Here is a 54,620-nt window from a genome sequence, read left to right as displayed (position 1 = left end):
GCGCGGCCGACTGGTCCTGGTGCTGCCGCTCCTCGTCGACGATCTGCGCGATGGCCGCCACCGCCGCCTCGTCCCGGCCCGCCAGCTCGCGCAGCTGGGCCTCGAGATGGCGCAGCACCACGCGCTCCACCGCCACGGTGGTGGCCGCGATCGCGTGGCGGCCGAGCAGCCCGGTGACCAGGCCCAGCATCCAGCCGCCGATGCCGCACAGCCAGTAGCTGCGGCAGCGGCGCACGCCGCGCCGTTGCAACTCGGTGGCGAACACGGCGCGGTGCCGTTCCTCGTGCGACTTGAATTCGCGCAGCTGCGGCACCAGCGCCGGCGCGGTGAAGCGCGCGGCCAGGATCTGCGCGCGGTAGATGTTCACCGCGCCCTGCTCGCCCGCATGGTCGACCTTGAGGATGCGGCCGCCGAGCGCGGTGTCGCGCGAGCTCAAGGGGCGATCTCCTTCAGGGCTTCGTCCACCGGCACCGTCAGCCCCACCTTCACCCGGCTCATGGCCACCAGCGTCTTGAAGCGCTTCACGTTGTTGTTCTCGAAGAACAGTTCGCGCGTGAGCCGCGTGTAGTCGGCCATGCTGCGCACCGCGAAGATCAGCACGAAGTCGCACTCGCCCGCCACGTAGTAGCACTGCTGCACCTGCGGGCAGGCCTGGAAGCTGCGCTTCATCGCATCGAGCAGGTCGACGCGCTCGCTCTCCACCTCGACCTCGACGATCACCGTGAGCTCGCAGCCCACCGCATCGGGGTTGACGATCGCCGCATGGCGCTCGATCACGCCCTCATCGGCCATGCGCTTCAGGCGCCGGTTGACCGCCGCGGCCGACAGGTGCACCTGCTGGCCCAGCTCGCCCTGCGGCAGGCGCGCGTCCTGCTGCACCAGCGCCAGCAGCTTGAGGTCGTAGGCATCGAGGGGCGTGGGCATGGGCGGGACCGGCAGGCGTGGCGGGTGGAATGAAATTGCGCCGAAGGCCCCTTCAATGCGCGCAAATTCAGGGGTCGGCGAAATAGCATTGTTGCCCATGACCACCGCCACCCTCGCCTCCGACGCGCCGCTCGATGCCGAACTCTCGGGCTGGCGCCGCTACCTGCACACCATTCCCGAGACCGGCTTCGCCGAGCACCGCACCTCGGCCTTCGTCGCGCGCACGCTGCGCGCGCTGGGCCTCGAGGTGCACGAGGGCATCGGCGGCACCGGGCTGGTGGCGAACCTGCGCGTGGGCGAAGGCCGCGGCACGATCGGCATCCGCGCCGAGATGGATGCGCTCGACATCGCCGAATCGGCGCCGGGCCGCGCCCATGCCTCGGCCACGCCCGGCAAGATGCACGCCTGCGGCCACGACGGCCACATGTCGATCGTGCTCGGCGCGGCGCGGCTGCTGCGCGAGCGCCAGGACTTCGACGGCACCGTGCGCTTCATCTTCCAGCCCGCCGAGGAGCACGGCCGCGGCGCCAAGGCGATGATGGCCGACGGCCTGTTCGAGCGCTTCCCCGTCGACGAGATCTACGGCCTGCACAACATGCCCGGCATCGCGGCCGGCACCATCGCCACCTGCGCGGGCGGCATCATGGCCAGCGAAGACAACTTCACCATTCACGTGCGCGGCCGCGGCACCCATGCGGCACGGCCTCACATGGGCATCGACCCGATCGTGATCGGCGCCGAGATCGTGCTCGCGCTGCAGACCATCGTCTCGCGCAGCCTCGATCCGGGCGCGCAGGCCGTGGTCTCGTGCACCGAGTTCATCACCGACGGCATCCGCAACGCGATCCCCTCGAACGTCGTCATCAAGGGCGACACCCGCAGCTACGACCCCGCCGTGCAGGCCACGCTGGAGCGGCGCATGCGCGAGATCAGCGAGGGCATCTGCCGGCTGCACGGCGCCGAATGCGCGTTCTCGTACACGCACGAGTTCGAGCCCACGGTGAACTGGCCCGAATGCGTGCCGCATGCCGTGGCGGCCGCGACCGCGGTGCTCGACGCCGCTCGCGTGGACGCGAACACCGTGCCGATGATGGCCTCGGAGGACTTCGGCGCCTTTCTGCGCGTGGTGCCCGGCGCCTTCGTGTTCCTCGGCAACGGTGCCGACGGCCAGCCCGGCGGCACGCCGCTGCACAACGCTGGCTACGACTTCAACGACGACGTGCTCGAGATCGGCGCGCGCTACTTCGCGGAACTGGTGCGGCTGCGGCTGCCGCGCTGAATCCCTTCTCTTCTTCCGAAAGACACCAGACATGCTGGTCCGCAATGCCCGCGCCGTGCGCGCGCCCTACCCCGAGGCGCTGCGCCGCATCCTCAGCATCGACGAGGCACGCGCCACGCGCTCGTGGCTCTCGCGCTGGTCGCTGCTCGCGCCCGAGCCCACGCCGCTGCGCCGCCTGAGCGACCTGGCGCAGGCCTGCGGCATCGCCGAAGTGTTCCTCAAGGACGAGTCGCTGCGCTCGCCGCTCGGCAGCTTCAAGGCACTCGGCGCGCCGGCCGCGCTGGTGCGGCTGGTGCTGCGGCGCCATCCGGACTGGAACGCCGACGCGGTGCTGAGCGGCGAACACGCGAATGCCTTGAAGGACCTCGTCGTCATCAGCGCCACCGACGGCAACCACGGCCGCGCACTCGCCGCCGCGGCGCGCAGCGTGGGCATGCGTTGCGTGATCGTGCTGCACCGGCACGTGAGCGCCGAGCGCGAACGCGCCATTGCCGACTTCGGCGCCGAGATCGTGCGCATCGAGGGCAACTACGACGCCTCGGTCGCGCATGCCGCGCAACTCGCCGAACGGCATGGCTGGCAGGTCGTGTCCGATACCGCGTACCCCGGCTACGAGGACGTGCCGCGCGACGTGATGCAGGGCTACGGCACGATGGTCGACGAGGCGCTCGAACAGCGTCCCGCCGCGCCCGACGGCGCCTGCCCCTTCAGCCACGTCATCCTGCAGGGCGGCGTCGGCGGCCTCGCGGCCGGCGTGGCGAGCTACCTCTGGGAACGCTTCGGCGAACGCCGTCCCGTGCTCGTCGTCGCCGAACCGCGCCAGGCCGACTGCCTCACGCGCAGCGCCATCGAAGGCCGGCCGGCCGTGGCCACCGGCAGCGTCGACTCGGTGATGGCCGGCCTGGCCTGCGGCGAGACCTCGACCCTGGCCTGGCGCTTTCTCGAGCCCTCGGTCGATGTCTTCCTCACGCTGGAGGATGAAGAGGCAGTGGCTGCGATGCGGCGGCTGGCCGAGGGGTCGGCGCGCGACGTGCCGGTGGTGAGCGGGGAATCGGGCGCCGCGGGCGCGGCCGCGTTGCGGCAGCTCGCGCGGTCCGCGACGGCGAAGGCGCAGGCCGGGCTCGATGCTTCGTCGAAGGTGCTCTTGATCAGCACCGAGGGGGCGACGGCGCCTTCGGTCTATGCGGAACTGATGGGCCGTACGGCGGATGAAGTGCTGGCGGCGCAACGCGAATGGCTGAGCCAGGGGACTCGGCGGTAGCATCGACCGCCCTTCCTCCAGGAGATCGTCGATGCGCCAGCTTGCGGGACTTTGGATCGCGGCCCTGTGGATCGCGTGCTTCTCACCTGTGCAGGCCCAGGTCACGCAGCAGGTGGTGGACATCCCCACCCGCCCCGGCGTGATGCAGCGCATGCTCGTGCTGACGCCGCCCAGCCCGAAGGCAGCCGTGATCCTGATCGCGGGCGGCCATGGCGGGCTTCGGATCTTTGCCAACGGATCGCTCCAATGGGGTGCCGGCAACTTCCTCGTCCGCACACGGCAGCTGTTCGCCGACCAGGGGCTGCTGGTGGCCGTGATCGATGCACCGTCCGACCGGCAGAGCCCGCCCTACCTCGCCGGCTTTCGCCAGAAGCCCGAGCATGCGGCCGATCTCCAGGCCGTGATCGCCTGGATGCGCGCGCAGTCGAAGGTGCCGGTATGGCTCGTGGGCACCAGCCGTGGCACGCAATCGGCGGCCTATGTAGCGACCGAACTCTCGGGCACCGACGGCCCGGACGGCGTGGTGCTGAGCTCCACCATCCTCACTGACGACGGCGGCCGCCCCGTTCCCGCCATGCCGCTCGCGAAGATCCGCGTGCCCGTGCTCGTGGTGCATCACGAACAGGACGGCTGCAGGCACTGTGCCTTCGCCGGCGTACCCGCGCTGATGGCGAAGCTCGAGAACGCGCCGCGCAAGGAAGTGCTGAGCTTCCAGGGCGGCGAGAACCGGGGCGATCCCTGCGAGGCGATGGCCTACCACGGGTTCAACGGACTCGACTCCGAGGTCGTGCCACGGATCGCGGGCTGGATACTGGCGCGATAGCGCCTATTGCGGCACCAGTTCCACGCGCCGGTTCTTCGCGCGGCCGTCCTCGGCCGCGTTGCTGGCGACCGGCGCCAGATCCGCCACGCCATACGCGGCGAGCCGGTTGGCCGCGATCGCGTACTGGCTGGCCAGGGCCGCATTGACCGCTTCCGCGCGTCGCTTCGACAGCGCGATGTTGCTGTCCAGCGTGCCCTGGTTGTCCGTGTGGCCGACCACGCGCAGCTTGAGCGCCGGCTCGGCCTTGAGCAGCTTCGCGATCTCGTCCAGCGCGGGCTTGGAATCGGGCTTGATGTCGGCCTTGGCGGTGTCGAACAGGATGCCGTAGAGCGCCACGCGCCCGGTGGCGGCGATGGCCTTCGACATGTCGCCCGCGCTCACCGTCACCATGTTCTGCTTCATCGCCCCGACCTCGATGATGTCGACCGCCGCGTACGCGCCCTTGACCGCCTTGTAGTCCTTGCTGTCCTTGGCCCATTGCACGGCCTCGACGACCACGTAGAGATCGCCTTGCGGCCGTGAAATCTTGAAGCTCGCCAGGCGCGCCGTCGCGACCTCGGCGGCCGAGAAGGTGTAGGTGCTGCGGCTCGTCTTGATCTCGTTCCAGCTGTAGGGGCAGAGGAAGCAGGAGCGGCTCTTGAAATTCTCGTCGCGCCCCGAGTCATAGAGCGTGACGCCACCGGCCGCCTGCACCTCGTTCTGATAGTTGCGGATCAGCTCCGCCGTGGACGTGTCGCCCGCCGATTCGTACCAGAGGCGGGTCAACGCGCCTTCGACCGGCACGGAGCTGGCCCAGCTGCGCTTCCTCGACGTCGTGTCGTAGCCCTTGTAGGTCCCCGTCGGCACCAGGTATTCATCGAAGCGCTTGAAGTCGTAGCCGACGATGGTCGAGCCCGCGAAGCGCTTGAGCAGCGGGTTGTCCTTGGCGCCGGGCAGGTCCTGCGCCGACGCGAGCGTCGAGAGGAACAACAGCCCGGCGAATGCCGGCGCGGCCAGCAGCCGAAGGAAGGCAAGGACGGAACGCGGACGCATCGATGACTCCGGAAATGGACGGCGCCATTGTCAGGAATTCCGATGATTTGGCTGCACGGCCGTTTGGCCTATGAAGAAGGTCTGTGGTGGTGGTGGGCGAATGGGCGTATCGACTCGAAGGACCTGCACGAGCCGCGAACCCGGCTCGAACGGCACGGCCCGCTACAGTCGGCCGGTCGCGAGCATCGACAGAAAGGCGCTCATGAACAATCGCTCCGAGAGAAAGGATCGCCGTGCACGAGCGACATATCAACCCCGACCACTATCTGCAAACGAGCACCGGTCGGGTCTTCACGAAAGAGCGCCAACTGGCGGCATGGGACCGCGTCTACGAGGACCTGGAAGCCGCTCTGCGGCGACGCTCTTCCACCCCGATGCAGCTGTACCTCGTGATGGGTGTTCAGGGCTCGGGCAAGACGACCTGGATCCGCAGGAACATCGCCGCTCTGCCCGGCGCGGTTTTCCTCGACGCCGCACTGCCCGCCGCACGACACCGGGCGCGGGCACTGGACATTGCGCGACGTTGCGGTGTCGAGGCCACCACAGTCTGGATCAATACGCCGCTGGAGATCGCGCTGGCGCGCAATGCCTCACGTCCCGCCGATGAACGTGTTCCCGAAGAAGCGATGCGCAGCGTCTTCTCGTTGCTCGAAGCGCCCACCGTGAGCGAAGGCTTCGTGCGCGTGGTCGAGATCCTGGACAACGGTGTGTCGAAGGGGCTCTGATGCCTCGGACGAAACTGGCGAAGTAGCGTCGCACGAGCCTACAGAGTATCCAGACCTGCTACCTGCCTGAAATCTCGCGATCGAGCGGCGGAGGGTCCCTAGTCTTCGTGCATGAATCATTTTCAACCGCGGCCACGCCTCACAGGCGCACTCAAGGTCTTGGTCATCTCGACAACCCTGTTCGCCAGCATCGCAGCCAGCGCTCAATTCGCCGTGGCGGGCTTTGCCATCGGTCAGGAGATGAAGTCTTGCCCGGATTCTTCTGTGCCCATGCGCAAGGATGCCCGGAACAGCGGCATTGCCTGCAGGTTTCCGGAAAAATCCAGATCGGTCTTCGGTACGTCAGCAGACCGACTCTCGCTGGCCACCGATCAGCGGGGCGAGGTGGAAAGCGTCCTGGTCGTCGGGATCGATGCCGTGCACGCCGCTGCGAAAGCAGCCGAGGAGTACGGTCCTCCGGATGCGTCGGAGGTGCACGAAAAGCTCTCCTTCCGGGCGTGGATACGAGGGGATGTCCGGCTGGTCATCTTTCATCATCACGACGCCCCGGCCACGTCCAACATCATCCTCGACCGATATCCTCGATAGTCCGTCGTTTTCGATCGGGAGCGACCGCCTCGCTCAGGTTCAGGCTCCACTTGTCGCGCTGAACCAACCCCACCGTTTCAAACTCAGCGGCGATCACAAGATGAAGTTTCGAATCCAGGAAGTCGAACTCCAAGAGGCCGATGCCCGACAACCGACAGCGCACATTCGCCACCACCTCTTGATCTGCTTTTTTTGGGGAGATGTATCCGATGCCGATCCAGCGATTCAATTTGTTCATTTGCCTGCTGGTCATGTCGGGCTTTGCAAATGCACAGATCGAGTGGCCATTGCTCCACGCGACGAGATCGGTGAAATTTACCGAGGCCATCGTTCTTCAGTGCAATGCATCCGCCCCTGCAGAAGCAGGCAGACGCCTGAAGGCGTTCCAGTCCTGGAAGGCACGCAACGAGCGTCAAGCCACCGCCTTGCAGGAGTTCAACATGAAGCGAATTCGCGAGGAAGCTCCCGAGCAGAGCGCCGCAGAGATAGAAATTGAACTCGACAAGGAACTCCAGAGGACGATCTTGTTCATGGTTTCAGACGACGCAGCCATGTGCGCCGATCTGGCGCGCTGGCTCGACAGTGCGGAAAGCGAGCCGCGTCGCCAGGTCATCGACTTGATGCTGCCGCCGGACCTTCCCGCAGCGCCACAGGCCGGCCCATCCGAACAAGCACACAACCGATGAACCTCGAAGACCCGTTTCGCGCCGTAGAGGAATGGAGCGGATGCGCCATCTCGCAGCCCCTGCGAGCATTGCTCTCCAGCCTAGGCGACACCACCGTCGGCGACCTCGCCCACTTCTACGCCCCCGTCGACCTGCTCGAACGCAACGAGACCTACGAGACCAGGACGTACTGCCCCGGCTGGCTGACGATCGGCGATGACGGTGGAGGCAGCGCCATTGTCGTGGCGCCGGACCGGTGGCCGACCGCGGTGTACCTGGTGGGTCACGGCAGCATGTCGCGCGCCGACTTCGTCGAGGTGGCCGAGGACCTTCGCGAGTGGATAAGCTCGGACTGCAGCTGTAGATTCCCACGATGAAGCTTACCTTCTCATGGAACTGCCTCCCGGGTAGCAGGCACTATCCGTCTTGCGTTACAGATCGAGAGAATTCAGAGGGAGATGTGATCGCCCGAGTTCTCGACGACGATGGCGGCCTCGGGGTCGAGATGGCAATCCGCTGGATCGAAGAAGGCAAGCGACTCGCCAACCAGGCACTCACAGGAGAACCTGGCCCCTTGCATTGGGCGCGCGAGTACTTTGGGGTTGAGATTCTTGGTCACCGGACCACTGCGTCTGCCCCTCTAGATCCTGATAACGTCGAGTGCTTGCCAACGCAAGCGTTCCTTTTGGCTTTGCAGCACTGGCAGGAACTCCTTGTCGCTGGGCCTACGGTTGGATCTCGCACAGTCGAGATCAATGACCGCTGAGAAAAATGGACGTTCCTTGCGACTGATTGGGCCTCCCCTGATCGCTACATGACTCCAAATCTATGAGTACAGCTCAGGGAGCATGGGCCATGGTTACGGTCAACCCGACGCTGCCGTTTGGAAGAACTTCAAAACCCAAGCTGATCTATTGCGATCTAGCTTTTCACCCTTGAGTGAGATCAACAGAAGTCGACTCGGACGCGAATGGATCTTTTATCAAGCCATGCCGCCTAAATGAGCCATGTTGTATTGGGTCGCGTACCGCCAACTCCGAGAATCCCTAACCTCGCCAAAATAGGAACAATATAGTTTATTACTCTTGTGTTGCTGTTGGCCGCTCGAGCAATCAAACATAGCGGCCCCGACTCTTCGGCAACTTGATTGGAGCGAATCTCGCAAGGACTCGACGCGCCATGACCGTTCTCGACTAAATAACGCAGGGCGGCCATGAATGCCGCTCGCTGAATAGTGATTAAAGAGCCTGCGGCTGTTGCAATACGTACGGCATCATGACCAACGTCATCGATCGTGAAATCACGACCAAGAGAATCGTCGGGTGTTTTCATGTCCGAGAGACTTTGAATTCTTGGCCAGATGTGGGAAAGGGCGGCGTTCAGCAGCGCATTCATGGACTCACCATTTTTGAGTTTGAGTTCACCAATTATCAGTCATCCGCGGTCAACGTCCAACTTCCATCTAACGAAGAGCAGACCCCGATGCCGCTCTGGTTGATTACTCTCAAGCGCTGATCGAAAACCGCTCAGGACATAAATCCGCCACCCAATGACCGCCTGTAGCGACCAGCTAGCGTTGAGGTACGCTGCGAAGACCGATCCGAAAATTCGTTTCCAGCCGGACTGGCTCGCTTCTTTCGGTTGCGTTGCCCTTCCCTTTTTATGTGGACTAGTGTCTGAAAAAATCGCAAAGCAGTCGATAGCACGAGTGTGCCTATCGTGGATCGAGCAGCAAGATCCAGCGTTGAGCAGGACCTCACACAGCCGAATCTTCACCGGAAGCAAATCGAGCGCCGCGCGCATCTCCTGCGCCGTCGCCCTCGGCGACTCGACACACCGACACATCTCATCGTTGACCACCCACATCAGCGACAACAACTCCCCACGCGTGCAGTCGCGCGCCTCATCCTCATCCGCACCAAAGGGGACACAAGCTTCTCGACACACACATGCGCGCATCGCCTCCCGAAGACCGTCGGTCCCGCCACAGAATCTGCAGCGCGATCGTCTCTGCCTGATTCAGCGCCGCGTGAGGCGTGAAGTTTCCGGGAAGTGCTATGGCGGGCCTCCAAGAATCGCAGAGGTGCTGCGGGACGCCAATCCCATTCATGCCCATCTAGGCGTGCCTCGGGAGTCACTCTCCCTGCTCGCACGCACCATGCAGATCGCTCGCTCCACACGGCAATTCCTCAGTCCCCCTCAATCAATCACCACCCTCGCCTCCCTCACCAACCTCCCGTACTTCACGGTGTCACCGCGAATCTGCGCCGCCATCTGCGCCGGCGTATCCCCCACCGGCTCCGCCCCGATCTCCTCCATGCGCTTCCTGAACTCCGGCGACTGGATGATCTTCACCATCTCGGTGTTGAGCCTGTCCACGATCTCCTTCGGCGTGCCCGCCGGCGCGAGGATGCCGAACCAGGTGCCCTGGTCGAAATCCTTCAGGCCCGACTCGGCCAGGGTCGGAACATCGGGCAGGCTGCTCGAGCGCCTGGCGGTGGTCACGGCCAGCGCGCGCAGCTTGCCGGCGCGGATGTGCTGCAGCACCGGCGTCAGGGTGTCGAAGGACATGTCGACCTGGCCGCCGAGCAGGTCGGTGGTGAGCGGCGCGCTGCCCTTGTAGGGCACGTGCAGCAACTCGATGCCCGACAGGGCCGAGAGCTGGGTGCCGATCAGGTGCTGCACGGTGCCATTGCCGTTCGAGCCATACGAAAGCTTGGCCGGCGCGGCCTTGGCCTGGGCGATCAGTGCCTGCGCATCGCGCGCGGACGATTTGGCGTTGACGACCATCACGTTGGGCACCAGCGCGACGGTGGTGATGGGCGCGAAGCTCTTCTCGAAGTCGTAGGGCAGCTTGCGATACACGCTGGTGGCGATGGTGTGGTGCACCGCGCCCATCAGCAGGGTGTAGCCGTCGGGTCGCGCCTTGGCGACGTAGTCGGCGCCGAGCGTGGCGCCGGCGCCGGGGCGGCTCTCGACCACCACGGGCTGGCCCAGGCTCTGCGAGAGCTTGTCGCTCAATGAGCGCGCCAACACGTCGGAGCTGCCGCCGGGCGGAAAGGGAACGACGAGGTTGATGGGCTTGGCCGGCCAGGCCTGCGCGGCCGCGGTCGTGGCGGCCAGGCCGAGGGTGAAGGCGGCGGCGAGCGCGGTCAGCGCCGCGCGGCGGCGGACGATGGGCTGGGTCACGGGTTGTCTCCTTTTTTGTCGTGGCAATGGCCGGCCGTGCGCGCACGCCCTCTCCGGCCCCGGGGGCGGAAAACTCAGGCGGCCTGGCGCTCGGGCAGCGGGGCCAGCAGCGCGCAGACGGCGCGGGTCACGTCGGCGGTAGTGGCGCTGCCGCCGAGGTCGCGCGTGTGCAGCGAGGTGTCGGCCGTGACCTGTTCGATGGCACGCATCAGGCGCGCGGCGGCCTCCGGCTCGCCGAGGTGCTCGAGCATCATCACCACCGACCAGAAGGTGCCGACCGGGTTCGCCAGGCCCTGGCCCATGATGTCGAAGGCCGAGCCGTGGATGGGCTCGAACATCGAGGGGAAGCGGCGCTCGGGATCGATGTTGCCGGTGGGTGCGATGCCGAGGCTGCCCGCGAGCGCGGCGGCCAGGTCGCTGAGGATGTCGGCATGCAGGTTGGTGGCGACGATGGTGTCGAGCGAGGCCGGCCGGTTGACCATGCGCGCGGTGGCGGCGTCGACCAGCTCCTTGTCCCATCGCACCTCGGGGAACTCCCTGGCCACCTGCGCGGCGATCTCGTCCCACATCACCATCGCATGGCGCTGGGCATTGCTCTTGGTGATCACGGTGAGCTGGCGGCGCGGCCGCGAGCGGGCCAGCGAGAAGGCGAAGCGCATGATGCGCTCGACGCCGGCGCGGGTCATCATCGAGACGTCGGTGGCGGCCTCGATCGCATGGCCCTGGTGCACGCGGCCGCCGACGCCGGCGTACTCGCCTTCGGAGTTCTCGCGCACGATGACCCAGTCGAGGTCGCCGGGGCCGCAGCGCTTGAGCGGGCCGTCGATGCCGGGCAGGATGCGCGTGGGCCGCACGTTGGCGTACTGGTCGAAGCCCTGGCAGATCTTCAGGCGCAGGCCCCACAGGGTGACGTGGTCGGGGATGTGCGGATCGCCGGCCGAGCCGAACAGGATCGCGTCCTTGCCGCGCAGCGCGTCGAGGCCGTCGGCCGGCATCATCTCGCCGTGGACGCGGAAGTAGTCGCCGCCCCAGTCGAAGTCCTCGAACTCGAAGCCGAAGCGCTCGCTGCCGGCGGCCAGTGCCTCGAGCACCTCGCGCCCGGCCGGCACCACCTCCTTGCCGATGCCGTCGCCGGGAATGGTTGCGATCCTGTAGGTCTTCATGGTGTAGCTGCGTCGCTGGAGTGTTGGAATGGGTCCGACTGTAGGAACTCGACGTGCGATCGGATCGCCCCTAAAGTCAATCCATCGTTAACTTCAAGTCAACAGCGAAAAACGCGATGGCCCACGAGATCCAACCCGCCGACCTCGGCTTCTTCTCGGCGCTGGCGCGCGCCGGCAGCCTCAGCGCGGCGGCGCGCGAACTCGGCATCACCACGGCCGCGGTGAGCAGGCACCTCGCGCAGATGGAGGCGCGGCTCGGCGTGAGCCTCGTCAACCGCACCACGCGGCGCATGGGCCTCACGCCCGAGGGCGAGCTCTACCTCGCGCAGGCGCGGCGCATCCTGGCCGACATCGAAAGCCTGGGCGAGCAGCTCGGGGTGTCGAAGGCGGTGCCGCAGGGCCTGCTGCGCGTCAACGCCACGCTGGGCTTCGGGCGCAGCCACGTGGCGCCGCTGATCTCGAAGTTCGTGCGCCGGCATCCCGAGGTCGAGGTGCAGCTGCAGCTGTCGGTGAACCCGCCGCCGCTGACCGAGGATTCGTTCGACGTCTGCGTGCGCTTCGGCGCGCCGCCCGAGGCGCGCGTGATCGCGCGGCGCATCGCGGCCAACCGGCGGCTGCTGTGCGCGGCGCCGGCCTACCTCGCGAAGCACGGCACGCCCAAGGTGCCGAACGACCTCACGCGCCACAACTGCATCGGCATCCGCCAGGGCGAGGAGGCCTACGGCCTGTGGCGGCTGTCGAGCGGACGTGGCGCGAGCGCGAGCACGCAGGCCGTGAAGACGCGCGGCACGCTGACCACCAACGACGGCGAGATCGCGGTCAACTGGGCGCTCGAGGGCCACGGCATCCTGATGCGCGCCGAATGGGACATCGCGCGCTACCTGCGCAGCGGGCGGCTGGTGCAGGTGCTGCGCCCCTTCCACACGCCCGATGCCGACATCTACGCGGTGTACCCGCAGCGCCACCAGCTCGCGGCACGCGTGCGGGCCTTCGTCGACTTCCTCGCGCAATCGCTCGAGCAACAGGCTTCGGCGGCCTCGGCGGCCTCCAAGACCGCGTTCTGACGCAACCCTAGGGAAATCCCCGAGGCCGCGCTCGCGGCCGTGCCCGCGCGCGCCCTCGCCCAGAGGGAAAAGCACCCGCGCGGCGCCCTCCCTCACCCGCCCCGATCTCCCCACGGCACTGGCCCGCAACTTGCAAACTCGGCCAAAAATGACAGAAAATTTTCTTAACTGACTTATATTTGTAAATCAGTTTTCAAATTTGCACCGTTCCGGCGCCCTTCCGAACCCCATGAGCACCAACGTCGACCCTCCAGGCACCACCGTGGCCCAGCGCATCGCGCAGGCCCTGCCGCGGCTGTCCCGCTCGCACCGGCAGGTGGCCGACTACGTGCTCGAGCATCCGCTGCAGGTGGCCACGCTGCCGATCGACGAGCTGGCCACGGCCGCCGGCGTGTCGGTGGCCACGGCCAACCGCTTCGCCCGCGCGCTCGACTTCGACGGCTACCCGGCCTTCCGGGCCGAGCTGGTGCGCGGCTTCGAGCCGCTGGTGGCGCCGGTCGAGCGGCTGCGCGGCAACCTCGAGCGGCCGACCACGGTGTCGGAGGTGTTCGCCGCGGCGCTCGAGGAGAGCCGCCGCAACATCGACGCCACGCGCCAGTCGCTCGACTACGCGGCCTGCGAGGCGGCGGTGGAACGCATCGGCAAGGCGCGCTCGATCTACATCGGCGGCTTCGGCGCCAGCGCCTGGCTCGCGGGCCTGTTGCAGCACGGGCTGGACAGCAGCTGCAGCGACGTGCGCCTGCTCTCGGGCGTGAGCGGCGTGACCCATGCCGCGCGCACGCTGATGCATGCGGGGCCGCAGGACGTGTTCATCGGCGTGACCTTCCCGCGCTACCTCACCGACACCATCGCGCTGGCCCAGATCGCGCGCGGCCAGGGCTGCGCGGTGCTCGCGCTGACCGACCGGCCGAGCTCGCCGCTGGCGCCGCTGGCCGACGTGGCGCTCTATTGCCAGACCGAGACCAGCTACCGCCCCAACTGCGAGACCAGCGTGCTCGCGCTGATCGAGGCGCTGACCAGCGCCGTGGCGCTGCGCGCGCCGGGCGCGGTGCAGTCGGCGGGCCGCATCCTGCAGGCGGTGCGGCCGTGGCTGCACGGGGGCAACGGGCCGCGCACGAATGGCGCGAACGGCGCGAACCCCCAGGCCACGCCGCCCGCAGACAGCACCCCGAAGAAAAAGACCTCCCGATGAACAGCCCCACCCAGAACGACAACGCTTCCACCCCGCGCGTGCCCGTGATCGCCATCCATGGCGGCGCCGGCACCATCAGCGCGGGCACCACCACGCCCGAACAGGCCGTGGCCTACCACGAGGCGCTGCGCCACATCGTGGCCACCGCCCAGGCCGCGCTGCTGCAGGGCGCCTCGGCGCTCGACGCCACCTGCCTCGCGGTCGAGCTGCTCGAGGACTGCCCGCTGTTCAACGCCGGCCACGGCGCGGTCTTCACCCACGAAGAAACCCACGAACTCGATGCCGCGGTGATGGACGGCGCCACGCTCGCCGCCGGCGCGGTCGCGGGCGTGTGCCATGTGCGCCGCCCGGTGCGCCTGGCGCGCGCGGTGCTCGAGGACGGCGCGCACGTGCTGCTCGCAGGCGCCGGGGCCGAGGCCTTCGCGCGCGAACACGGGCTCGAGATGGTCGAACCCTCGTACTTCTCGACCGAGGCGCGCCGCCAGCAGTTGCATCGCGTGCGCGACACCGGCCGCGTGGTGGTCGACCACGAGGGCGCGGCCATGGCTTCGCTCGCGCATGCCCCGCTCGACGAGGACCGCAAGTTCGGCACCGTCGGCGCGGTCGCGCTCGACATGCACGGCCACCTGGCCGCCGCCACCTCCACCGGCGGCATGACCAACAAGCGCGTGGGCCGCGTCGGCGATTCGCCGCTGATCGGCGCCGGCACCTATGCCGACGACGCCACCGCCGCGGTCTCGTGCACCGGCAGCGGCGAGATGTTCATCCGCATCGCCGCCGCGCACGACCTCTGCGCGCGCATGGCCTACGCCGGCGCCACGCTCGAAGCCGCCGCCTACACGGTGGTGATGAAGTCGCTCTCGGCCATCGGCGGCACCGGCGGCCTGATCGCCGTCGACCGCCACGGCAACCTCGCGCTGCCCTTCAACACCGAGGGCATGTACCGCGCCCATGCGCGCGGCCGCGAGACCCCGAAGACGGCGATCTTCGCCTGACGCCACCGCTTCCCTTCCCGACTGCCATGTCCGCTGCGACCTCCCCCTCCCCTCTGCCCAACCTGCCCCATCTCCCTGAGGGCCGCGTGCTCGCGGTCGACGACCTCAGCGTGCGCTTCACCACCTCGGAGCGCACGGTCGATGCCGTCAAGAAGCTGTCCTTCCACGTCGACCATGGCGAGACGCTCGCGGTGGTGGGCGAATCGGGCTCGGGCAAGTCCGTGACCTCGCTCGCGCTGATGCGCCTGGTGGAGCACGGCGGCGGCCGCATCCTCGACGGTCGCATGGCGTTTCGCCGCCGCAACGGCGAGGTGCTCGACCTGGCCCAGGCGCGCGACCACACGATGCGCGGCATCCGCGGCGCCGACATCGCGATGATCTTCCAGGAGCCGATGACCTCGCTGAACTCGGTGTTCACCGCGGGCGACCAGATCGCCGAGGCCATCCGCATCCACCAGGGCAAGAGCAACGCGGCCGCGCGCGCCGAGGCGCTGCGCATGCTCGAGCTGGTGCGCATCCCCGAGGCGCGCAACGTGCTCGACCGCTTCCCGCACCAGCTCTCGGGCGGCATGCGCCAGCGCGTGATGATCGCGATGGCGCTGTCATGCAAGCCGCAGCTGCTGATCGCCGACGAGCCGACCACCGCGCTCGACGTGACGATCCAGGCCCAGATCCTCCAGCTCATCCGCGAGCTGCAGCAGGAGATGCGCATGGGCGTGCTGTTCATCACGCACGACATGGGCGTGGTGGCCGAGATCGCCGACCGCGTGCTCGTGATGTACCGCGGCGACAAGGTCGAAGCGGGCCCGTCGGACACCGTGTTCGGTGCGCCGCAACACCCCTACACCCGTGCGCTGCTGTCGGCCGTGCCCAAGCTCGGCGCCATGCAGGGCACCGAGCTGCCGGCCAAGTTCGAACTGCTGCGCACCGAGACCGGCACGCAGACCGTGCCCTGCACCCACACCGAGCCGCACGACACGGTGCGCGCCGAGGCCGGGCCGATCCTGCGCGTGCGCGAGCTGGTCACGCGCTTCGACGTGCGCAGCGGCGTCTTCGGCCGCGTGAAGCGGCGCGTGCATGCGGTCGAGAAGATCAGCTTCGACCTCTACCCGGGCGAGACGCTGGCGCTGGTCGGCGAATCGGGCTGCGGCAAGTCGACCACCGGCCGCTCGCTGCTGCGCCTGGTCGAGAGCCAGAGCGGCGCGATCGAGTTCGGCGGCCAGAACATCCGCGAGCTGCCCACGCGCGAGCTGCAGGCGCTGCGCCGCAACATCCAGTTCATCTTCCAGGACCCCTTCGCCTCGCTCGATCCGCGCGTGACGGTGGGCTTCTCGATCATGGAGCCGCTGCTGATCCACGGCATCGCCAAGGGCGCCGAGGCGCAGCAGCGCGTCGACTGGCTGCTGCAGAAGGTGGGCCTGCCGCCCGAGGCGGCGCAGCGCTATCCGCACGAGTTCTCGGGCGGCCAGCGCCAGCGCATCGCGATCGCGCGCGCGCTGGCGCTCAACCCCAAGGTGGTGGTGGCCGACGAATCGGTGTCGGCGCTCGACGTCTCGATCCAGGCCCAGATCGTCAACCTGATGCTCGACCTGCAGCGGGAGCTCGGCGTGGCCTTCCTGTTCATCTCGCACGACATGGCGGTGGTGGAGCGCATCAGCCACCGCGTGGCCGTGATGTACCTCGGGCAGATCGTGGAGATCGGCCCGCGCCGCGCGGTGTTCGAGGCGCCGCAGCATGCCTACACGCGCAAGCTGATGGCGGCAGTGCCGGTGGCCGATCCCTCGCGCCGCCACAAGCAGCGTGCGCTGCTCGAGGGCGAGATCCCGAGCCCGATCCGCGCCGTGGGCGACGAGCCCGAGGTGCCGCCGCTGGTGCAGGTGGCGCCCGGCCATTTCGTGGCGCGGCATGCCATCGGCGGCGCCTTCTGAGTTCTTTCTTCGTTTTTCCGTCGCAGGGCCCCCTGCTTTTTTGTTCCTCCCTCTCTCTCACGAATCGACTGGAGTTCTTCCCATGAAGCCATCCTCTTCCTCCCTGCGATGGGCATCCGCGCTGCTGGGCCTGGCCGCGCTCGCCGCCTCGGGCTCGGCCCTGGCCGCCAAAGACGTGGTGCTCGCCATCGGCTACCAGCCCGAGACGCTGGACCCGTACAACACCAACACCACCATCACCACGGCCGTGACCAAGACCTTCTACGAAGGCCTGTTCCAGTTCGACAAGGACCTGAAGGTGCAGAACGTGCTCGCTGAGGGCTACGAGGTCTCGAAGGACGGCCTGGTCTACACCATCAAGCTGCGCAGCGGCGTCAAGTTCCACGACGGCACCGACTTCAACGCCGAGGCCGTGAAGTTCACGCTCGAGCGCGTGCTGAACCAGGACAACAAGCTGCTGCGCTACAACCAGTTCAACCGCGTGGGCAAGGTCGAGGCGCTGAACCCGACCACCGTGCGCATCACGCTGAAGGAGCCCTTCGGCCCCTTCATCAACTCGCTGGCCCATGCCTCGGCCGCGATGATCTCGCCGACCGCGCTCAAGAAGTGGGGCAACAAGGACATCGCCTTCCACCCGGTGGGCACCGGCCCCTTCGAGTTCGTCGAATGGAAGCAGACCGAGGCGGTCAAGGCCAAGAAGTTCGACGGCTACTGGAAGAAGGGCTTCCCGAAGGTCGACACCGTGCAATGGAAGCCGGTGCTCGAGAACAACACGCGCGCCGCGATGATGCAGACCGGCGAGGCCGACTTCGCGTTCCCGATCCCCTACGAGCAGGCCGAGCTGCTGAAGAAGAGCGACAAGCTCGAGGTCGTGGCCTCGCCCTCGATCATCACGCGCTTCCTGGCCTTCAACATGCTGCAGAAGCCCTACGACAACCAGAAGGTGCGCGAGGCCATCGGCTACGCCATCAACAAGGAAGCGCTGGCCAAGGTGGCCTTCGGCGGCTATGCGATTCCCGCGCAGGGCGTGATGCCCCAGGGCGTGAAGTACGCCGAGAAGATGGCACCCGTGCCCTACGACGTGAAGAAGGCCAAGGAACTGCTGGCCGAGGCCGGCTACCCGAACGGCTTCGAGTCGGTGCTGTGGAGCGCCTACAACAACACGACCAGCCAGAAGACCATCCAGTTCGTGCAGCAGCAGCTCGCGCAGGTCGGCATCAAGCTGCAGGTGCAGGCGCTCGAAGTAGGCCAGCGCACCGAGCAGGTCGATGCCTGGCCTGATCCCAAGACCGCCAAGGTTCGCCTGTACTACACCGGCTGGTCCTCGTCGACCGGCGAGGCCGACTGGGGCCTGCGCCCGCTGTTCGCCTCCGAGTCGTGGGCGCCGAAGCTCAACAACATGTCGTTCTACAAGAGCGAGGTGGTCGACAACGCGCTGGCCAAGGCGCTGGTGTCGGTCGACGAAACCGAGAAGGCCGCGCTCTACAAGACCGCGCAGGAACAGATCCGCAAGGACCTGCCGCGCCTGCCGCTGGTGACGGAGCAGAACCTGTCGGCGCACTCGAAGCGCCTGACGGGCGTGTTCGTGATGCCCGACGCCAACATCAACATCGACGCGATGTCGGTGGCGAACTGATCGCGGGTCTCTCCGTTTCCTGACTGACCGCGCGATGGCCGGCGGCACCCCGCCGCCGGCCATTCGCGGCCCCTGCTCCCCATGCTGAACTACTTCCTCAAACGACTGTTGGGCCTGATCCCCACGCTGCTCATCGTGGCGGTGCTGGTGTTCCTGTTCGTCCACATGCTGCCCGGCGACCCGGCGCGCCTTGCCGCCGGCCAGGAGGCCGACGAGCAGACCGTGGCCATGGTCCGCGCGGAGCTCGGACTCGACAAGCCGCTGCCGCAGCAGTTCGCGAACTTCTTCACCCACATGCTGCAGGGCGACTTCGGCACCTCGATCCGCACGCGGCGGCCGGTGTCGATGGAGATCGCCGAGCGCTTCTTCCCGACGGTGATGCTGACCGTCACCAGCATGGTGTGGGCCGTGATCTTCGGCATGGGCATCGGCATCGTGTCGGCCGTGTACCGCAACCAATGGCCCGACCGCATCGGCATGACGCTGGCGGTGTCGGGCATCTCCTTTCCCGCATTTGCATTGGGCATGCTGCTGATGCAGATCTTCTCGGTGCAACTCGGCTGGCTGCCCACCGTGGGCGCGGCCACCTGGAAGCACTACATCCTGCCCTCGATCACGTTGGGCGCGGCCGTGGCGGCCGTGATGGCGCGCTTCACGCGCGCTTCGTTCGTCGAGGTGATCCAGGAGGACTTCGTGCGCACCGCGCGCGCCAAGGGCGTGCGCGAGCGCAGCGTGATCATCAAGCACTGCCTGCGCAATGCGCTGATCCCGGTGGTCACGATGATGGGCCTGCAGTTCGGCTTCCTGCTCGGCGGCTCGATCCTGGTCGAGGCGGTGTTCAACTGGCCCGGCCTCGGCCGCCTGCTGGTCGACGCGGTGCAGATGCGCGACTACCCGGTGATCCAGACGCTGGTGCTGCTGTTCTCGCTCGAGTTCATCCTGATCAATCTCGTGGTCGATGTGCTGTACGGCTTCATCAACCCGACCATCCGCTACAAGTGAGGCCGCCGCCATGACCCAAGCCACCGGCGTGCCTGCCGAATCCACCCTTCCCGCCGCCACGCCCGCTGCCACACCCGTGACCGCGGTCCAGACCGCGGGCAAGGTCCGCACCCCCTGGGGCGAATGCTGGCGCCGCTTCAAGAAGCAGCCCGTGGGCATCGTCGCCGCCCTGTTCGTGCTGCTGCTGGTGTTCGTCGCCGTGTTCGCGCCCTGGATCGTGCCCTTCGATCCCGAAAACTACTTCGACTACGACATGCTCAACAGCGGGCCCTCGGCCACGCACTGGTTCGGCGTCGACCCGCTGGGCCGCGACATCTTCAGCCGCATCCTCGCAGGCGCGCGCATCTCGCTGATGGCCGGCTTCCTGTCGGTGCTGGTCGGCGGCTTCGTGGGCACCGCCTTCGGCCTGCTCGCGGGCTACTACGAGGGCTGGTGGGACCGCATCGTGATGCGCATCTCGGACGTGCTGTTCGCCTTCCCCGGCATCCTGCTGGCGCTGGGCGTGGTCGCGATCCTCGGCAGCAGCATGACCAACGTGGTGGTGGCGGTATCGGTGTTCAGCGTGCCGGCCTTCGCGCGGCTGGTGCGCGGCAACACGCTGGTGCTCAAGCAGCAGACCTACATCGAGGCCGAGCGCAGCATCGGCGCCTCGGACTGGACCATCGTCGTGCGCCACATCCTGCCGGGCACGATCTCCTCGATCGTGGTGTATTTCTCCATGCGCGTGGGCACCTCGATCATCACCGCGGCCAGCCTGTCCTTCCTCGGCATGGGCGCGCAGCCGCCCACGCCCGAATGGGGCGCGATGCTCAGCGAGGCGCGCGCCGACATGGTGACCTCGCCCCACGTGGCGCTGTTCCCCAGCCTCGCGATCTTCTTCACCGTGCTGGCCTTCAACCTGCTGGGCGACGCCCTGCGCGACGCGCTCGATCCGAAGATCGACCGGCAATGAGCGCGAGCGCCCTGCCCCGCATCGGCGGCCTGCGCCCCGGTCCGCGCGACGCGATCAGCGATGTCGCCGGCGTGACCGTGGGCCACCGCACGCTCGCCCAGGGCCCGGTGCAGACGGGCGTGACCGTGATCCGCCCGCATGCCCGCGACCCGTTCCGCGACAAGGTGCCGGCGGCCGCCGTGGTGCTCAACGGCTTCGGCAAGAGCATCGGCCTCGTGCAACTCGAGGAGCTCGGCGTGCTCGAGACGCCCATCGCGCTGACCAACACCTTCTCGGTCGGCACCGTGGCCGGCGCGCAGGTCCGCGACTGCATCGCGCACAACCCCGAGACCGGGCGCTCGCTGCCGACCGTGAATCCGCTGGTGTTCGAGTGCAACGACGGCTTTCTCAACGACATCCAGCGGCTGGCCGTGGGCGAGGCCGACTACCAGCGCGCGCTGGCCGATGCCGGCGCGGATTTCGCGCAGGGTTCGGTGGGCGCGGGACGCGGCATGTCGAGCTTCCAGCTCAAGGGCGGCATCGGCAGTGCCTCGCGGGTCGTGCCGTTGGGCGAGGCTTCGCACACGGTGGGCACGCTGGTGCTCGCGAACTATGGGCGGCAGCCCGAGCTCCGGCTGGCGGGGCATGCGGTGGGCGCCCGCCTTGCAGCGCTCGTGGCCGAACGGGCCGCGGCGCAGGAGCCCGAGAAGGGCTCGATCATCGTCGTGGTCGCGACCGACGCGCCGCTCGATGCGCGCCAGCTGCGCCGGCTGGCGCTGCGCGCGGGGGCCGGGCTGGCGCGTACCGGCTCGGTCTTCGGGCATGGCAGCGGCGACATCGTGCTGGCCTTCTCGACCGCCTACACCGTGCCCGACCGGGCCGAGCGTGCGATGCCGGCCGTGGCGATGCTGCACGAGACGCAGCTCGACGGGCTGTTCCAGGCGGCGGCCGACGGGACCGAGCAGGCGATCCTGCATGCGCTGTGGCGGGCCGAGTCGGTGACCGGGCGCGACGGCAACCACCGTGCCGCGTTGAGCGAGCTGCTGTCCCCTTCTCTCTTTTCTTGATTTTTCTTGCTGGGTGCCCTCATGAAAATGCTGATCTCCACCGATATCGAAGGCGTTGCGGGGGTCTATCACCCCGAGCAGACGCGGCAAGGCAATCCCGAGTACGAACGCGCTCGGCTGCTGATGGCGCAGGAAGCCAATGCGGCGATCGCGGGGGCCTTCGATGCGGGGGCCGACGAGGTGCTGGTGAACGACTCGCACGGGGGGTTTCGCAACATGCCGCCCGATGTGCTCGATCCTCGGGCTCGCGTGGTGCAGGGGAAGCCGCGCTATCTGAGCATGGTGGCGGGGGTGGAGGAAGACGGGGTCGAAGCGGTCTGCATGGTGGGCTACCACTCGCGGGCGCAAGGGCGCGGGATCCTGGCGCACACGATCAACAGCTTTGCCTTCGCTGGTGTCTCTCTTGGGGGGCAGGAGCTGGGTGAGGCTGGGCTTTATGGGGCGCTGGCGGGGGAGTATGGGGTGCCGGTGGTGATGGGCAGTGGGGACGATGTGTTCATTGCCGAGAACCGTGGCTTGTTTCCTCAGGCTGTGTTCGTGGAGACGAAGAAGGCTACGGGGAATACCAGTGGGGTTTCTTTGTCGCCCGAGAGGGCTCGTGAAGCGATTCGGGCGGGGGTTCAAGTCGCGCTGTCTTCGCGGGCCAAGGTTCTTCCGCTGGTGTTCGAAGGGCCGCAGACCGTGACTTTGAGGGCGCAGACTGCGGCGCTGGCGGATCTTTTTTGCCAGTGGCCGGCGTTTGAGCGGGTCGATGGAGTAACCCTGCGTTTCTTGGCTCCTGACGTCGAGGCTGCTGTTCGGATGTTGAACTGCTGCTCGGCGATGTCTTCGATGTTGCGCTGAGATTTGATCTTTCTTTTCTCTGCTTAGGCCGTTGGCCGGGTCTCGCCCCGGCGGGCGACTTACTTTTCTTGTCTCGCCAAGAAAAGTAAGCAAAAGAAGGCGACCCCCGCTGTCTGTGTCCCTCCGCTTCGCTGCGGGCAACCTGCGGTGCTCGGAGAAAGCGGGGGTCCGCAGAACTCGCTTCGCTCAGACAGCTGCGGCCCTTATCCCGCTTTCTCCTGCGCTCCTCGGCACAGCCAGAGGGGATGAGGGTCAACGCGCCATGGCGCGTCCTTGTGTGGGGTGCTGGGATTCGTAGGCCCTGGATCTTTCACCAAGGCCGAGCAACGCGAAGGCCCGTTGGGTCTTGGTGGCCGAGCGCAGCGATGGCCCGAACCACTCCCCTCTGGCTGCGCCGAGGAGCGCAGCGTTTCGCGGATAAGGGCTCGCAGCTGTCTGAGCGCAGCGCAGCGGAGCGAGTTCTGCGAGACCCCGCGAAACGCGAGCACCGCAGGTTGCCCGTAGCGAAGCGAAGGGTCGCAGACAGTGGGGTCGCCTTTTCTTTGGTTACTTTCTTTTGGCGAAGCAAAAGAAAGTGACTCGCCCGCCGGGGCGAAATCCCTGCCTCTGCAAGAGCAGAACGCCCCCAAAGAACCCCGCCCCCTGAAACCAACTCCCCACATTCCTAAAATCCACCCTGCACCCCGCACCCGCCCTTATCCAGAATAAGCATCCAACCGCCCGCAAACCCGCATGAACACTGGCGAATAAGCTTATCCGCATAAGGCGCGAACCAAAAAATAGTTTGGTTCCATAAGGCACGCTTTCAGAATCCCGGCTTCTTGCTGGCGCGCTGGACGCACCGCACTTCAAGACAAGACTCACGCACGATGTACCAATACACAGACTTCGACCGCCAGTTCGTTCATCAACGAGCCGCCCAATTCCGCGACCAGCTCGAGCGCTGGCAAAAGGGCCGCCTCCACGAAGACGAGTTCCGTCCCCTGCGGCTGCAGAACGGCTGGTACGTGCAGCGCTACGCCCCGATGCTGCGCGTGGCCGTGCCCTACGGCGAACTCTCGAGCCGCCAGCTGCGCGTGCTCGCGAAGATCGCCCGCGAGTACGACGAGCCCGAGGCCGAGGTCTACAAGAAGGCCATCGAGACCCAGGGCCAGCTCGGCAGCCAGAAGCTGCCCACCCACTACGCCCACTTCTCGACCCGCCAGAACGTCCAGTTCAACTGGATCCCGCTCGCCAAGTCGGCCGACGTGATGGACCTGCTGGCCTCGGTCGACATGCACGGCATCCAGACCAGCGGCAACTGCATCCGCAACATCACCAGCGACGAACGCGCGGGCATCGCGATCGACGAGGTGGCCGATCCGCGCCCCTACGCCGAAATCATGCGCCAGTGGAGCACGCTGCATCCCGAGTTCGCGTTCCTGCCGCGCAAGTTCAAGATCGCGATCACGGGCGCCGACGAGGACCGCGCGGCCACGGGCTGGCACGACGTGGGCCTGAAGCTGGTGAAGAACGAGGCCGGCGAGATCGGCTTTCGCGTGCAGGTGGGTGGCGGCATGGGCCGCACGCCGATCGTGGGCACGGTGCTGCGCGAGTTCCTGCCGTGGCAACAGATCATGAACTACCTCGAGGCCGTGATCCGGGTCTACAACCGCTACGGCCGCCGCGACAACATCTACAAGGCGCGCATCAAGATCCTGGTGAAGGCCGAAGGCCAGCGCTACATCGACGACGTCGATGCCGAGTACAAGCAGATCCTCGAGCACGACGGCGCGCCGCACACCATCACGCAGGAAGAGTTCGACCGCGTGGCCGCCTCCTTCGTGCCGCCGGAACTGGCCACCCGCGTGCTGCAGAGCGCCGAGAAGACCGACGCCGAGCTGCGCGCCCATGCCGCCGAGGACGTGCAGTTCGCACGCTGGCTCGCGCGCAACGTGGCGCCGCACAAGAACCCGGCCCTGCGTGCGGTCACGCTGTCGTTCAAGCGCCTCAAGCAGGCGCCCGGCGATGCCTCGGCCGACCAGCTCGACACGCTCGCGCAACTGGCCGACCGCTTCTCGGCCGGCGAAGCCCGCGTGACGCACGACCAGAACGTGGTGCTGCCCTGGGTGCACGCCGAAGACCTGCATGCGCTGTGGCTCGCCGCCCGCGCGGCCGGCTTCGCGAGCGCCAACGTGCACCTGCTGACCGACATGATCGCCTGCCCCGGCGGCGACTTCTGCGCGCTGGCCAATGCGCGCTCGATCCCGATCGCCGAGGCGATCACCGAGCGCTACCAGGACCTCGACGAACTCGACGACATCGGCGAGATCGACCTGCACATCAGCGGCTGCATCAACTCCTGCGGCCACCACCACAGCGGCCACATCGGCATCCTGGGCGTCGACAAGGACGGCAAGGAGTGGTACCAGGTCACGCTCGGCGGCTCCGACGGCTCGGCCCTCAGCGGCGCGCCGCAGGCCGGCAAGGTGGTCGGCCCCTCGTTCTCGGCGGCCGAAGTGCCCGGCGTGATCGAGGCCGTGCTCACGACCTACCGCGACACCCGCGTGAACGGCGAGAACTTCATCGACACGCTGCGCCGCGTGGGACCCGACCCGTTCAAGGCCGCGGCCAACGGTGCGCGATTCAAGGTGGAGGAAGCAGCATGAACAAGACGCTCAACATCCTCGCGGCCGAAGAACACGTGGACGACGGCGACCCGAAGGTGCTGCAACTGGCGAACGACGCCGATCCGCTCGCGATCGAGGTCTGCCTGTCGGACATCGAACGCATCGACCTGCACTTCCCGAAGTTCACCGACGGCCGCGCCTACAGCCAGGCCTTCCTGCTGCGCCGCCGCCTGGGCTTCAAGGGCGACATCCGCGCCACCGGGGACGTGCTGATCGACCAGCTGGTGCAGATGGAACGCACCGGCTTCTCGAGCGCCGTGCTCAAGGAAGGCGTGGACGCCTCCGACGCGCAGCGCCAGTTCGACCGCTTCTCGGCCTTCTACCAGGGCGACGCGGTGCAGACCGCGCCGCACTTCGCGGCCGGCAATTGAGTTCCCACAGCAACGCTTGATTCATCCATGAGCATCGACCTCGCACGCATCAACACCGAACTCGGCCGCAACGCCGAAGGCCTGGTGGACTGGGCCATCGGCCTGGGCCAGAACGCGATCGTCACCACCAATTTCCGGCCCTTCGAGGCCGTGATCCTGCACATGGTGACGCGCGCCAAGCGTGACGTGCCGGTGATCTGGATGGACAACGGCTACAACACCGAGGCCACCTACCGCTTCGCCGACGAGGTGACCAAGCAGCTGGGCCTGGACCTGCACATCTACCTGCCGCGTCGCTCGCGCGCGCACCGCGAGGCGGTCGACGGCCCGACGCCGGCGCTCGACGATCCGCGCCACGCCGCCTTCACCGAGGAAGTGAAGCTCGAGCCCTTCGCGCGTGCCCTGCGCGAGACGGCGCCCAAGGTCTGGTTCACCGCGCTGCGCGCCACCGACACGGCCGTGCGCGCGCAGATGGAGCCGGTCAGCATCAACCCCGACGGCCTGATCAAGGTCGCGCCGCTCTTGCACTGGTCGTCCAAGGACCTCTACACCTACTGCGAGGCGCACGGCCTGCCGAACAACTTCGACTACGTGGACCCGACCAAGGGCGAGGACAACCGCGAATGCGGCCTGCACCTCTCGCATTGAACGCACGCTCCACCGACTCCGAATCTCCAGCGCCCCACCCGATGAACGCCCGTACCGAATCCGATCTGCTGCTGCCGCCGGCGCACCTGTCCAACACGCACCTCGATGCGCTGGAGGAAGAGACCATCTTCATCCTGCGCGAAGTGGCCGCGGCCTTCGAGCGCCCCGCGCTGCTGTTCTCGGGCGGCAAGGACTCGCTGGTGCTGCTGAAGTGCGCCGAGAAGGCCTTCGGCATCGGCCGCCTGCCCTATCCGCTGCTGATGATCGACACCGGCCACAACTTCCCCGAAGTGACCGACTACCGCGACCAGCGCGCCAAGGAACTCGGCGCCGAGCTGATCGTGCGCAGCGTCGAGGACTCGATGAAGCGCGGCACAGTGCGCCTGGCGCACCCAGGCGAATCGCGCAACGCGCACCAGTCGGTGACGCTGCTCGAGGCGATCGAGGAATTCCGTTTCGACGCGCTGATCGGCGGCGCCCGCCGCGACGAAGAGAAGGCGCGCGCCAAGGAGCGCATCTTCTCGCACCGCGACAGCTTCGGCCAATGGCAGCCCAAGGACCAGCGCCCCGAGCTCTGGACCCTGTTCAACACCCGCCTGGCACCAGGCGAGCACTTCCGCGTGTTCCCGATCTCGAACTGGACCGAACTCGACGTCTGGCAGTACATCGAGCGCGAGCACGTCGGCCTGCCCTCGATCTACTACACGCACAAGCGCGAGGTGGTCGAGCGCCGCGGCCTGCTGGTGCCGGTGACCGAACTGACCCCGCCGCGCGACGGCGAAACCGTGCAGGTGCGCGACGTGCGCTTCCGCACCGTGGGCGACATCACGACCACCTGCCCGGTCGAGAGCCTCGCGGCCGACGCGGGCGACGTGGTGCTCGAGACGCTGTCGGTCGACGTCAGCGAACGCGGCGCCACCCGGATGGACGACATGACCTCCGAAGCTTCGATGGAAAAACGCAAGAAAGACGGTTATTTCTGACCCACCCCCGTCCCTCGCTCACTTCGTGTAGCTCGACTCCCCCCTCAAGGGGGCGACACCAGCGGCCCGGCAAAGCCGGTTCCGCGGTGTCTCCCGAAAGAAACCCATGACCGCCACCACGCTTCAACCCGAAATCACAGCCGACACCGGCACCGCGCTGCGCTTCATCACCTGTGGCTCGGTCGACGACGGCAAGAGCACGCTGATCGGCCGCCTGCTGGTCGACAGCAAGACCGTGCTGCAGGACCAGCTGGCCGGCGTGCAGCGCGGCGGCGAGACCGACCTCGCGCTGCTGACCGACGGCCTGTCGGCCGAGCGCGAGCAAGGCATCACGATCGACGTGGCCTACCGCTACTTCTCGACCGCCAAGCGCAAGTTCATCATCGGCGACGCGCCGGGCCACGAGCAGTACACGCGCAACATGGTGACGGCCGCCTCGGCCGCCGACGCCGCCGTGGTGCTGGTCGATGCCACCAAGCTGGCCTGGGCCGCCGAGGTGGAGGACGGCACGGTCGTCAAGCGCGAGCTGCTGCCGCAGACGCGCCGCCACACGCTGCTGACGCACCTGCTGCGCGTGCAGTCGATCGTGTTCGCGGTCAACAAGCTCGATGCCATCGCCGATGCCGGCCTCGCCTTCGAACGCATCTCGGCCGCGCTCAACGCCTTCGCCGAAGCCGCAGGCGTGCAAGTGGCCGCGATCGTGCCGATCTCGGCGCTCAAGGGCTGGAACGTGGCCACGCGCCATGCCGACTGGGTCGGCTACGAGGGCCCGAGCCTGCTCGAGCTGCTCGAACAGCTGCCGGTGACGGCGCAGGACGAATCGGTGCCCTTCGCCTTCCCGGTGCAGTGGGTCGAGAAGTTCTCGTCCTCGGCCGATACCTCGCAGGGCCGCCGCGTGTTCTGGGGCCGCGTGGCCTCGGGCCATGTCGAACCGGGCCAGCGCGTGACCGTGCTGCCGAGCAACCAGACCGCCACCGTGGCCCAGGTGCTGAGCCACGCGCGCCAGCCCAAGACCGTGCATGCGGGCCACAGCGCCGGCATCGTGCTCGACCGCGAGGTCGACGTGTCGCGCGGCGACTGGCTGCTGGCACCCGAGGCCTTCGAGCCGGTGCGCGAGATCACCGCCACCGTGGCCTGGCTCGACGACGAGCCGCTGGTCGCGGGCCGCGTCTACTGGGCGCTGCAGGGGCATCGCTGGGTCAAGGCCAAGGTCGCGCGCATCGTCGACCGGGTCAACATCACGACGCTCGAATCCGAGCCCGCGACCCAGCTCGAGGCCAATGCCATCGGCGACGTGGTGCTCGCGCTGCAGCAGCCGCTGGCCGTGCTGCCGTTCACGCGCTCGCGCACGCTGGGCTCGCTGGTGCTGGTCGATACGGCCTCGCATCGCACCTCGGCGGCCGTGCTCGTGCAGCCGAGCGCCGCAAAGGCCTAAAATCAAGGGTTTTTCCCGACCACAGACCGCATACAACGCCAAATGACCCACGTCGTCTCCGAAGCCTGCATCCGTTGCAAATACACCGACTGCGTGGACGTTTGCCCCGTCGACTGCTTCCGCGAAGGTCCCAACATGCTGGTGATCGACCCGGACGAATGCATCGACTGCGCGGTCTGCATTCCCGAGTGCCCGGCCAACGCCATCTTCGCCGAGGAAGACCTGCCGGCCGACCAGATCGCCTTCATCAAGCTCAATGCCGAGCTGGCCCAGGCCGACGGCTGGAAGAGCATCACCAAGCGCAAGCCCGCCCTGCCCGACGCCGACGAGTGGAAGGACAAGACGGGCAAGATCTCGGAGCTGGTGCGCTGAGCCAGTCCCCCGCCCCCATCGAGACCGACGCCCTGATCATCGGCGCCGGCCCGGTGGGGCTGTTCCAGGCCTTCCAGCTCGGCCTGCTCGAGATCTCCTGCCACATCGTCGATGCACTGCCCGCCGCGGGCGGCCAGTGCGTGGCGCTGTACGGCCACAAGCCGATCTACGACATTCCCGGCACCCCGGTGACCAGCGGGCGCGATCTCGCGCAGTCGCTGCTGGCGCAGGTGGCGCCGTTCAAGCCGGCCTTCCATTTCGGCGAGCAGGTCGCTACGCTCGAGCGCCAGGCCGACCAGCGGCTGCTGCTGGGCACCTCGGCCGGCCGAAGCTTCCTCGCGAAGACGGTGTTCATCGCGGCCGGCGTCGGCGCCTTCGTGCCCAAGCGCATCGCGCTGGACGACATCGGCCGCTTCGAAGGCCGGTCGCTGTTCTATCACCCCGACTCGCTCGACCGCTTCGCGGGCCAGGCCGTGGTGGTCAATGGCGGCGACGACACGGCGCTCGAGACCGCGATCGCGCTGACCGCCATCGCCAGGCAGGTCACGCTGGTGCACCGGCGCGACGGCTTCCAGGCCGACGAGGCCACGGTGGCCGCGATGCGCGCGCTGGTGGCAGAAGGCAGGCTGGGCTTCCAGGTCGGCCAGCCCAGCGGCTTCGACGGCCAGACGCTGCGCATCGCCACGCCCGATGCCAGCACGGTCGAGCTGCCGCTCGATGCGCTGGTCGCCTGCCTGGGCATCTCGCCGCGCCTCGGGCCGATCGCCGACTGGGGCTTCGAGCTCGAGCGGAAGCAGGTGCCGGTCGACACCGAGAAATACCAGACGCGCGAAGCGGGCGTGTTCGCGGTCGGCGACATCAACACCTACCCGGGCAAGAAGAAGCTGATCGTCTGCGGCTTCCACGAGGCCACGCTGGCCGCCTGGGGCGCCGCCGCCCTGGTGTTCCCGGGCAAGGCGATCCCGCTGCAGTACACGACCACCAGCACCCGGCTGCACGAGCTGCTGGGCGTGGCCGGCGCCAAGGCCTGAGCCGCGTCAGCCCAGGGTGGGCAGCAGCGCGCGGTACTCGGCGATGAAGCCGCCGATGGCCCCCACGTAGCGCTCGATGTCGGCGTCGCCGAGCGGCAGCGACAGCACCACGAAGCCGCGCGGCGAGGTGTAGATGCCCGCGTTCAACAGGTGGAAGAACAGCAACTGGCGCAGCCGCCCATCGACCGCCGCGAGGTCGGCCACGCGCCGCACCTCGCCCTGCAAAAAATGCGCGTTCATCAGCGAGCCCACGCCCGTGAACTGCAGCGCCACGCCCTCCTTCGCGCCCAGCGCGTTGAGCCGCGCGCGCAGCGCCTCGCCACGCTCGGCCAGCGCGCCGGCCGCCTCGGGCGTGAACAGCTGCGTGAGGCCCGCCTGGCCGGCCGCCATGGTCATCACGTTGTTGTTGAAGGTGCCCGAGTGCGCGAGCGCGCCGGTGCGCGGGTCGAACTGCGCCATCACGTCGACGCGGCCGCCGAAGGCGCCGAAGGACATGCCGCCGCCGATGTACTTGCCCAGGGTCGTGAGGTCGGCGCGGATGCCCAGCTCGTTGGCCAGCCCGCGCGGGCCCAGCCGCGAGGTCATGACCTCGTCGAAGATCAGCAGCGCGCCGGCCGCCGTGGCCGCCTCGCGCAGCGCCCGCAGGAAATCGGCCTGCCCGGGAATGCAGCCGGCCGCGCCCTGCATCGGCTCGACCAGCACGGCCGCGATCTCCGAGGCCTGCTCGGCGATGCGGGCGCGCGCCATCTCGGCGTCGTTGTAGGGCAGCACGAGGAAGTCGAAGGGCACGGTGGTGGGCAAGGGCTGGTCGCCGAAGCCCAGCACGCCCCCGTGGTAGCCACCCGAGAACACCACGATGCGGTGCCGCCCCGTGAAGTGCAGCGCGGCCGTGAGCGCCATCAGGTTGGCCTCGGTGCCCGAGTTGGTGAAGCGCAGCTGCTCGACCTGCGGGAAGCGCTCGCGGATGGTCCGCGCCAGCCGGCCCTCGAGCAGGTTGTGGCCCGTGAGGTTGACGCCGCCCTGCATCGCCTCGATTACCGCCTCGCGGATCTCGGGCGCCGAGTGGCCGTAGACGCCGGCCGTGTACTCGGCGATGAAGTCGGCATAGCGGTGGCCGTCGGCGTCCCACAGCGTGGCCCCCTCGCCGCGCGCGATGGTCAGCGGGAACGGCGCGTAGAACAGCACCGAGCGCGTGTTGCCGCCGGGCATGGACTCGGCATTGGCCTCGAACTGGCGCCGGCTGGCGGGGTTGGCCTCGGTGAAACGGCGGTGCGCCTCGGCCAGGGCGTGGTCGATGGGGGCAAGGGTCATGGCGGCTCCTGGAAAGGGTTGGACGGCTGGAATTGGCGCTTGGCTTAGCGTTAATTATTCGATGCTCAATTTTTCGATGTTTATACAATCAATTCACCGACCGAACAATGGCACCCACCCGATGACCACCGCGCGCAAGAAAGCCGCTCCCCCGCCCCGCACCGCCGGCCGACCCGCGGGCGGCGCCGCGCTGACCAGGGGCCAGATCGCCGAGGTCGCGCTGGCGCTGATCGACGAAGCCGGCCTCGGCGCCTTCAGCCTGCGCGAGGTGGCGGCACGGCTCGGCGTCTACCCGGCCACGGTGCACTGGCACGTGAGCTCGCGCGAGGCGCTGCTGGCCGAGGTCGCGGCCACGGTCATGGCCGAGGTGGCGCCGCCCGCCGATGCCGCGCAGCCCGGCTGGCAGGCCTGGATCGCCGAGCTGTTCCGCCGCTGCCGCGCGGCCGTGCGGCGCCATCCCAACGTCGCGCAGCTGCTGGGCGCGCAGCTGGTGTCCAACGGCAGCCTGCCGACCGCGCTGGTCGAGGGCGTGCTCACGGCGCTGACCGAGGCCGGCTTCGAGGGCGAGCCGCTGCGCGAGGCCTACAACTGCACGATCGCGGCGATGCTGGGCTTCCTCACGATGGAGTTCTCGCCGCTGCCCTCGGACAACACGCAGACCTGGGCCGAGGAGCTGCGCGAACGCGTCCACACCATCCGCCCGCTCGACCACCCGGTGCTCTCGCGCAACCTGCCGCTCTTGGCCAACCGCGCCTTCATCGTGCGCTGGGACAACGGCAGCACGGTGCCGCTGGACAGCAGCTTCGAGCGCCACGTCCAGATGACCATCGACGGGCTCGAGGCCTTCGCGCGGCGCGTCAGGCCGACGTAGGCACGGGCATCGGCACCGCATCGGCCTCGCGCCCGATGCGCAGCAGCGCGTCCTTGAGCCACAACACGCCAGCGTCGGAATTCGAGCGCCGGTTCCAGCACACGACCGAACGGTAGCCCTGCAGCTCGAAGGGCAGCGGATGCACCGCGAGCAGCGCGTCGAAGCGCGCGGCCACGCGCAGCGGCATCACCGCCACGTGGTCGGTCTGCGCCAGCAGGTCGACGATCTGGCCGAAGCTGGTCATGGCCACGCTCATGCTGCGCTGACGGCCCTGGCGCGCGAGCACCTGGTCGATCAGGTCGTCGAGCGCCGAGCTGCCGTAGCCTAGGAACACGTGCGGCGCGGCGCAGAAGTCGTCGAGCGAGGCGGCCTCGCCCATCGTCGGATGGCCGCGGCGCACCGCGACCACGTAGCGGTCCTCGTAGAGCAGCGCCGATTCGCAGTCGCTCGGCGGCTGCAGCCGCGGCAGCACGGCGACGTCGAAATCGCCCTTGCGCAGCCGCTCGGTCAGCGTGAGGAAGGAACTGGTCTCCCAGTACAGCCGCACGCGCGAGCCGCAGGCCACGAGCTCGTTGGCCAGCCGCGGCAGCAGCAGGTGGCTCGCGTAGTCGCCGCCCGAGATGCGGAAGATGCGCTGCGAATGCTCGGGCTGGAAGCGGTCGTCGGGCTCGAGCATGGCCGACAGGTCGGCCAGCACGCGCTCGACCTGGCCCGCCAGCGCCGTGGCGCGCGCGGTGGGCTGCACGCCGTGCGCGGTGCGCGTGAACAGCGGGTCGTCGAAGGTCTCGCGCAGCCGGTTGAGCGAGGCGCTCACCGCGGGCTGGCTCAGGAACAGGCGCGTCGCCGCGCGCGACACGCTGCGCTCGCGCATCAGCGCATCGAAGGTCCGCAGCATGCCGACGTCCAGGCTGCGGATATCACGTCGGGCCATATCTCATATCCAAAGCTTCGAATTGCCCGGGGCACGGGCGGTACTTATCGTCGGGTCCACAAGTACAGCACGACCTGGAGACACGATGAATCCGTTGCGACCCCAGCCGACGCGCCGACGCGCGCTCGGCCTTCTCGGCGCCGTCATGGCCGGCGCCGCCGGCCCGGCCCTCGCGCAGGCCAGCCTGCCCCACTTTCCCACCCGCGTGGTGCGCATCATCCCCTTCGGCTCGGGCGGCGGGCCGATGGACTCGATCGCGCGCATCTACGCCGAGAAGCTCAAGGCGCGCTGGAACCAGCCGGTGATCGTCGAGCCCCGGCCCGGTGCCAGCGGCACCATCGCGGCCGACGCGGTCGCCAAGGCGGCGCCCGACGGCTACACGGTGCTGCTGACGCTGCCGCTCACGCACATCAACAACGTGGTGCTGCAGCCGCGCCTGCCCTACGACCCGGTGAAGGACTTCGAGCCGCTGTCGCAGCTCGCGACCGGCGGGCCGATGCTGATCGCGCGCGCCTCGGCGCCGTTCTCCAACGTGCGCGAGTTCGTCGCCTACGCCAAGGCGCACCGCGGCATCAGCTACGGCACCTGGGGCAACGGCTCGAACGCCCACCTGTTCGGCGAGCTGCTCGCGCGCCAGGCCGGCATCGACCTGATCCACGTGCCCTACAAGGCCGAGGCGGCCGCGCACAACGACCTGTTCGGCGAGGCGCTGGGCGTGGCCTGGGCCAACCCGGCCACCGCGCGCGGGCTGGCGCAGGCCGGCCGCATCAAGGTGCTGGGCATCACGGGCCGGCGCCGCGTGCGCTCGATGCCCGAGGTGCCGACCTTCGCCGAGCAGGGCTTCGCGGGCTTCGACCTCGACAGCTGGATCGGCGTCTACGCGCCCGCGAAGACGCCACAGCCGGTGCTCGACGAATGGGTCGCCGCGCTGCAGGCGGTCACGCGCCAGCCCGACGTGCAGGAGCGGCTGGCCGGCTACGGCTTCGAGCCGCTGGGCAGCACGCCGGCCGAGTTCCGCGCCGGTCAGAAAGCCGATTTCCCCCGTGTCGCGGACCTGATCAAGGCCGCAGGAGTCACCCCCGAATGAGCACCGTCCTTCCCCCCTCCTCTTCCTCTTCCGCGTCCGGATGGCAGCCGGTCGCGTTCGACACCGGCACCGCCTACGGCCGCAAGCCGCCGAGCCACAAGGCCGAGCTGACCGAGGTCGGCGCCGGCACGCCGATGGGCGAGCTGCTGCGGCGCTACTGGCATCCGATCGGACTGGCCGCCGATGCCACCGACACGCCGCGCCAGGTGCGCGTGCTCGGCGAGGACCTGATCCTGTTCCGCGACAAGGGCGGCCGGCCCGGCCTGGTGCACTGGCGCTGCGCCCACCGCGGCGCCTCGCTCTACTACGGCCGCGTGGAGGAAGGCGGCATCCGCTGCTGCTACCACGGCTGGATGTTCGACGTGCAGGGCCACTGCGTCGACCAGCCCTGCGAGCCCGAGAACGGAGCGCGCACCCGTGGCCGCGTGCGCCAGCCCTGGTACCCGGTCGAGGAGCGCTACGGCCTGGTCTGGGCCTACCTCGGCCCGGCCGAGAAGAAGCCGGTGCTGCCGCGCTACGACTGCCTGGAGGTGCTCGACGAGGGCGAGACGCTCGAGGCCGACGACAACAGCATCGGCGGCGGCGGGCCGCGGATCATTCCCTGCAACTGGCTGCAGCATTACGAGAACGTGGCCGACCCCTTCCACGTGCCGGTGCTGCACGGCAGCTTCAGCGGCACCCAGTTCGTGGCGCTGATGGGCCAGATGCCCGAGGTGAACTTCGAGAGCACCGAGACCGGCGTGATGATCACCTCGATCCGCCGGCTCGAGGACGGCCGCGTGTTCCGCCGCGTGGCCGGGCCGGTGCTGCCGACCCTGCGCGTGGTGCCGAACCCGCGCGTGGCGGCCTATGGCCGGGTCGAGTCGATCGGCTGGGTGCTGCCGATCGACGACCACAGCTTCCGCATCTACACCGTGGGCCGGGTGAAGCAGCCCGGCGATCTCGCGCGGGTGCGCTCGCGCCTCAACGGCAAGCTGTGGGAGGAACTCAGCGAGGAGGAGCACCGCCGCTTTCCCGGCGACTACGAGGCCCAGGTGAGCCAGGGCGCGATCACCGCGCATTCGGAGGAGCACCTGGCGAGCTCCGACCGCGGCATCGTGATGCTGCGCCGGCTGCTGCAGCGCCAGCTCGACGCGCTGCGCGAAGGCCGCGATCCGGCCGGCGTGAGCTTCGACGCCGATGCGCCGCCGGTGCGCTTCGAGGCCGGCAACTTCCTGCAGGGCGAATGAACGCGGCCGTCGAACGCATCGCGGTGCGCGTCGCGCGCAAGACGATCGAGGCCGAGGGCATCGCGGGCTTCCGGCTCGAGGCGGCCGACGGCAGCGCGCTGCCGCCCTTCGAGGCCGGCGCGCACATCGAGGTGCTGCTGCCCGGCGGCCTGGTGCGGCCCTACTCGCTGTGCAACCCGCCCGCGCAAGCGCCCGGCCACTACGAGATCGGCGTGCTGCGCGAGGCGGCATCGCGCGGCGGCTCGCGCGCGCTGCACGAGGCGGTGGCCGAGGGCACGCTGCTGCAGGTGGGTACGCCGCGCAACCTCTTCGCGCTCGACGAAGCGGCGAGCCACAGCCTGCTGCTGGCCGGCGGCATCGGCATCACGCCGCTGCTCGCGATGGCGCACCGGCTCGCCGCGCTGGACCGCGACTTCACGCTGCACTGCTGCAACCGCAGCGCGGCGCGCGCGGCCTATCGCGCGCGGCTGCGGGCGGCGGCCTTCGCCGACCGGGTGTTCTTTCACGACGACGACGGCCCGCCCGCGCAGCGCATCGACCTGGCCGCCACCATCGGCGACCCGGCATCAGGGCGCCATCTCTACGTCTGCGGGCCGAACGGATTCATCGAAGCGATGCGCGCCACCGCCCGCGCGCTCGGCTGGCCCGAGGAGCGCGTTCATTTCGAATGCTTCACGGGCGCGCCGCTGCCCGTCGAGGAGGCGGGCAGCTTCGAGGTGCAACTGCGCAGCAGCGGCCGCGTGGTGCGCGTGCCGGCCGCGCTCAGCGTGGTGGACGCGCTCGCGGCCGAGGGCATCGAGATTCCGGTGTCCTGCGCCCAGGGCGTCTGCGGCACCTGCCTCACGCGCGTGCTCGAGGGCGAGGTCGCGCACCACGACCTCTTTCTCACGCCCGCCGAGCAGGCCGCGAACGACCAGTTCCTGCCCTGCTGCTCGCGCGCGCGTTCGCCGCGGCTGGTGCTCGATCTCTAGGGCGCCTCGTTCTCCTCGAGCAGTTCGTAGAGCACCATGCGCGTCTGCCGGCCGCGCAGCGCCACCTGCTCCTCGATGCGCCGCGTGGGCAGCCGCCCGTTCAGGCCCGCGTGGGTAGCTTCGGACATCAGCGTGCGCGTGCCCAGTTCCTTGTTGCTGCCCTCGATGCGGCTCGCGGCGTTGATCACATCGCCGAGCGCGGTGTAGGAGAGCCGGTCGCTGGACCCGAGCACGCCGGCGATCACCACGCCGGTGTGCATGCCGATGCGCGTGTGGAAGGGCTGCAGCCCCTCGGCCTGCCAGCGGCGGTTGAGCTCGGCCATCTCGGCATGCAGCTCGCGTGCCGCCAGGCAGGCGCGGTACTCGGCATCGGGCAGGTCGAGCGGCGCGCCCCACAGCACCATGATGCCGTCGCCCATGTACTTGTCGACCACGCCGCCATGGCGCGCGAACACGCGCTGCGCGAGGTTGAAGTACTCGGTGAGCTGACGCACCAGCACGCCGGCTTCCAGCGATTCCGCGATGCTGGTGAAGCCCTCCACGTCGGTGAACATCGCCGTGATGCGGCGCGGCGAGCCGCCGGGTGCCAGCGCATGGCCCTCGGCCACGAGCTGGCGGATCAGGTGCACCGGCACGAACTTGCTGAAGGCCCGCAGGCTGCGCGCGGAGTCGTCGAGCGCCTGGTTCAGGTGCTGGATCTCGAGCACGCGGCTGGGCTGCTGCGGCAGGTCGTCGAGCTCGAGCCGGCCGATGCGGCGCGCGGTCTGCGACAGCTTCTCGATCGGCGCGGTCACCAGCTTCGACAGCCGCAGCGAGATGAAGAGCGCGAACGCCAGGAAGGCCAGGGTCAGCAGCAGGCCCCAGCGCACCAGGCGCTCCACGCCGGCGAGCAGCGCGGCCTCGGGCTCCCAGCTGATCAGCTCCCAGCCCGTGGGGCCGATGCGCGAGGACTCGACCCGGTAGCGCTCGCCCGCGTGGGTGACGACGAAGCTCTCGTCCTCCACGTTCTCCGAGATGCCGTGGGCCAGCATGTAGGCATGCACCGCGCCGAGCACGCCGCCCTCGGGCCATTGCAGCGCGCGCACCGGATCGGGATGGTCGCTGCGCGCGAGCACGTGGTGGTCGTCGCTCAGCAGCACGCTCTCGCCGGGACCGCGGCTGCCGAACTGGCGCACCAGCGTCGACAGGTGGCCCAGCGACAGGTGGCCGACCACCACCAGCGACTGCAGGTGCCGCCCTTCGTCGTCGAGCCGCTCGGCCGGCTGGGCGTAGCTCACGCCGAGCTCCTCGCCGTCGGCCAGGTGGAACGGTGGCGTCCACACCGGCGCCTTCCGCGCCAGCGCCTCGCGGTACCAGTCGCGTTCGGTGGCGTCGTGGTCGCTGCGGAAGGACTCGATGCGCGTGGTCGCGAAGCGCTGGCGCGGATCGCCGCCCTCGATGTCGACCGAGCGCTTGTATTCCCAGGTCTCGGTGCTGAAGGCCGGATCGCGCACCACCTGACGGATCGCCGACACCGGGTAGCGCTCGGCCATCAGCAGATGGCCGTCGTCGCTGGCCACGCCGAGGCTGTCGAGCTCGGTGGCTTCCTCGAGCAGGGTCCACAGCATCTCGGCGCTGCGCTCGCCGTCCTCGCCCAGCGGATGCAGGCTCGGCGAATCGCCGACGGCGTGCACCACCGCCTGGGTCTTGGCGAGGAAGGCCAGCACGTTGTCCTCGATGCGGTCGTGGCTCACCTTGTGCGCCGACTCGCCGACGCGCGACACCAGCCGCTGCGCGCCCCAGTAGCCCAGCGCCACCAGCAGCAGCGACTGGACCAGCGCGACGGCGCAGATGATGGTGCCGACATCGACCCGGAAGCGGCGCAGGCGGGTCGCGGCCGCGGACGGCCGGGTGGCATCCGTGGAGTCCGGCGGTATCGCAGCTTCTGCCATGTCATTCCCTTTCGGCGCGCTCGTGCGCGCCTCGTTCGTCGTGGCGCGGATTGTCCCGGACTTCGAGGAATGCCCCCGGTACGCCGCGACGGGCCTAAAATGGCGGTTCGCTAGGGGTGTTGGGTCGGCTTGCCGTCCCGGCTGAGAAAGTCCCTTTGAACCTGATTGAGGTAATCCTCGCGCAGGGAAGCTGGTCCGGCGGCCTGTCACGTTCTCTCGCGTGCCAGCCGTGCCGCTGGAGCCTCGCCCACCTGCCAAACCTTTTGCCCGGAGCAAAACGGATGGCACACGACGACACATCGAACCCTCTCGCCAACGAGGCGCTGACACCGCTGCCGGCGTCGCAGCGCGTCTTCGGCTGGCACGACCATGCCTCGCTCTGGTTCAGCCTGGGCGTGGGCCTGCTGGTGATGCAGATCGGCGCCTACCTGGTGCCGGCCGTGGGCACGCGCGACGCGGCGATCGCGATCGCGCTGGGGTCGTGCCTCGGCGCCGCGCTGCTGGCCTGGACCGCGCGCCTGGGCTGCGAGAGCGGCCTGGCCAGCGCGGGCCTGATGCATGCCACCTACGGCAGCGCCTTCGCGCGGCTGCCGGTGCTGCTCAACATCGTGCAGCTGGTGGGCTGGACCACCTTCGAGCTGGTGATCATGCGCGAGGGCACGCAGGCCATCGGCCAGTCGGTGGCCGGGCCATGGCTGGGCAGCGCCTGGGGCGGCGTGGCGACCACGCTGCTGTGGGGCGCGGTGCTGCTGGCGTTGCTCGCGGGCTCGATGGTGAAACTGGTGCGGCGCTTCGTGAGCCGCTTCGGGCTCCCGCTGGTGGTGCTGTCGCTGCTGTGGCTCAGCTGGCAGTTCGCAACCCAGTTGCATGCCAAGGGCTTCGATGCCTTCTGGTCGCGCCCGGGTGACGGCAGCATGGGCATGTTCGGCGCCCTCGACCTCGTGATCGCGATGCCGGTGTCGTGGCTGCCGCTGGTGGCCGACTATGCGCGCCACGGCAAGCGCAGCGCGGGCGGACTGGGCAGCGCCTTCAGCGGCACCTGGATCGGCTATGCGCTGGCCAACATCTGGTGCTATGCGCTGGGCGTGATGGTGGTCAGCGTGGCCGAGCCCGGCACCAGCCTGGTCACGGCGCTGCTGCTGGCGCAGGGCGGGCTGGTGGCGCTGGGCCTGATCCTGATCGACGAGCTCGACAACGCCTATGGCGACGTCTACTCGGGCTCGGTCTCCACCCACAGCCTGCTGCCGCGCTGGAGCGTGAAGCGCTGGGGCCTGCTGCTGGCCGTGCTGTGCATCGCGCTCGCGCTGGTGCTGCCGATGCACACGCTCGAGCCCTTCCTGCTGTTGCTGAGCTCGGTGTTCGTGCCGCTCTATGGCGTGATCCTCGGGCGGCTGGGCGGCGGCCGCGCGGTGGCGCCGGCCGGCGCGCGCCCCAAGGTCGACCTGGCGGCGGCGCTGATCTGGATCGCGGGCATCGCGGCCTACCACGCGCTCGCGAAGTGGGCGCCGCAGTTCGGCTCGGCGCTGCCGACGCTGGCGCTGACCTTCGTGCTGGCCTGGCTCAGCCGGCCGAAGATCGCAGCGGCAGGCGCTGCGTCGGCACTGGCGCAAAGCCGTGGTTGAGCGGGCCATGACCGGCACCGACCTGCACGTCGACAGCGGCCGCCATCGCGCCGAGGATGTAGGCGCGCGCGCGCTCCACCGCCTCGGGCAGCGCAGCGCCCAGTGCCAGGTGCGCGGCGATGGCCGACGACAGCGTGCAGCCGGTGCCGTGCAGGTTGCGGCTCTCGATGCGGCGCGAGGCCAGGCGCGTGCGCTCGCCACTGGATTGCAACAGCACGTCGACCACCTCGCTGCCCGGCAGGTGGCCGCCCTTGAGCAGCACGGCGCGCGCGCCGAGCGCCAGCAGTTCGTCGGCCGCGCCGTCGAGCGCGCCGATGCCGTCGATCGCATGGCCGATCAGCAGGGCCGCCTCGTCGAGGTTGGGCGTGATCACCGCGGCGCGCGGGAACAGTTCGCGCACCAGCACCTGCACCGTCTCGGCCGCGATCAGGCGGTCGCCGCTGGTGGCCACCATCACGGGGTCGAGCACCACGTTCGGCAGTCGGTAGTGGTCGATGGCCCAGGCCACGACCTCGACCACCTCGGGCGCATGCAGCATGCCGAGCTTGACCGCGTCGACGCCGATGTCCTCGACCACGGCCTGGATCTGTGCCTTGAGGAAGGCCGGCGGCACGCCGTGGATGCCCGTGACTCCGAGCGTGTTCTGCGCGGTGAGCGCCGTGATGGCCGTCATGCCGTAGCAGCCGAGGGCCGCGAAGGTCTTGAGATCGGCCTGGATGCCGGCACCGCCGCCGCTGTCGGAGCCGGCGATCGAGAGCACGCGCGCATAGCGCTGGGTGGGTCCTTGGGTCATGCCGAAAATTATCGACGCGATTCGAAGGCGCAAGGAGCATGGCGATGAAGCTGCCCTTCCGATCGGTGGCGATCCTCGGCGCGGGCCTCATGGGCCGGCTGATGGCCGTGACGCTCGCGCGGGCCGGCTGCCGCGTCGACCTCCACGAGGCCGGCAGTGCCGAGGCCGAAGGCGCGGCCGCGCGCGTGGCCGCGGCCATGCTCGCGCCGCTGGCCGAGTCGGCGGTGGCGCCGGTACCGCTGGTGCGCATGGGCCACCACGCGCTGTCGCGCTGGCCCGAGCTGCTCGCACCGCTGGCGCGGCCGGTGTTCTTCCAGCGCGAAGGCACGCTGGTGCTGTGGCACCGGCAGGATGCGAACGAGGCCGCGCGGCTCGCGCGCGTGCTGGCCCACACCGGCACGCAGGTGCCCGAGTTGGCGCCGATGCGCACGCTCGATGGCGCGGGCATCGAGGCGCTCGAGCCTTCGCTGGGCCGGCGCTTCACCAGCGGCCTGTTCCTGCCCGGCGAAGGCCAGCTCGACAACCGCGCGCTGCTGGCCGCGCTGCTCGCGACCTTGCAGGCCGACGACAAGGTCACGCTGCACTGGCAGTCGCCGCGCGCGCCCGAGGACTTCGCGCCCGGCGCGCCAGGCCAGCCCGACTGGCTGATCGACTGCCGCGGCCTCGGTGCCCGGCCGCAGTGGAACGCGCTGCGCGGCGTGCGCGGCGAGGTGATCCGCGTGCATGCGCCCGACGTGACGCTGGCGCGACCCACGCGGCTCGTGCATCCGCGCTATCCGCTCTACATCGCGCCCAAGCCCGAGGGCCTGTTCGTGATCGGCGCGACCGAGATCGAGTCGGACGACATGTCGCCCGCGAGCGTGCGCTCCACGCTCGAACTGCTGAGTGCCGCGTACGCAGTGCACAGCGGCTTCGCCGAGGCGCGCATCGTCGAGATCGCGACGCAGTGCCGCCCCACCCTGCCCGACAACCTGCCCGCGCTGCGCCAGCCGCGGCCGCGCGTGCTGCAGATCAACGGCCTGTACCGCCACGGTTTCATGATCGCGCCCGCGCTGCTCGATGCCGCGATGGAGTGGCTCGCGCAGGGCCGCTCGCCGCTGGCGCAAGGCTTCGGCCTGGAGACCCCATGACGACGATGAACATCCTGATCAACGACAAGCCCTTCGCGCTGCCCGAGCACGCCACGCTGACCGACGCACTCGCCGCGCTGAATGCCACGCCGCCCTTCGCGGTGGCCGTGAACCGCGAGTTCGTGCCGCGCTCGGCCTATGCCGCGCGCGCGCTGCAGCCCGACGACCGCGTCGAAGTGATCCGCCCCGTGACGGGCGGCTGAACGAATTGATGGAGACAAGACCGATGACCACGACCCCCAACGACCCGCTGGTGCTCTACGGCGAGACCTTCCACAGCCGCCTGCTGCTGGGCACCGCGCGCTACCCCTCGCCCGACCTGCTCGAGGCCGCCGTGAAGCGCGCGAAGCCCGCGATGCTCACGGCTTCGCTGCGGCGCCAGACCGCCAACCAGGGCTCGGGCAACAGCGAGCTCGGCAACGGCTTCTGGGAACTGCTGCGCCGGCTCGAGGTGCCGGTGCTGCCCAACACCGCGGGCTGCCACAGCGTGCAGGAAGTGGTCGCCACCGCGCAGATGGCGCGCGAGCTGTTCGACACGCCGTGGATCAAGCTCGAGCTGATCGGCGACGACTACACGCTGCAGCCCGACACGCTGAACCTGGTCGATGCCGCCTCGCAGCTGATCCGCGACGGCTTCAAGGTGCTGCCCTACTGCACCGAGGACCTGGTGCTGTGCCAGCGGCTGGTCGACGTCGGCTGCCAGGCCGTGATGCCGTGGGCCGCGCCGATCGGCACCGGCCGCGGGCCGGTCAATCCCTATGCGCTGCAGGTGCTGCGCGACCGGCTCGAGGTGCCGATGCTGGTCGACGCGGGCCTGGGCCTGCCCTCGCATGCCTGCCAGGTGATGGAGTGGGGCTTCGACGGCGTGTTGCTGAACACCGCCGTCGCGCTCGCGCAGGATCCGGTCGCGATGGCCGGCGCCTTCGCCGATGCGGTGCAGGCCGGCCGGGCCGCGCGCCGTGCCGGTGCCATGGCCGCGCAGGATGCGGCGCAGGCCAGCACGCCGGTGCTGGGCACGCCGTTCTGGCATCACGCGGGATGAGCGGCACCATGAACCACGAACAGCAACCGGACCGCGCGCGCGTCGCGCAGGAGATCGTCGCGGCGCATGGCCTGCGCTTCGGCGCCGCCACCTCGGCCCCCGCGGCCGCCATCGCCTACAGCGCCGACGACGCCATCTACCGCGGCGCGCGGCAGGCTTGCGGCGCGCTCGGCTTCATCGACATCGACGCCGAATGCATCGCACGCGCCTGGCGCGCGCAGAGCGAGCGCCTCGGCGGCTTCGATGCGCAGCGCTGGCCCGACGCACCCGTCGATTTCGGCTTGCGCGAATTTCCGCCGGCGGCGCGCGACAACGCCTTCGCGCCCTGCCCCGAGCAGCTCGGCCTCTATGCCGTGCTGCCCGATGCGGCCTGGGTCGGCCGCATGGCGCGCGCGGGCGTGCCGACGGTGCAGCTGCGTTTCAAGTCCGAGGACGCGGTGGCCGTGGCGCGCGAAGTTCACGCGGCCGTGACGGCCGTGCAAGGCACCGGCGCGCTGCTGTTCATCAACGACCACTGGCACGTGGCGATCGAGGCGCGCGCCTACGGCGTGCACCTGGGCCAGGAAGACCTCGATGCGCTCGCGCCCGAGGAACTGCAACGGATCCGCGCCGCCGGCCTGCGCCTGGGCGTCAGCACGCACGGCTATGCCGAGATGGTGCGCGCCGACGCGGTCGGCCCGAGCTACATCGCGATGGGGGCGGTCTACCCGACCACGCTCAAGAAGATGGCGACCGCGCCGCAGGGCGTGGCGCGTCTCGCGGCCTACGCGCGCCTGCTGCGCGGCTATCCGCAGGTGGGCATCGGCGGCATCGACGCGTTGCGCCTGCCCGAGGTGCTCGCCACCGGCGTGGGTTCCGTCGCCGTGGTGCGCGCGCTGGTCGCCGCCGAGGACCCCGAAGGCACGGCCTCGCAATGGATGGCGGCCATCGACGCCCACCGCACCGCATCGGCTGCGAAGCCCTGAAACCCGACCGAATGACGCATCCCTCTCCTCTTCTTTCCCGCACCCCCATCGCCTGCGCGATGGCCGCCCTGCTCGCTGCTCACGGTGCCTTCGCCCAGGCACAGGACAGCACCGCGCTGCCCGCCGTGACCGTGAACCCGGCCGCCCTCGCGCCACCGGCCGAGATCAGCGGCTTCGGCGACGTGCCGCTGCGCGAGCTGCCGCTGTCGGCCACCGTGATCGACAGCAACCAGCTGCGCGCGAGCGGCGCACGTCGACTCGCGGACCTCACGCAGTTCGATGCCTCGGTGACCGATGCCTACAACTCGGCCGGCTACTGGGACTACCTCACGGTGCGCGGCTTCGTGCTCGACAACCGCTTCAACTACCGGCGCGAGGGCCTGCCGATCAGTGCCGAGACCTCGATCCCGCTCGACAACAAGGAGCGCGTCGAGATCCTGCGCGGCACCAGCGGCATCCAGGCCGGCACCAGTGCGCCGGGCGGACTCGTCAACTACGTGGTCAAGCGGCCGACCGAACACGACCTGCGCACCGTGCGCATCGAGACCACGAGCCGCGGCAGCCTGCTCGGCGCGGTCGACCTCGGCGGGCGCTTCGGCGCGCAGCGCGAGTTCGGCTACCGGATCAACGTCGCGGCCGAGAACCTCAAGCCGCTGGTGCACGACCTCGACGGCAACCGCAACCTGTTCTCGCTCGCGGCCGACTGGCGCATCACGCGCGACTCGGTGCTCGAGTTCGAGATCGAGAAGAGCCGCAAGACGCAGCCGAGCCAGAACGGCTACAGCCTGCTGGGCGCCCGGTTGCCGGCGCCGGTCGATCCGCGCATCAACCTCAACAACCAGCCGTGGTCGCAGCCTTCGGAGTTCGATGCGCTGACCGGCACGCTGCGCTTCAGCCAGGCCATCAACGCCGACTGGCGCTGGAGCGCGCAGATCGGCCGCCAGCGGCTGCGCACCGACGACCGCCTGGCCTACGCCTTCGGCTGCGGCGCCGAGGGCAACTACGACCGCTACTGCAGCGACGGCACCTTCGACGTCTACGACTTCCGCAGCGAGAACGAGCGCCGCACGCAGACCGCGGGCAGCCTCAACCTCAAGGGCAACGTGACGACCGGCAGCGTGCGGCACGAGCTCGGCATCGGCCTGCTGCAAAGCCGCGTGCGCAACCGCTTCCAGAACCAGGCCTACAACTACGCGGGCACCGGCAACATCTGGGCGACCTCCTTCGTGCCGCCGGCGCCCGATGCCACCACGCCGCAGACCAACCGCGACGAGCGCTCGACCGAGCTCACCTTGCAGGACGCGATCCGCTGGAACGAGCGCTTCACCACCTGGGTCGGCGTGCGCCACACGCGGCTCGACCGCAGCAGCATCGGCAACGACGGCTCGAACCCGACCGGCTACAAGCAGGACGTGACCACGCCGTGGGTGGCCGTCAGCTACGTGCTGCGGCCCGAGCTGCTGGCCTATGCGAGCTGGGGCAAGGGCGTGGAGTCGCAGGTGGTGCCGAACCGGCCCGACCTCTACGGCAATGCCGGGCAGGCACTCGCGGCGCTCGCGTCGCGGCAATGGGAGCTGGGCCTCAAGGGCGGCAACGAGGCCTTCAACTGGCAGCTTGCGTGGTTCGACATCTCGCGGCCGCTGACCAACCTCGATGCCTGCGGCGAATCGTGCACGGTGCGCAACGATGGCCGCGCCGTGCATCGCGGGCTCGAGGCCGGTGCGCAATGGAACGAGGGGCCTTGGCGCCTCGGCGGCAGCGTGTCGGTCATCGATGCGAAGCGCCGCGGCAGCACGGCCGATCCCGCGCTCAACGGACAGTCGCCGACCAACGTGCCCAAGCAAGTGCTGCGCGCGCAGGTCGCCTACCGCGTGCCCGCGGTGGCGGGCCTCGAGATCGCGGGACAGCTGTCGTACGAAGGCCGGCGCAACGTGCTGCCCGATGGTTCGATCCGCCTGCCGTCGTGGACGCGCCTCGATGCGGTGCTGCGCTACGACACCAAGTTGAACGGCGTGAACACCAGTTGGTCGCTGGCCGTCGACAACGTCTTCGATCGCCGCTACTGGAAGGAATCGCCCTATCAGTTCAGCCACGTCTACCTGTTCCCGGGCGCGCCGCGCACGTTGCGATTGGGCGTGAGCATCGCGCTCTGAACTTTTTTAGCGAAAAGTTGCGTCGGTTTGCCAGACCCTCAAAAACGACGCTATAATCTGAGGCTTGTTCCTCGATAGCTCAGTCGGTAGAGCGCCGGACTGTTAATCCGTAGGTCCCTGGTTCGAGCCCAGGTCGAGGAGCCAAAACAAGCCGCAAGGCTACTGGATGCCCCGCTACTCACAAGGTAGCGGGGCATTTTCCTTTGTGCTCGCGCATCGACCTGCAAACACGTGCCGATGATCGAATGCGGCGGCACGATCGATGGCCGATCGCACGCATCGCATCCGCTCTTTCTTCATCGCCCGCATGTAGCGCGATGACGCCGCCGTCGACGAATCGCTCGCGCAAAAAAAAGCCCGGCATCGGACCGGGCTCAAGCCTTCTTGCAGTCAAGCATCAAAGGGACGGGCAACCCGTCAAGGAGAATGGAAAGTGGTGCGCCGCGCGCCTGCCATGGGATGGAGTTTACTGTATATTTGTACAGTCTTCTCAACCCAGGAGTACTGCCATGCCCCGCATCGAACAACCGGTGGTCGTGCCCAACTACGCGCTGACCGACGCCCTCTCGTGGATCTCGAAATTCGCCCACGCATGGAAGGCGATCGAGCCCGCGCCCGCCACGCTCAGCATCGACGGCTTCATCATCTGGGGACCGGTGCTCTACGAGAAGCACAGCGCCGAAGATCCGGTGCAGCTCGCGGCACGACTGTTCGGCAGTTCGGGGCCCTACTTCAGATACCTGTACCCGGGTGCGGCGGCCGCGGCCAATCAGGGGTGAAGCGTCGGGCGCGAGGGTGCATGTCTTGGCAGACGCGGGAATGTCGGAGAATCGTGCGATGAACTGGCATGCACCGTCCCTCCTGGCCCTCCTGTCGATCCCCTGCGCGCTGGCCATCGCCGGCTGCTCGACGCCCCCGAACGAAGTGATGCAGTTCCGCGAAGGCGTCCTGCGCGCCACCACCTACACGCAGGCGCAGCTGTACTGCGACAACAAGAACCAGACCCCGCGCTGGCTCGGCAAGGCACCGGCCGAGAGCGGCGTGCTGTTCCGCTGCGATTGATGCGATGAGGCAGACCGCGCGCTGAGCCGCGGCCTTGCAAACACAGGCATCGTCGGGCTCGCACCGATCCCGCGACACTCGATCCACTCCGGCCGGCAAGCATTGCGCTTGCCGGCTTTTTCATTTCCGACGGTTCGATCAGTGCGCCGTGAGGCCGCCACCGCCGGTCGCGTCGCGACGGGTCTTCGCGTTGTCGATGGTCGCGCTGACCGAGCTGGTGTTGATGGCCAGCGCCACGAGCACGGAGCCGACGAAGGCCGGGTCGGTCGAGCCGCTGAAATCCGAAGCGCCCGCGATGGCCAGGGCCTGCTGCACCTGCTGGCGGGTGAGTTCGGCTGCCGCTTCTCCAACGACGTTCTTCTTGGTGGTTGCCATCTGAAAACTCCTGATTCTGGAAGTGAGGAAAAAAACAAAACAACGCCAGCCGACTGCAGGCCGCGTGAGATCCATCACGCGCCACAACCCTCCGCCAACGATGAAATGTTAACTGGAGGTCAAAAATACGACGAAGGTTTTCATCGAAAGCGCACGGCGAAAACGCCCTCGCCGTGCTCATCTTTTCTGAAGATTTCAAGATGGATAATCGCGCCTCGCTCCGCCAGCCGGCGCATCGCGCAAGCCCTCGGGCCTTGCCGTTCGCGCATCGCTTCAGGCGGCGCGTTTCGAAGATGGGCCACCTTCCAAGAGCCCCCGTTCGAGCCGAGGTCGAGGAACCGTTTTTCCACTCCAGGCCATGCCGGAATCCGCGCCGCGGACGATGCGCATGCGCACATGACTTTCGACACTGGCGTGCCGGATGACCGGTCCGTATCGTCGCGCGGTCGCTTGCGACGCGGTATCGAATCGGGAGCTCGTATTGGCCACGCGGTCCCACCTTCGGCTGTTCGATAGGGGCGCCTGCCGCGCAGGCGCCGTGTTGTTTCACTTGATAGATCGGGACATGGCTTTTTCCAAACTTTCTCTCGCAAGCGCACTGGCCGGCCTGCTGGCCCTCTCGGGTTGCCAGACCATGGACATGCAGATGGGCAGCCAATCGGCCAAGACCGTGGCCACGGGCAGCGCGGCCGGCGCCGCCACCTCGGGCGAAAGCAGCGCGCTCGAGCGCTGCGACTCGCCGCTGGGCACCGTCTCGCTGATCGAGAACGTCAATGCCGGCTGGTACACGGTGCTGACCGGCGAATACAAGCTGCCGCCCACCGCCAACCTGCTGCGCCTGCTGGTGCAGCAATCGAACTGCTTCGTGGTGGTCGAGCGCGGCGCGGCCGGCATGAACGCGATGACGCGCGAACGCGCGCTGCAGCAGTCGGGCGAGATGCGCGGCGGCAGCAACTTCGGTCGCGGCCAGATGGTGGCGTCGGATTACGGCCTGTCGCCCGAGATCGTGTTCAGCAACAACGACGCGGGCGGCCTCGGCGGCGCCATCGGCGGGCTGGTCGGCGGCGGCCGCGGCCGTGCCATCGCGAGCCTGGGCGCGAACCTCCAGACCAAGGAAGCCTCGGCGCTGCTGACGCTGATCGACAACCGTTCGGGCGTCCAGGTCGCGGCCGCCGAAGGCAGCGCCTCGAAGACCGACTTCGCGGGCTTCGCCGACCTCGCCGGCGGCCGCGCGGCCGGTGGCATCGGCGGCTACACGCGCACGCCGCAGGGCAAGGTGATCGCCGCGGCCTTCATGGACGCCTTCAACCAGATGGTCCGTTCGCTGCGCAACTACAAGGCGCAGACGGTGCGCGGTCAGGGCCTGGGTGGCGGTGGCCGCCTCGGCGTGGATGGCGGCGCGGCGCCGTCGCAGACCTACGTGCCGGCCGAACAGCCGGCGCGCCGCCGCAAGTAAGCGCGGCGAGCGACGAGCACCGTCGCGCGAGCCCCGCCGCCGCCAGGCCGCGGGGCTTTTTATCGTCCGCCCGTCACAGGTGCCGCGTCTCGGCCGGCGGGTTGAACCAGTTGTTGTTGCGCCCGTCCATGTACATCACGGGCGCGGCCACCAGCTCGTCGGGCGTGGCGTCGTCGAGGCAGCTGACGTTGATGCTGACGTACTTGCCGCCGACCTCGGCCACGTCGCCGCGGCCGAAGGGCCGCACGCCGCAATGGCGGCAGAACAGGTGGTGCGCGCTGTACGAGCCGAACTGGTAGCTCGACAGATCGTCCTCGCCACTGACCATCCGGAAGGCCTCGGGCCGCACGATCGCGCCCCAGTTGCGCGCCTTGGCGCAGATCGAGCAATTGCAGCGGCCGGTGCCGGCCGCGAGGTCGATGTCGGCCTGGAAGCGGACCTTGCCGCAGTGGCAGCTGCCGTTGTAGGTTTTGAGCATGGGCTTTTCTCCTGGAGGGTCTGAGGTGTTGGAAGGCCCGAAGACTAAGGTCCATTGCGGACAGATCCTGTCCTCGATCGCAGGCATCATCGCGTCCATGCTCTCCGCCACCGCCCGCCTCATCCGCCTGTTGTCGCTGTTCCAGGCCCAGCGCGCCTGGACCGGCGCCGAGCTCGCGCGCCGCCTCGAGATCACCGAGCGCACCTTGCGCCGCGACGTCGACCGGCTGCGCAGCCTCGGCTACACGGTCGACTCCACCTCGGGCGTGGCCGGCGGCTACCGGCTGGGCGCGGGCAACAGCCTGCCGCCGCTGCTGCTCGAGGACGAGGAAGCGATCGCGGTGGCGGTCGGCCTGGGCGTGGGCTCGGCCTCCGGCGACGGCGGCAACGATATCGAGAACGCCTCGATGCGCGCGCTGGCCAAGCTCGAGCAATTGATGCCGCCTCGGCTGCGCCGCCGGCTCGACAAGCTGCGCGCCACGGTGGTGCCCGTGCTGCAGAAGCGCTCGGACATCCGGCTCAAGGCGGTGTCGCTGTTCGCCGAGGCCTGCGCCGACCGCGCGCTGCTGCGCTTCGGTTATCGCGACCATCACGAGGTCGTGAGCAGCCGCCGCGTGGAACCGCACCGCGTGGTGCAGACCGGCCAGCGCTGGTACCTGCTGGCCTGGGACACGGACCGCGAGGACTGGCGCACCTTCAGGCTCGACCGCATCGTCGATCCCGAGCCCACCGGCGCGCACTTCACGCCGCGGCGGCTGCCGCACGGCGACATCGCGGCCTACATGCAGCACGCGCTGCAGATCTCGCCCTACCTGCACCATGCGCGCGTGCTGGTGCATGCGCCCGTGGCCGCGCTCGACGGGCAACTGTCGTGGGTCGGCGGCGTGCCCGAGGCCGTGGCGCCCGATCGCACGCGCATCCAGACCGCGGCCAACTCGCTCGATGCGCTGGCGGTCTGGCTCGGCTGCCTCGGGCACGACTTCGAGGTCGAGTCGCCGCCCGAACTCGGCGCGCACCTGCAGCGGGTGGCGTCGCGGCTGGCGCGCATGTCGGGCCGCTGAGCGCCGCGGTCCACTCCTCCACGTATCCCACGTATATAGGATGGGCACGGCGCGCGCCGGCCCCTACGCTGCGGAGTCCACCCACCCGAGGACCGCCGCCTCCGCGCCATGGCCATCGACACCGCAGCCGCCCCCCTTCTCTCGACCACGCAGGTCGCGCTGGTCGAGGACGACACCGGCATGCGCGAACGCCTGGCCCGCGTGGTCGATGCCGATCCCTCGCTGACCCTGGCCCACAGCGCCTCGACAGCGACCGAGCTGCTCGCCTGGCTCGAGGACAACGCGGTCGACGTGCTGCTGGTCGACCTGGGCCTGCCCGACCTGCCGGGCCTGCAGGTCATCGACCGCTGCCGCAGCATGCAGCCGGCCTGCGCGGTGATGGTGCTGTCGATCTTCGGCGACGAGGCCAACATGCTGCGCGCCTTCGAGGCCGGCGCCAGCGGCTACCTGCTCAAGGACGGCACCGAGAGCGAGCTCGCGGCCCACATCCGCCACCTGCGCGCGGGCGGCTCGCCGATGTCGCCGGTGATCGCGCGGCAGCTGCTGCGCCGCTGGCAGGCGCGCACCGACGCGCCCCTGCATGCCGGCGCCAGCGCGCTGGTGGGACTGGCCCAGGGCACCATCGGCTCGGCCATGGCATCCTCGGCGCTCCCGCGCACGCCGCCGGTGCGGTTGTCGCCGCGCGAATCGGAGGTGCTGGACCTCGTTTCCCGTGGTTTCACCTATGCCGAAGTCGGCGCGCAGATGGGAGTCTCGGCTTCGACCGTCCAAACCCATATCCGCAATATCTACGGCAAGCTGGATGTCCACAACAAGTCCGAAGCCGTGTTCGAGGCGCGCAACCTGGGCTGGCTGCCCTGAGCATCCTTCCGCCGCCTCTTCGTCCGATCTGCGCTTCCTGTTCACCCTGGTCGCCGCGCTGCTGCTGATCGCCGGCCCGGCCGCCGCCAGCAGTACCGGCGGCGGCACCGCCACGCCCTACACCGTCACCAGCGCCGAGGCCCGCCTCGAGCCCGACGGCCTGCCCGCCGAGGAGCGCCGCGTGCAGCTGCCGTTCCGCTGGGACCAGGCCTTTCCGGGCCGCGGCGGCAAGGCCACCTACCGCATCGCCCTGCCCGCGGCGGCGGCGCCCGCGAGCGAGCCGGCCGCGCTGCTGTTCGCGGGCGTGGGCAACCAGGTCGCGATCGAGTTCAACGGCACGCCGCTCGCGGGCTTCGGCACGCTGGGCGATCCGTCCTACGACACCAAGGGCACGCCCTTCGTGCCGGTGGCCGCCTCGCTGCAGCGCACGGGCGCGGCGCAGGAACTGGTGATCCGCACCACCGTGCAGCGCCAGCGCGGCGCGGCGCTGGCCACGCTGCAGTACGGCACCGAGCGCGAGCTGCTGCCGCGCTACCGCGTCTACCAGCGCTGGCGCCACACCTCTGTGATCGCCAACGCGGCCATCCTCGCGCTGATGGGCTGCCTGTCGGGCGCGCTCTGGCTGCGCCAGCGCGAGGCGCTCTATGGCTGCTTCGCGCTCGCCGCGCTCTCGGGCCTGCCGCACAACGTCGACCGGGTGCGGCCCGACATGAACCTGCCCTGGCCGCTCTGGGGCGTGGTGATCGCGGTCTGCTATGCGCTGCACATCGGGCTCATCACGCGCTTCGTGCTGCTGGTGCTGCAGCGCGGCCCGGCGGGGCTGGTGCGCGCGCTCTACGCGGCCATGGGCATCGCGGTCGCGAGCGCCATCGCCTCCTTCGTGCTGGCCTGGCCGGCACTGTGGACCGCCGGCCTGGTGCTGCTGAACCTCACCGGCGTGGCCTGCCTGCCGGTGGTGGCGCGCAGCGCCTGGGTCGAGCGCCGCACGATCGCCATGGTGCTGCTGCTGGCGGGCGTGCTCGCGATCCTCGCGGGCATGCACGACCTGCTGCTGGTGCGCATGGGCTTTTTCGGCGGCTCCGACACTTCGCAGACGCCGCGCGCGATGTTCTTCTTCGTGCTGATCCTCGCGGGCCTGGTGGTCGACCGCTACAGCCGCACCGTGGCCGACTACGGCGCGCTCAACGCCACCCTGGCCGAGCGCGTGGCCGAGCGCGAGGGGCAGCTGCGCGTGGCCTTCGACGCGCTGCGGCTGCAGCAGCAGGAACAGGCCGTGCTGCTCGAGCGGCAGCGCATCATGCGCGAGATCCACGACGGCGTCGGCTCGCAGCTCGTGGGCCTGCTCAATGTCGTGACCCAGCCCGCGCCCGATCGCGCGGTGGTCGAGGAGCACGTGAAGCTCGCGCTCGACGAGATGCGCATGGCGGTCGACTCGCTGCAGCCCACGCACGACGACCTCGCCACCGTGCTCGCCACCCTGCGCTACCGGCTGCAGCCGCGGCTGGACGCGGCCGGCATCGCGCTGGTGTGGGACGTGGGCGTGATCCCGCCGGTGGCGCCGTTCTCGGCCCAGGCCGCGCTGCAGTTGCAGCGCATCCTGCTCGAGGCCTTCACCAACGTGCTCAAGCACGCGCGCGCCACGCGCATCGTGCTGCATGCGCGCTGGCAGGCCGACGTACAGCCGCCGCGCGTGCACATCGTGCTGACGGACAACGGCGTCGGACTGCGGCCCACGGGCACCGCGCCGAAGACGACGGGACACGGCATCGCGAACATGCGGGCGCGCGCGCTGAGCATCGGCGCGCGGCTGGAGATCACGGCGGTCGAGCAGGAAGAGAACACCGCCGGCGGCACGCGCATCACGCTCGAGTGGCCGGGCGCGATCGACTGCCCGCAGCACTGAACGCGGGCGCCGGGCTCAACGCAAGGCGAAAGTCAGCGCCACCGCGCCGAGCGCCAGCAGCGCCAGGCCCGCGATGAACACCACCTCGCCCCAGGCCTCGAGCCGCGCGCCCGAGCGCCGCATGCGCATCGAGATGAACGACAGCAACGCGCTGGCCAGGAAGACCAGCGCGTCGACCGCGAGCAGCCGATCGATCACCAGCCGCAGATCGTCGCGCGGACCGAGGTGCCCGATGGACATCACGGTCATGCACACGCCGATCATGGTGGCGGAGGTCGGCAGGATGTGGGCCGACAGCCCGTTGGCGGCGCTGTCGGCAGGGTCGAGGCGTTCGGCCTGCGGAGCCGAAGACCGTCGGTGCGGCGGCTTCATCGGTCGTCGCGCGTCGGGGTCCGGCCCGGGGCGGTCAGCCGATGCGCACCGGCACGAAGATCTTGTCGTCGCCGCGCTGGATCAGCAGCGCCACCGACTTGTCGGCCTTCGCGACCACCTCGCGCACCTGCTCCACGGTCTTGGCGGGCGTGCCGTTGATCGCCAGCAGCACGTCGCCGGCCTGCACGCCGGCCATCGCCGACGGGCCGGCCGCGTCCTCGATCAGCAGGCCGGTCTCGACCGCTGCCTCGCGCTTCTCGTCGGGCTGCAGCGGACGCAGCGCCAGGCCCAGCTTGCCCTGGCCGGTGGCCTTGTCGGCCTTCGCGACCTGGGCCGGCTTGTCGCTGGCATCGCCGAGCTTCGCCGTCAGCTCCTGGCGCTCGCCCTGGCGCCACACCTCGAGCGTGACCTTGGTGCCGGGCGCCTGCTGGCCGATCACCGCGGGTAGGTCGCCCGAGGACACGATGGGCTGGTCGCCGACCTTGCGGATCACGTCGCCGGCCTTCAGGCCCGCCTTGTCGCCGGGGCCGCCCTTCTCGATGTTCGAGACCAGCGCGCCCTCGGGCTTGTCGAGCTTGAAGGAATCGGCGAAGGCCTGGTTCACTTCCTGCACCGCCACACCGAGGCGGCCGTGCACCGCCTTGCCGGTGGCGACGATCTGGTCCTTGACCTGCACCGCCACGTCGATCGGGATCGAGAACGACACGCCCTGATAGCCGCCGCTGCGGCTGTAGATCTGCGAGTTGATGCCGACCACCTCGCCGCGCGTGTTGAGCAGCGGGCCGCCCGAGTTGCCGGGGTTCACCGCCACGTCGGTCTGGATGAAGGGCACGTAGCTGTCGTCGGGCAGCGTGCGGCCCTTGGCGCTGACCACGCCGGCCGTCACGGTGTTCTCGAAGCCGAAGGGCGAGCCGATGGCCAGCACCCATTCGCCGACCTTCAGGTCCTTGGTGTTGCCCAGCGCGAGCACGGGCAGGTTCTTGGCGTCGATCTTGAGCACCGCGATGTCGGTCTTGGCATCGGCGCCCAGCACCTTGGCGCGGTACTCGCGGCGGTCGGTGAGCTTGACGGTGACTTCCTTCGCGTCCTTCACCACGTGGGCGTTGGTCAGGATGATGCCGTTGGCGTCGACGATGAAGCCCGAGCCCTGGGCCCGCACCGGCACGTCGCGCTGCTGCTGGCCGCGCGGGTTGATCTGGCC

Annotated in this window: 55 protein-coding genes, 1 tRNA gene and 1 riboswitch (2 of these 57 only partly in view); of the genes, 40 read left to right on the top strand and 16 right to left on the bottom strand. The window is 69.0% G+C overall.

Annotated features, from left to right (window positions below; translation table 11 throughout):
• Both BM109_RS06370 and BM109_RS06365 read right to left on the bottom strand, forming a co-directional pair.
• Positions 1-436, bottom strand: the 5' portion of a protein-coding gene (locus BM109_RS06370) for a demethoxyubiquinone hydroxylase family protein (RefSeq protein WP_218159358.1). 92 nt of this gene lie to the left of the window's left edge; 436 of the gene's 528 nt are visible here — the first part of the coding sequence; its start codon is at positions 434-436; the stop codon falls past the left edge of the window.
• The gene (locus BM109_RS06365; RefSeq protein ID WP_093341484.1) at positions 433-924 is read right to left on the bottom strand and encodes an Lrp/AsnC family transcriptional regulator; all 492 of its coding nucleotides are present in this window, start codon (positions 922-924) and stop codon (positions 433-435) included. Before BM109_RS06365 ends, BM109_RS06370 begins: the two co-directional genes overlap by 4 nt.
• 97 nt (positions 925-1,021) lie before the next feature.
• Between BM109_RS06365 and BM109_RS06360 the strand changes: the two genes are divergently transcribed.
• Genes BM109_RS06360 through BM109_RS06350 form a run of 3 tightly spaced genes read left to right on the top strand, consistent with a single transcriptional unit; the run spans position 1,022 to position 4,287 of the window.
• The gene (locus BM109_RS06360; RefSeq protein ID WP_093341483.1) at positions 1,022-2,203 is read left to right on the top strand and encodes a M20 aminoacylase family protein; all 1,182 of its coding nucleotides are present in this window, start codon (positions 1,022-1,024) and stop codon (positions 2,201-2,203) included.
• Between the two features lie 31 nt (positions 2,204-2,234).
• Complete coding sequence (locus BM109_RS06355) at positions 2,235-3,464, top strand: diaminopropionate ammonia-lyase (protein ID WP_093341481.1); 1,230 nt, start codon at positions 2,235-2,237, stop codon at positions 3,462-3,464.
• Between the two features lie 31 nt (positions 3,465-3,495).
• The gene (locus tag BM109_RS06350; protein ID WP_093341479.1) at positions 3,496-4,287 is read left to right on the top strand and encodes an alpha/beta hydrolase; all 792 of its coding nucleotides are present in this window, start codon (positions 3,496-3,498) and stop codon (positions 4,285-4,287) included.
• 3 nt (positions 4,288-4,290) lie between these two features.
• Here BM109_RS06350 and BM109_RS06345 read toward each other — a convergent pair whose 3' ends face one another.
• Complete coding sequence (locus BM109_RS06345; RefSeq protein ID WP_093341477.1) at positions 4,291-5,319, bottom strand: OmpA family protein; 1,029 nt, start codon at positions 5,317-5,319, stop codon at positions 4,291-4,293.
• Between the two features lie 233 nt (positions 5,320-5,552).
• Here BM109_RS06345 and BM109_RS06340 point away from each other — a divergent pair, with 233 nt between their 5' ends.
• Both BM109_RS06340 and BM109_RS40670 read left to right on the top strand, forming a co-directional pair.
• The gene (locus BM109_RS06340; protein WP_218159357.1) at positions 5,553-6,044 is read left to right on the top strand and encodes an AAA family ATPase; all 492 of its coding nucleotides are present in this window, start codon (positions 5,553-5,555) and stop codon (positions 6,042-6,044) included.
• 111 nt (positions 6,045-6,155) lie between these two features.
• Positions 6,156-6,632, top strand: coding sequence for a hypothetical protein (locus BM109_RS40670; RefSeq protein ID WP_143129094.1), 477 nt, complete (start codon positions 6,156-6,158; stop codon positions 6,630-6,632).
• Here the strand turns inward: BM109_RS40670 and BM109_RS40665 are convergent.
• Positions 6,607-6,861: a hypothetical protein gene (locus tag BM109_RS40665; RefSeq protein ID WP_177239268.1), complete on the bottom strand. Its 255-nt coding sequence runs from the start codon at positions 6,859-6,861 to the stop codon at positions 6,607-6,609. The genes BM109_RS40670 and BM109_RS40665 overlap by 26 nt on opposite strands.
• Between BM109_RS40665 and BM109_RS06330 the strand changes: the two genes are divergently transcribed.
• Positions 6,842-7,318, top strand: a complete 477-nt coding sequence (locus BM109_RS06330) for a hypothetical protein (RefSeq protein ID WP_143129091.1) — start codon at positions 6,842-6,844, stop codon at positions 7,316-7,318. The two genes, BM109_RS40665 and BM109_RS06330, sit on opposite strands and share 20 nt — an antisense overlap.
• A complete protein-coding gene (locus BM109_RS06325) occupies positions 7,315-7,674 on the top strand; it encodes an SMI1/KNR4 family protein (protein WP_093341470.1) in 360 nt (119 codons plus the stop codon). Before BM109_RS06330 ends, BM109_RS06325 begins: the two co-directional genes overlap by 4 nt.
• Positions 7,675-7,745: 71 nt before the next feature.
• Here the strand turns inward: BM109_RS06325 and BM109_RS41160 are convergent, their stop codons facing one another.
• The 4 genes from BM109_RS41160 to BM109_RS06315 form a co-directional block, all read right to left on the bottom strand.
• Positions 7,746-7,916, bottom strand: a complete 171-nt coding sequence (locus tag BM109_RS41160; RefSeq protein WP_177239267.1) for a hypothetical protein — start codon at positions 7,914-7,916, stop codon at positions 7,746-7,748.
• Positions 7,917-8,293: 377 nt separating this feature from the next.
• Positions 8,294-8,692, bottom strand: coding sequence for a hypothetical protein (locus BM109_RS40660; RefSeq protein ID WP_143129089.1), 399 nt, complete (start codon positions 8,690-8,692; stop codon positions 8,294-8,296).
• A gap of 804 nt (positions 8,693-9,496) precedes the next feature.
• A complete protein-coding gene (locus tag BM109_RS06320) occupies positions 9,497-10,486 on the bottom strand; it encodes a tripartite tricarboxylate transporter substrate binding protein (protein ID WP_093341468.1) in 990 nt (329 codons plus the stop codon).
• 74 nt (positions 10,487-10,560) lie between these two features.
• On the bottom strand, positions 10,561-11,649 hold the full coding sequence (locus tag BM109_RS06315; protein WP_093341466.1) for a tartrate dehydrogenase: 1,089 nt from the start codon (positions 11,647-11,649) through the stop codon (positions 10,561-10,563).
• A gap of 116 nt (positions 11,650-11,765) precedes the next feature.
• Here BM109_RS06315 and BM109_RS06310 point away from each other — a divergent pair, with 116 nt between their 5' ends.
• The 16 genes from BM109_RS06310 to BM109_RS06230 all read left to right on the top strand — a co-directional run bounded on the left by BM109_RS06310 (position 11,766) and on the right by BM109_RS06230 (position 29,816).
• Positions 11,766-12,713, top strand: coding sequence for a LysR family transcriptional regulator (locus BM109_RS06310; protein ID WP_093341465.1), 948 nt, complete (start codon positions 11,766-11,768; stop codon positions 12,711-12,713).
• Positions 12,714-12,942: 229 nt separating this feature from the next.
• Positions 12,943-13,905, top strand: coding sequence for a MurR/RpiR family transcriptional regulator (locus tag BM109_RS06305; RefSeq protein ID WP_057591098.1), 963 nt, complete (start codon positions 12,943-12,945; stop codon positions 13,903-13,905).
• Entirely contained in the window at positions 13,902-14,900 is a 999-nt protein-coding gene (locus tag BM109_RS06300) for an isoaspartyl peptidase/L-asparaginase family protein (protein WP_093341464.1), read from the top strand. The genes BM109_RS06305 and BM109_RS06300 overlap by 4 nt, the downstream gene beginning before the upstream one ends.
• 26 nt (positions 14,901-14,926) lie before the next feature.
• Positions 14,927-16,828: a dipeptide ABC transporter ATP-binding protein gene (locus BM109_RS06295; RefSeq protein ID WP_093341463.1), complete on the top strand. Its 1,902-nt coding sequence runs from the start codon at positions 14,927-14,929 to the stop codon at positions 16,826-16,828.
• A gap of 82 nt (positions 16,829-16,910) precedes the next feature.
• Positions 16,911-18,464: a glutathione ABC transporter substrate-binding protein GsiB gene (gsiB, locus tag BM109_RS06290; protein ID WP_093341462.1), complete on the top strand. Its 1,554-nt coding sequence runs from the start codon at positions 16,911-16,913 to the stop codon at positions 18,462-18,464.
• Between the two features lie 81 nt (positions 18,465-18,545).
• Complete coding sequence (gsiC, locus tag BM109_RS06285) at positions 18,546-19,466, top strand: glutathione ABC transporter permease GsiC (RefSeq protein ID WP_057591102.1); 921 nt, start codon at positions 18,546-18,548, stop codon at positions 19,464-19,466.
• A gap of 10 nt (positions 19,467-19,476) precedes the next feature.
• Positions 19,477-20,418, top strand: a complete 942-nt coding sequence (gene gsiD, locus BM109_RS06280) for a glutathione ABC transporter permease GsiD (protein WP_093341461.1) — start codon at positions 19,477-19,479, stop codon at positions 20,416-20,418.
• Complete coding sequence (locus tag BM109_RS06275) at positions 20,415-21,464, top strand: DmpA family aminopeptidase (protein ID WP_093341460.1); 1,050 nt, start codon at positions 20,415-20,417, stop codon at positions 21,462-21,464. The genes gsiD and BM109_RS06275 overlap by 4 nt, the downstream gene beginning before the upstream one ends.
• Positions 21,465-21,485: 21 nt before the next feature.
• Positions 21,486-22,307 carry a M55 family metallopeptidase gene (locus BM109_RS06270; protein ID WP_093341459.1) on the top strand — a complete coding sequence of 274 codons (822 nt, stop codon included), beginning with the start codon at positions 21,486-21,488 and terminating at the stop codon, positions 22,305-22,307.
• Positions 22,308-23,176: 869 nt separating this feature from the next.
• Positions 23,177-24,955 (top strand): nitrite/sulfite reductase, encoded by a 1,779-nt coding sequence (locus BM109_RS06260; RefSeq protein ID WP_093341458.1) that lies wholly within the window; start codon positions 23,177-23,179, stop codon positions 24,953-24,955.
• The gene (locus tag BM109_RS06255; RefSeq protein WP_057596678.1) at positions 24,952-25,347 is read left to right on the top strand and encodes a DUF934 domain-containing protein; all 396 of its coding nucleotides are present in this window, start codon (positions 24,952-24,954) and stop codon (positions 25,345-25,347) included. The genes BM109_RS06260 and BM109_RS06255 overlap by 4 nt, the downstream gene beginning before the upstream one ends.
• Before the next feature lie 27 nt (positions 25,348-25,374).
• Complete coding sequence (locus BM109_RS06250) at positions 25,375-25,995, top strand: phosphoadenosine phosphosulfate reductase domain-containing protein (protein ID WP_093341456.1); 621 nt, start codon at positions 25,375-25,377, stop codon at positions 25,993-25,995.
• Between the two features lie 41 nt (positions 25,996-26,036).
• Positions 26,037-26,978, top strand: coding sequence for a sulfate adenylyltransferase subunit CysD (gene cysD / locus BM109_RS06245; RefSeq protein WP_093341455.1), 942 nt, complete (start codon positions 26,037-26,039; stop codon positions 26,976-26,978).
• Positions 26,979-27,084: 106 nt separating this feature from the next.
• Positions 27,085-28,413 carry a sulfate adenylyltransferase subunit 1 gene (locus tag BM109_RS06240; RefSeq protein WP_093341453.1) on the top strand — a complete coding sequence of 443 codons (1,329 nt, stop codon included), beginning with the start codon at positions 27,085-27,087 and terminating at the stop codon, positions 28,411-28,413.
• Between the two features lie 42 nt (positions 28,414-28,455).
• Positions 28,456-28,785, top strand: coding sequence for a ferredoxin FdxA (fdxA, locus tag BM109_RS06235; RefSeq protein ID WP_057596674.1), 330 nt, complete (start codon positions 28,456-28,458; stop codon positions 28,783-28,785).
• Positions 28,743-29,816, top strand: coding sequence for an NAD(P)/FAD-dependent oxidoreductase (locus BM109_RS06230; RefSeq protein ID WP_093341452.1), 1,074 nt, complete (start codon positions 28,743-28,745; stop codon positions 29,814-29,816). The genes fdxA and BM109_RS06230 overlap by 43 nt, the downstream gene beginning before the upstream one ends.
• Before the next feature lie 6 nt (positions 29,817-29,822).
• Here BM109_RS06230 and BM109_RS06225 read toward each other — a convergent pair whose 3' ends face one another.
• Complete coding sequence (locus BM109_RS06225) at positions 29,823-31,127, bottom strand: aspartate aminotransferase family protein (protein ID WP_093341451.1); 1,305 nt, start codon at positions 31,125-31,127, stop codon at positions 29,823-29,825.
• A 121-nt stretch (positions 31,128-31,248) separates the two neighbouring features.
• On the opposite strand from BM109_RS06225, the gene BM109_RS06220 reads away from it, so the two are divergent.
• On the top strand, positions 31,249-31,998 hold the full coding sequence (locus tag BM109_RS06220; RefSeq protein WP_093341450.1) for a TetR/AcrR family transcriptional regulator: 750 nt from the start codon (positions 31,249-31,251) through the stop codon (positions 31,996-31,998).
• Here the strand turns inward: BM109_RS06220 and BM109_RS06215 are convergent.
• Positions 31,985-32,929 (bottom strand): LysR family transcriptional regulator, encoded by a 945-nt coding sequence (locus BM109_RS06215; RefSeq protein ID WP_057596670.1) that lies wholly within the window; start codon positions 32,927-32,929, stop codon positions 31,985-31,987. The genes BM109_RS06220 and BM109_RS06215 overlap by 14 nt on opposite strands.
• Before the next feature lie 85 nt (positions 32,930-33,014).
• Between BM109_RS06215 and BM109_RS06210 the strand changes: the two genes are divergently transcribed.
• From BM109_RS06210 to BM109_RS06200, 3 genes are read left to right on the top strand one after another with little or no spacing between them, the layout of a single operon-like run.
• Positions 33,015-34,016, top strand: coding sequence for a Bug family tripartite tricarboxylate transporter substrate binding protein (locus BM109_RS06210; protein ID WP_177239266.1), 1,002 nt, complete (start codon positions 33,015-33,017; stop codon positions 34,014-34,016).
• On the top strand, positions 34,013-35,245 hold the full coding sequence (locus BM109_RS06205; protein ID WP_093341449.1) for an aromatic ring-hydroxylating dioxygenase subunit alpha: 1,233 nt from the start codon (positions 34,013-34,015) through the stop codon (positions 35,243-35,245). Before BM109_RS06210 ends, BM109_RS06205 begins: the two co-directional genes overlap by 4 nt.
• Complete coding sequence (locus BM109_RS06200) at positions 35,242-36,216, top strand: PDR/VanB family oxidoreductase (RefSeq protein WP_093341448.1); 975 nt, start codon at positions 35,242-35,244, stop codon at positions 36,214-36,216. Before BM109_RS06205 ends, BM109_RS06200 begins: the two co-directional genes overlap by 4 nt.
• Here the strand turns inward: BM109_RS06200 and BM109_RS06195 are convergent.
• Entirely contained in the window at positions 36,213-38,147 is a 1,935-nt protein-coding gene (locus BM109_RS06195) for an adenylate/guanylate cyclase domain-containing protein (protein ID WP_093341447.1), read from the bottom strand. The two genes, BM109_RS06200 and BM109_RS06195, sit on opposite strands and share 4 nt — an antisense overlap.
• A gap of 102 nt (positions 38,148-38,249) precedes the next feature.
• Positions 38,250-38,352, top strand: a riboswitch (TPP riboswitch).
• Positions 38,353-38,428: 76 nt separating this feature from the next.
• On the opposite strand from BM109_RS06195, the gene BM109_RS06190 reads away from it, so the two are divergent.
• On the top strand, positions 38,429-39,769 hold the full coding sequence (locus tag BM109_RS06190) for a purine-cytosine permease family protein (RefSeq protein ID WP_093341445.1): 1,341 nt from the start codon (positions 38,429-38,431) through the stop codon (positions 39,767-39,769).
• Here the strand turns inward: BM109_RS06190 and thiD are convergent.
• Complete coding sequence (thiD, locus tag BM109_RS06185) at positions 39,708-40,562, bottom strand: bifunctional hydroxymethylpyrimidine kinase/phosphomethylpyrimidine kinase (protein WP_093341444.1); 855 nt, start codon at positions 40,560-40,562, stop codon at positions 39,708-39,710. The genes BM109_RS06190 and thiD overlap by 62 nt on opposite strands.
• A 44-nt stretch (positions 40,563-40,606) precedes the next feature.
• Between thiD and BM109_RS06180 the strand changes: the two genes are divergently transcribed.
• The 8 genes from BM109_RS06180 to BM109_RS06145 all read left to right on the top strand — a co-directional run bounded on the left by BM109_RS06180 (position 40,607) and on the right by BM109_RS06145 (position 46,914).
• Positions 40,607-41,692 carry an FAD-dependent oxidoreductase gene (locus BM109_RS06180; RefSeq protein WP_093342406.1) on the top strand — a complete coding sequence of 362 codons (1,086 nt, stop codon included), beginning with the start codon at positions 40,607-40,609 and terminating at the stop codon, positions 41,690-41,692.
• 5 nt (positions 41,693-41,697) lie between these two features.
• Entirely contained in the window at positions 41,698-41,895 is a 198-nt protein-coding gene (thiS, locus tag BM109_RS06175; protein WP_093342404.1) for a sulfur carrier protein ThiS, read from the top strand.
• 23 nt (positions 41,896-41,918) lie between these two features.
• Entirely contained in the window at positions 41,919-42,734 is an 816-nt protein-coding gene (locus tag BM109_RS06170) for a thiazole synthase (RefSeq protein WP_093341443.1), read from the top strand.
• An 8-nt stretch (positions 42,735-42,742) separates the two neighbouring features.
• Positions 42,743-43,699 carry a thiamine phosphate synthase gene (locus BM109_RS06165; protein WP_093342403.1) on the top strand — a complete coding sequence of 319 codons (957 nt, stop codon included), beginning with the start codon at positions 42,743-42,745 and terminating at the stop codon, positions 43,697-43,699.
• 59 nt (positions 43,700-43,758) lie between these two features.
• Positions 43,759-45,852 carry a TonB-dependent siderophore receptor gene (locus tag BM109_RS06160; protein ID WP_256222389.1) on the top strand — a complete coding sequence of 698 codons (2,094 nt, stop codon included), beginning with the start codon at positions 43,759-43,761 and terminating at the stop codon, positions 45,850-45,852.
• Between the two features lie 68 nt (positions 45,853-45,920).
• Positions 45,921-45,996, top strand: a tRNA-Asn gene (locus tag BM109_RS06155).
• A gap of 365 nt (positions 45,997-46,361) precedes the next feature.
• The gene (locus BM109_RS06150; RefSeq protein WP_093341440.1) at positions 46,362-46,631 is read left to right on the top strand and encodes a hypothetical protein; all 270 of its coding nucleotides are present in this window, start codon (positions 46,362-46,364) and stop codon (positions 46,629-46,631) included.
• Positions 46,632-46,689: 58 nt separating this feature from the next.
• Positions 46,690-46,914, top strand: a complete 225-nt coding sequence (locus BM109_RS06145; RefSeq protein WP_093341438.1) for a hypothetical protein — start codon at positions 46,690-46,692, stop codon at positions 46,912-46,914.
• A 138-nt stretch (positions 46,915-47,052) separates the two neighbouring features.
• Here the strand turns inward: BM109_RS06145 and BM109_RS06140 are convergent, their stop codons facing one another.
• Entirely contained in the window at positions 47,053-47,289 is a 237-nt protein-coding gene (locus tag BM109_RS06140) for a hypothetical protein (protein ID WP_093341437.1), read from the bottom strand.
• A 565-nt stretch (positions 47,290-47,854) separates the two neighbouring features.
• Between BM109_RS06140 and BM109_RS06135 the strand changes: the two genes are divergently transcribed.
• A complete protein-coding gene (locus BM109_RS06135; RefSeq protein WP_093341435.1) occupies positions 47,855-48,745 on the top strand; it encodes a CsgG/HfaB family protein in 891 nt (296 codons plus the stop codon).
• Between the two features lie 73 nt (positions 48,746-48,818).
• Here BM109_RS06135 and BM109_RS06130 read toward each other — a convergent pair whose 3' ends face one another.
• A complete protein-coding gene (locus BM109_RS06130; protein ID WP_093341434.1) occupies positions 48,819-49,223 on the bottom strand; it encodes a GFA family protein in 405 nt (134 codons plus the stop codon).
• A 97-nt stretch (positions 49,224-49,320) separates the two neighbouring features.
• On the opposite strand from BM109_RS06130, the gene BM109_RS06125 reads away from it, so the two are divergent.
• The 3 genes from BM109_RS06125 (at position 49,321) to BM109_RS06115 (ending at position 53,047) form a co-directional block, all read left to right on the top strand.
• Positions 49,321-50,283 (top strand): helix-turn-helix transcriptional regulator, encoded by a 963-nt coding sequence (locus BM109_RS06125; protein ID WP_093341433.1) that lies wholly within the window; start codon positions 49,321-49,323, stop codon positions 50,281-50,283.
• Between the two features lie 108 nt (positions 50,284-50,391).
• The gene (locus tag BM109_RS06120; protein WP_093341431.1) at positions 50,392-51,144 is read left to right on the top strand and encodes a response regulator transcription factor; all 753 of its coding nucleotides are present in this window, start codon (positions 50,392-50,394) and stop codon (positions 51,142-51,144) included.
• Positions 51,086-53,047: a sensor histidine kinase gene (locus BM109_RS06115; RefSeq protein ID WP_093341430.1), complete on the top strand. Its 1,962-nt coding sequence runs from the start codon at positions 51,086-51,088 to the stop codon at positions 53,045-53,047. Before BM109_RS06120 ends, BM109_RS06115 begins: the two co-directional genes overlap by 59 nt.
• A 15-nt stretch (positions 53,048-53,062) precedes the next feature.
• On the opposite strand, the gene BM109_RS06110 is transcribed toward BM109_RS06115, so the two are convergent.
• Positions 53,063-53,419 carry a hypothetical protein gene (locus BM109_RS06110; RefSeq protein ID WP_093341428.1) on the bottom strand — a complete coding sequence of 119 codons (357 nt, stop codon included), beginning with the start codon at positions 53,417-53,419 and terminating at the stop codon, positions 53,063-53,065.
• Positions 53,420-53,453: 34 nt separating this feature from the next.
• Positions 53,454-54,620 carry the 3' portion of a DegQ family serine endoprotease gene (locus BM109_RS06105; protein WP_093341427.1) on the bottom strand. It continues 309 nt past the right edge of the window, so 1,167 of the gene's 1,476 nt are visible here — the last part of the coding sequence; its start codon lies beyond the right edge, outside the window; its stop codon occupies positions 53,454-53,456.

The sequence above is a fragment of the Variovorax sp. PDC80 genome (assembly GCF_900115375.1).
Lineage (GTDB): Bacteria > Pseudomonadota > Gammaproteobacteria > Burkholderiales > Burkholderiaceae_C > Variovorax.
Note: the sequence above shows the minus strand (reverse complement) of the source record. Positions and strands in the feature narration are given on the sequence as shown.

Excerpts from the sequence above, each read along its gene's own strand:
- BM109_RS06365 (WP_093341484.1), bottom strand. The coding sequence starts at position 924 with ATGCCCACGCCCCTCGATGCCTACGACCTCAAGCTGCTGGCGCTGGTG.
- BM109_RS06360 (WP_093341483.1), top strand. The coding sequence starts at position 1,022 with ATGACCACCGCCACCCTCGCCTCCGACGCGCCGCTCGATGCCGAACTC.
- BM109_RS06355 (WP_093341481.1), top strand. The coding sequence starts at position 2,235 with ATGCTGGTCCGCAATGCCCGCGCCGTGCGCGCGCCCTACCCCGAGGCG.
- BM109_RS06350 (WP_093341479.1), top strand. The coding sequence starts at position 3,496 with ATGCGCCAGCTTGCGGGACTTTGGATCGCGGCCCTGTGGATCGCGTGC.
- BM109_RS06345 (WP_093341477.1), bottom strand. The coding sequence starts at position 5,319 with ATGCGTCCGCGTTCCGTCCTTGCCTTCCTTCGGCTGCTGGCCGCGCCG.
- BM109_RS40670 (WP_143129094.1), top strand. The coding sequence starts at position 6,156 with ATGAATCATTTTCAACCGCGGCCACGCCTCACAGGCGCACTCAAGGTC.
- BM109_RS06330 (WP_143129091.1), top strand. The coding sequence starts at position 6,842 with ATGCCGATCCAGCGATTCAATTTGTTCATTTGCCTGCTGGTCATGTCG.
- BM109_RS06325 (WP_093341470.1), top strand. The coding sequence starts at position 7,315 with ATGAACCTCGAAGACCCGTTTCGCGCCGTAGAGGAATGGAGCGGATGC.
- BM109_RS40660 (WP_143129089.1), bottom strand. The coding sequence starts at position 8,692 with ATGAATGCGCTGCTGAACGCCGCCCTTTCCCACATCTGGCCAAGAATT.
- BM109_RS06315 (WP_093341466.1), bottom strand. The coding sequence starts at position 11,649 with ATGAAGACCTACAGGATCGCAACCATTCCCGGCGACGGCATCGGCAAG.
- BM109_RS06310 (WP_093341465.1), top strand. The coding sequence starts at position 11,766 with ATGGCCCACGAGATCCAACCCGCCGACCTCGGCTTCTTCTCGGCGCTG.
- BM109_RS06305 (WP_057591098.1), top strand. The coding sequence starts at position 12,943 with ATGAGCACCAACGTCGACCCTCCAGGCACCACCGTGGCCCAGCGCATC.
- BM109_RS06300 (WP_093341464.1), top strand. The coding sequence starts at position 13,902 with ATGAACAGCCCCACCCAGAACGACAACGCTTCCACCCCGCGCGTGCCC.
- BM109_RS06295 (WP_093341463.1), top strand. The coding sequence starts at position 14,927 with ATGTCCGCTGCGACCTCCCCCTCCCCTCTGCCCAACCTGCCCCATCTC.
- gsiB (WP_093341462.1), top strand. The coding sequence starts at position 16,911 with ATGAAGCCATCCTCTTCCTCCCTGCGATGGGCATCCGCGCTGCTGGGC.
- gsiC (WP_057591102.1), top strand. The coding sequence starts at position 18,546 with ATGCTGAACTACTTCCTCAAACGACTGTTGGGCCTGATCCCCACGCTG.
- gsiD (WP_093341461.1), top strand. The coding sequence starts at position 19,477 with ATGACCCAAGCCACCGGCGTGCCTGCCGAATCCACCCTTCCCGCCGCC.
- BM109_RS06275 (WP_093341460.1), top strand. The coding sequence starts at position 20,415 with ATGAGCGCGAGCGCCCTGCCCCGCATCGGCGGCCTGCGCCCCGGTCCG.
- BM109_RS06270 (WP_093341459.1), top strand. The coding sequence starts at position 21,486 with ATGAAAATGCTGATCTCCACCGATATCGAAGGCGTTGCGGGGGTCTAT.
- BM109_RS06260 (WP_093341458.1), top strand. The coding sequence starts at position 23,177 with ATGTACCAATACACAGACTTCGACCGCCAGTTCGTTCATCAACGAGCC.
- BM109_RS06255 (WP_057596678.1), top strand. The coding sequence starts at position 24,952 with ATGAACAAGACGCTCAACATCCTCGCGGCCGAAGAACACGTGGACGAC.
- BM109_RS06250 (WP_093341456.1), top strand. The coding sequence starts at position 25,375 with ATGAGCATCGACCTCGCACGCATCAACACCGAACTCGGCCGCAACGCC.
- cysD (WP_093341455.1), top strand. The coding sequence starts at position 26,037 with ATGAACGCCCGTACCGAATCCGATCTGCTGCTGCCGCCGGCGCACCTG.
- BM109_RS06240 (WP_093341453.1), top strand. The coding sequence starts at position 27,085 with ATGACCGCCACCACGCTTCAACCCGAAATCACAGCCGACACCGGCACC.
- fdxA (WP_057596674.1), top strand. The coding sequence starts at position 28,456 with ATGACCCACGTCGTCTCCGAAGCCTGCATCCGTTGCAAATACACCGAC.
- BM109_RS06225 (WP_093341451.1), bottom strand. The coding sequence starts at position 31,127 with ATGACCCTTGCCCCCATCGACCACGCCCTGGCCGAGGCGCACCGCCGT.
- BM109_RS06220 (WP_093341450.1), top strand. The coding sequence starts at position 31,249 with ATGACCACCGCGCGCAAGAAAGCCGCTCCCCCGCCCCGCACCGCCGGC.
- BM109_RS06215 (WP_057596670.1), bottom strand. The coding sequence starts at position 32,929 with ATGGCCCGACGTGATATCCGCAGCCTGGACGTCGGCATGCTGCGGACC.
- BM109_RS06210 (WP_177239266.1), top strand. The coding sequence starts at position 33,015 with ATGAATCCGTTGCGACCCCAGCCGACGCGCCGACGCGCGCTCGGCCTT.
- BM109_RS06205 (WP_093341449.1), top strand. The coding sequence starts at position 34,013 with ATGAGCACCGTCCTTCCCCCCTCCTCTTCCTCTTCCGCGTCCGGATGG.
- BM109_RS06200 (WP_093341448.1), top strand. The coding sequence starts at position 35,242 with ATGAACGCGGCCGTCGAACGCATCGCGGTGCGCGTCGCGCGCAAGACG.
- BM109_RS06195 (WP_093341447.1), bottom strand. The coding sequence starts at position 38,147 with ATGGCAGAAGCTGCGATACCGCCGGACTCCACGGATGCCACCCGGCCG.
- BM109_RS06190 (WP_093341445.1), top strand. The coding sequence starts at position 38,429 with ATGGCACACGACGACACATCGAACCCTCTCGCCAACGAGGCGCTGACA.
- thiD (WP_093341444.1), bottom strand. The coding sequence starts at position 40,562 with ATGACCCAAGGACCCACCCAGCGCTATGCGCGCGTGCTCTCGATCGCC.
- BM109_RS06180 (WP_093342406.1), top strand. The coding sequence starts at position 40,607 with ATGAAGCTGCCCTTCCGATCGGTGGCGATCCTCGGCGCGGGCCTCATG.
- thiS (WP_093342404.1), top strand. The coding sequence starts at position 41,698 with ATGAACATCCTGATCAACGACAAGCCCTTCGCGCTGCCCGAGCACGCC.
- BM109_RS06170 (WP_093341443.1), top strand. The coding sequence starts at position 41,919 with ATGACCACGACCCCCAACGACCCGCTGGTGCTCTACGGCGAGACCTTC.
- BM109_RS06165 (WP_093342403.1), top strand. The coding sequence starts at position 42,743 with ATGAACCACGAACAGCAACCGGACCGCGCGCGCGTCGCGCAGGAGATC.
- BM109_RS06160 (WP_256222389.1), top strand. The coding sequence starts at position 43,759 with ATGGCCGCCCTGCTCGCTGCTCACGGTGCCTTCGCCCAGGCACAGGAC.
- BM109_RS06150 (WP_093341440.1), top strand. The coding sequence starts at position 46,362 with ATGCCCCGCATCGAACAACCGGTGGTCGTGCCCAACTACGCGCTGACC.
- BM109_RS06145 (WP_093341438.1), top strand. The coding sequence starts at position 46,690 with ATGAACTGGCATGCACCGTCCCTCCTGGCCCTCCTGTCGATCCCCTGC.
- BM109_RS06140 (WP_093341437.1), bottom strand. The coding sequence starts at position 47,289 with ATGGCAACCACCAAGAAGAACGTCGTTGGAGAAGCGGCAGCCGAACTC.
- BM109_RS06135 (WP_093341435.1), top strand. The coding sequence starts at position 47,855 with ATGGCTTTTTCCAAACTTTCTCTCGCAAGCGCACTGGCCGGCCTGCTG.
- BM109_RS06130 (WP_093341434.1), bottom strand. The coding sequence starts at position 49,223 with ATGCTCAAAACCTACAACGGCAGCTGCCACTGCGGCAAGGTCCGCTTC.
- BM109_RS06125 (WP_093341433.1), top strand. The coding sequence starts at position 49,321 with ATGCTCTCCGCCACCGCCCGCCTCATCCGCCTGTTGTCGCTGTTCCAG.
- BM109_RS06120 (WP_093341431.1), top strand. The coding sequence starts at position 50,392 with ATGGCCATCGACACCGCAGCCGCCCCCCTTCTCTCGACCACGCAGGTC.
- BM109_RS06115 (WP_093341430.1), top strand. The coding sequence starts at position 51,086 with ATGTCCACAACAAGTCCGAAGCCGTGTTCGAGGCGCGCAACCTGGGCT.
- BM109_RS06110 (WP_093341428.1), bottom strand. The coding sequence starts at position 53,419 with ATGAAGCCGCCGCACCGACGGTCTTCGGCTCCGCAGGCCGAACGCCTC.